Origin of the sequence: Flagellimonas sp. CMM7, assembly GCF_021390195.1 — a bacterium.
GTDB lineage: Bacteria > Bacteroidota > Bacteroidia > Flavobacteriales > Flavobacteriaceae > Flagellimonas.
Window position 1 is genome coordinate 3,435,429 of the sequence record NZ_CP090003.1, and the last position, 57,671, is coordinate 3,493,099.

Annotated in this window: 55 protein-coding genes (2 of these 55 cut by a window edge); 26 read left to right on the forward strand and 29 right to left on the reverse strand. The window is 36.4% G+C overall.

All coding sequences use genetic code 11. The annotated features are described in order from the left end of the window. Positions 1–375: the 3' portion of a thioredoxin-disulfide reductase gene (gene trxB, locus LV704_RS15415; RefSeq protein WP_163422866.1), read on the forward strand. Its footprint begins 594 nt before the window's first position; the window shows 375 of its 969 coding nt (coding positions 595–969); the start codon falls outside the window, past its left edge; the stop codon is at positions 373–375. Between the two features lie 77 nt (positions 376–452). Here the strand turns inward: trxB and LV704_RS15420 are convergent, their stop codons facing one another. Continuing rightward, on the reverse strand, positions 453–899 hold the full coding sequence (locus LV704_RS15420) for a hypothetical protein (protein WP_163422865.1): 447 nt from the start codon (positions 897–899) through the stop codon (positions 453–455). 388 nt (positions 900–1,287) lie between these two features. Here LV704_RS15420 and LV704_RS15425 point away from each other — a divergent pair, with 388 nt between their 5' ends. Then, positions 1,288–4,410, forward strand: a complete 3,123-nt coding sequence (locus tag LV704_RS15425) for a SusC/RagA family TonB-linked outer membrane protein (RefSeq protein ID WP_163422864.1) — start codon at positions 1,288–1,290, stop codon at positions 4,408–4,410. A gap of 10 nt (positions 4,411–4,420) precedes the next feature. Beyond that, positions 4,421–5,902: a SusD/RagB family nutrient-binding outer membrane lipoprotein gene (locus LV704_RS15430; RefSeq protein WP_163422863.1), complete on the forward strand. Its 1,482-nt coding sequence runs from the start codon at positions 4,421–4,423 to the stop codon at positions 5,900–5,902. Between the two features lie 19 nt (positions 5,903–5,921). On the opposite strand, the gene LV704_RS15435 is transcribed toward LV704_RS15430, so the two are convergent. From LV704_RS15435 to LV704_RS15465, 7 genes are all read right to left on the reverse strand, one after another. Further along, positions 5,922–6,968, reverse strand: coding sequence for an aminotransferase class I/II-fold pyridoxal phosphate-dependent enzyme (locus LV704_RS15435; protein WP_163422862.1), 1,047 nt, complete (start codon positions 6,966–6,968; stop codon positions 5,922–5,924). Continuing rightward, complete coding sequence (locus LV704_RS15440; RefSeq protein WP_163422861.1) at positions 6,968–7,978, reverse strand: dipeptide epimerase; 1,011 nt, start codon at positions 7,976–7,978, stop codon at positions 6,968–6,970. Before LV704_RS15440 ends, LV704_RS15435 begins: the two co-directional genes overlap by 1 nt. Before the next feature lie 134 nt (positions 7,979–8,112). Further along, positions 8,113–8,835, reverse strand: coding sequence for a head GIN domain-containing protein (locus LV704_RS15445; RefSeq protein WP_163422860.1), 723 nt, complete (start codon positions 8,833–8,835; stop codon positions 8,113–8,115). 112 nt (positions 8,836–8,947) lie between these two features. Next, positions 8,948–10,687 carry a PspC domain-containing protein gene (locus LV704_RS15450; RefSeq protein WP_163422859.1) on the reverse strand — a complete coding sequence of 580 codons (1,740 nt, stop codon included), beginning with the start codon at positions 10,685–10,687 and terminating at the stop codon, positions 8,948–8,950. A gap of 8 nt (positions 10,688–10,695) precedes the next feature. Continuing rightward, positions 10,696–11,025 carry a PadR family transcriptional regulator gene (locus LV704_RS15455; RefSeq protein WP_163422858.1) on the reverse strand — a complete coding sequence of 110 codons (330 nt, stop codon included), beginning with the start codon at positions 11,023–11,025 and terminating at the stop codon, positions 10,696–10,698. Between the two features lie 157 nt (positions 11,026–11,182). Next, complete coding sequence (locus LV704_RS15460) at positions 11,183–11,692, reverse strand: nuclear transport factor 2 family protein (RefSeq protein ID WP_163422857.1); 510 nt, start codon at positions 11,690–11,692, stop codon at positions 11,183–11,185. Continuing rightward, positions 11,692–12,174 (reverse strand): DUF4870 domain-containing protein, encoded by a 483-nt coding sequence (locus tag LV704_RS15465; RefSeq protein WP_163422856.1) that lies wholly within the window; start codon positions 12,172–12,174, stop codon positions 11,692–11,694. The genes LV704_RS15460 and LV704_RS15465 overlap by 1 nt, the downstream gene beginning before the upstream one ends. A gap of 170 nt (positions 12,175–12,344) precedes the next feature. On the opposite strand from LV704_RS15465, the gene LV704_RS15470 reads away from it, so the two are divergent. From LV704_RS15470 to LV704_RS15495, 6 genes are all read left to right on the forward strand, one after another. After that, on the forward strand, positions 12,345–12,800 hold the full coding sequence (locus tag LV704_RS15470) for a DUF4442 domain-containing protein (RefSeq protein WP_163422855.1): 456 nt from the start codon (positions 12,345–12,347) through the stop codon (positions 12,798–12,800). A 75-nt stretch (positions 12,801–12,875) separates the two neighbouring features. Then, positions 12,876–13,673, forward strand: a complete 798-nt coding sequence (locus LV704_RS15475; protein WP_163422854.1) for a TIGR00266 family protein — start codon at positions 12,876–12,878, stop codon at positions 13,671–13,673. Positions 13,674–13,881: 208 nt separating this feature from the next. Continuing rightward, positions 13,882–14,535: a DUF2461 domain-containing protein gene (locus tag LV704_RS15480; protein WP_163422853.1), complete on the forward strand. Its 654-nt coding sequence runs from the start codon at positions 13,882–13,884 to the stop codon at positions 14,533–14,535. Positions 14,536–14,543: 8 nt separating this feature from the next. Further along, the gene (locus LV704_RS15485) at positions 14,544–15,128 is read left to right on the forward strand and encodes an NUDIX domain-containing protein (RefSeq protein ID WP_163422852.1); all 585 of its coding nucleotides are present in this window, start codon (positions 14,544–14,546) and stop codon (positions 15,126–15,128) included. Between the two features lie 21 nt (positions 15,129–15,149). Continuing rightward, positions 15,150–15,665 (forward strand): peptide-methionine (S)-S-oxide reductase, encoded by a 516-nt coding sequence (locus LV704_RS15490; RefSeq protein ID WP_163422851.1) that lies wholly within the window; start codon positions 15,150–15,152, stop codon positions 15,663–15,665. Between the two features lie 481 nt (positions 15,666–16,146). Then, positions 16,147–16,380 carry a hypothetical protein gene (locus LV704_RS15495; protein WP_163422850.1) on the forward strand — a complete coding sequence of 78 codons (234 nt, stop codon included), beginning with the start codon at positions 16,147–16,149 and terminating at the stop codon, positions 16,378–16,380. 70 nt (positions 16,381–16,450) lie between these two features. Here the strand turns inward: LV704_RS15495 and LV704_RS15500 are convergent, their stop codons facing one another. Then, complete coding sequence (locus LV704_RS15500) at positions 16,451–17,737, reverse strand: D-alanyl-D-alanine carboxypeptidase (protein ID WP_163422849.1); 1,287 nt, start codon at positions 17,735–17,737, stop codon at positions 16,451–16,453. 120 nt (positions 17,738–17,857) lie between these two features. Between LV704_RS15500 and LV704_RS15505 the strand changes: the two genes are divergently transcribed. Then, on the forward strand, positions 17,858–18,055 hold the full coding sequence (locus tag LV704_RS15505) for a hypothetical protein (protein WP_163422848.1): 198 nt from the start codon (positions 17,858–17,860) through the stop codon (positions 18,053–18,055). 51 nt (positions 18,056–18,106) lie between these two features. On the opposite strand, the gene LV704_RS15510 is transcribed toward LV704_RS15505, so the two are convergent. Both LV704_RS15510 and LV704_RS15515 read right to left on the reverse strand, forming a co-directional pair. After that, positions 18,107–19,048, reverse strand: coding sequence for a LysR substrate-binding domain-containing protein (locus LV704_RS15510; protein WP_163422847.1), 942 nt, complete (start codon positions 19,046–19,048; stop codon positions 18,107–18,109). A 514-nt stretch (positions 19,049–19,562) separates the two neighbouring features. Beyond that, on the reverse strand, positions 19,563–19,982 hold the full coding sequence (locus LV704_RS15515; protein ID WP_163422846.1) for a DUF2141 domain-containing protein: 420 nt from the start codon (positions 19,980–19,982) through the stop codon (positions 19,563–19,565). 210 nt (positions 19,983–20,192) lie between these two features. Here LV704_RS15515 and LV704_RS15520 point away from each other — a divergent pair, with 210 nt between their 5' ends. Beyond that, complete coding sequence (locus LV704_RS15520) at positions 20,193–22,355, forward strand: TonB-dependent receptor (RefSeq protein ID WP_163422845.1); 2,163 nt, start codon at positions 20,193–20,195, stop codon at positions 22,353–22,355. A 13-nt stretch (positions 22,356–22,368) separates the two neighbouring features. On the opposite strand, the gene LV704_RS15525 is transcribed toward LV704_RS15520, so the two are convergent. Next, positions 22,369–22,791, reverse strand: a complete 423-nt coding sequence (locus LV704_RS15525) for a DoxX family protein (RefSeq protein WP_163422844.1) — start codon at positions 22,789–22,791, stop codon at positions 22,369–22,371. A gap of 196 nt (positions 22,792–22,987) precedes the next feature. After that, a complete protein-coding gene (locus LV704_RS15530; protein ID WP_163422843.1) occupies positions 22,988–24,853 on the reverse strand; it encodes an Ig-like domain-containing protein in 1,866 nt (621 codons plus the stop codon). 167 nt (positions 24,854–25,020) lie between these two features. Between LV704_RS15530 and LV704_RS15535 the strand changes: the two genes are divergently transcribed. Beyond that, on the forward strand, positions 25,021–26,109 hold the full coding sequence (locus LV704_RS15535; protein ID WP_163422842.1) for an adenylate/guanylate cyclase domain-containing protein: 1,089 nt from the start codon (positions 25,021–25,023) through the stop codon (positions 26,107–26,109). Here LV704_RS15535 and LV704_RS15540 read toward each other — a convergent pair. Continuing rightward, positions 26,106–26,582 carry a GNAT family N-acetyltransferase gene (locus LV704_RS15540; protein ID WP_163422841.1) on the reverse strand — a complete coding sequence of 159 codons (477 nt, stop codon included), beginning with the start codon at positions 26,580–26,582 and terminating at the stop codon, positions 26,106–26,108. The two genes, LV704_RS15535 and LV704_RS15540, sit on opposite strands and share 4 nt — an antisense overlap. A 311-nt stretch (positions 26,583–26,893) precedes the next feature. On the opposite strand from LV704_RS15540, the gene LV704_RS15545 reads away from it, so the two are divergent. Continuing rightward, a complete protein-coding gene (locus tag LV704_RS15545) occupies positions 26,894–28,672 on the forward strand; it encodes a type IX secretion system membrane protein PorP/SprF (protein WP_163422840.1) in 1,779 nt (592 codons plus the stop codon). A gap of 8 nt (positions 28,673–28,680) precedes the next feature. Here the strand turns inward: LV704_RS15545 and LV704_RS15550 are convergent, their stop codons facing one another. The 9 genes from LV704_RS15550 to LV704_RS15590 form a co-directional block, all read right to left on the reverse strand. Then, entirely contained in the window at positions 28,681–29,295 is a 615-nt protein-coding gene (locus tag LV704_RS15550) for an FMN-binding negative transcriptional regulator (protein WP_163422839.1), read from the reverse strand. Positions 29,296–29,406: 111 nt separating this feature from the next. Beyond that, on the reverse strand, positions 29,407–31,437 hold the full coding sequence (locus tag LV704_RS15555; RefSeq protein WP_233782065.1) for a S9 family peptidase: 2,031 nt from the start codon (positions 31,435–31,437) through the stop codon (positions 29,407–29,409). 120 nt (positions 31,438–31,557) lie between these two features. Then, the gene (locus LV704_RS15560) at positions 31,558–32,973 is read right to left on the reverse strand and encodes an MBOAT family protein (RefSeq protein WP_163422838.1); all 1,416 of its coding nucleotides are present in this window, start codon (positions 32,971–32,973) and stop codon (positions 31,558–31,560) included. Positions 32,974–32,975: 2 nt separating this feature from the next. After that, positions 32,976–34,016 (reverse strand): hypothetical protein, encoded by a 1,041-nt coding sequence (locus LV704_RS15565; RefSeq protein WP_163422837.1) that lies wholly within the window; start codon positions 34,014–34,016, stop codon positions 32,976–32,978. 12 nt (positions 34,017–34,028) lie between these two features. Beyond that, positions 34,029–35,045: an aminoacyltransferase gene (locus tag LV704_RS15570; protein ID WP_163422836.1), complete on the reverse strand. Its 1,017-nt coding sequence runs from the start codon at positions 35,043–35,045 to the stop codon at positions 34,029–34,031. A 90-nt stretch (positions 35,046–35,135) separates the two neighbouring features. Next, complete coding sequence (locus LV704_RS15575) at positions 35,136–35,639, reverse strand: nuclear transport factor 2 family protein (RefSeq protein ID WP_163422835.1); 504 nt, start codon at positions 35,637–35,639, stop codon at positions 35,136–35,138. Between the two features lie 318 nt (positions 35,640–35,957). Continuing rightward, the gene (locus tag LV704_RS15580) at positions 35,958–37,124 is read right to left on the reverse strand and encodes a serine hydrolase (RefSeq protein ID WP_163422834.1); all 1,167 of its coding nucleotides are present in this window, start codon (positions 37,122–37,124) and stop codon (positions 35,958–35,960) included. A 157-nt stretch (positions 37,125–37,281) separates the two neighbouring features. Further along, the gene (locus tag LV704_RS15585; RefSeq protein WP_163422833.1) at positions 37,282–38,127 is read right to left on the reverse strand and encodes a DUF4249 domain-containing protein; all 846 of its coding nucleotides are present in this window, start codon (positions 38,125–38,127) and stop codon (positions 37,282–37,284) included. Positions 38,128–38,131: 4 nt separating this feature from the next. Beyond that, on the reverse strand, positions 38,132–40,531 hold the full coding sequence (locus tag LV704_RS15590) for a TonB-dependent receptor (protein ID WP_163422832.1): 2,400 nt from the start codon (positions 40,529–40,531) through the stop codon (positions 38,132–38,134). Between the two features lie 277 nt (positions 40,532–40,808). Here LV704_RS15590 and LV704_RS15595 point away from each other — a divergent pair, with 277 nt between their 5' ends. The 8 genes from LV704_RS15595 (at position 40,809) to LV704_RS15630 (ending at position 46,231) form a co-directional block, all read left to right on the forward strand. After that, positions 40,809–41,918: a hypothetical protein gene (locus LV704_RS15595; RefSeq protein ID WP_163422831.1), complete on the forward strand. Its 1,110-nt coding sequence runs from the start codon at positions 40,809–40,811 to the stop codon at positions 41,916–41,918. A 171-nt stretch (positions 41,919–42,089) separates the two neighbouring features. After that, positions 42,090–42,713, forward strand: a complete 624-nt coding sequence (locus tag LV704_RS15600) for a hypothetical protein (protein ID WP_163422830.1) — start codon at positions 42,090–42,092, stop codon at positions 42,711–42,713. A 3-nt stretch (positions 42,714–42,716) separates the two neighbouring features. Next, positions 42,717–44,045 (forward strand): 2TM domain-containing protein, encoded by a 1,329-nt coding sequence (locus tag LV704_RS15605; RefSeq protein ID WP_163422829.1) that lies wholly within the window; start codon positions 42,717–42,719, stop codon positions 44,043–44,045. Between the two features lie 158 nt (positions 44,046–44,203). Beyond that, positions 44,204–44,482 carry a 2TM domain-containing protein gene (locus LV704_RS15610; protein ID WP_163422828.1) on the forward strand — a complete coding sequence of 93 codons (279 nt, stop codon included), beginning with the start codon at positions 44,204–44,206 and terminating at the stop codon, positions 44,480–44,482. Between the two features lie 42 nt (positions 44,483–44,524). Next, positions 44,525–44,827, forward strand: coding sequence for a 2TM domain-containing protein (locus tag LV704_RS15615; protein ID WP_163422827.1), 303 nt, complete (start codon positions 44,525–44,527; stop codon positions 44,825–44,827). Positions 44,828–44,829: 2 nt separating this feature from the next. Further along, positions 44,830–45,135 carry a 2TM domain-containing protein gene (locus LV704_RS15620; protein WP_163422826.1) on the forward strand — a complete coding sequence of 102 codons (306 nt, stop codon included), beginning with the start codon at positions 44,830–44,832 and terminating at the stop codon, positions 45,133–45,135. A 1-nt stretch (position 45,136) separates the two neighbouring features. Next, positions 45,137–45,457, forward strand: coding sequence for a 2TM domain-containing protein (locus LV704_RS15625; protein WP_163422825.1), 321 nt, complete (start codon positions 45,137–45,139; stop codon positions 45,455–45,457). An 18-nt stretch (positions 45,458–45,475) separates the two neighbouring features. After that, positions 45,476–46,231, forward strand: coding sequence for a LytTR family DNA-binding domain-containing protein (locus LV704_RS15630; RefSeq protein ID WP_163422824.1), 756 nt, complete (start codon positions 45,476–45,478; stop codon positions 46,229–46,231). A gap of 89 nt (positions 46,232–46,320) precedes the next feature. On the opposite strand, the gene LV704_RS15635 is transcribed toward LV704_RS15630, so the two are convergent. Beyond that, positions 46,321–47,511, reverse strand: coding sequence for an LETM1-related biofilm-associated protein (locus LV704_RS15635; RefSeq protein ID WP_163422823.1), 1,191 nt, complete (start codon positions 47,509–47,511; stop codon positions 46,321–46,323). Between the two features lie 169 nt (positions 47,512–47,680). Between LV704_RS15635 and LV704_RS15640 the strand changes: the two genes are divergently transcribed. The 4 genes from LV704_RS15640 (at position 47,681) to LV704_RS15655 (ending at position 52,756) form a co-directional block, all read left to right on the forward strand. Beyond that, positions 47,681–48,373: a DUF4331 family protein gene (locus tag LV704_RS15640; RefSeq protein WP_163422822.1), complete on the forward strand. Its 693-nt coding sequence runs from the start codon at positions 47,681–47,683 to the stop codon at positions 48,371–48,373. A gap of 23 nt (positions 48,374–48,396) precedes the next feature. Next, positions 48,397–49,143 (forward strand): hypothetical protein, encoded by a 747-nt coding sequence (locus tag LV704_RS15645; protein WP_163422821.1) that lies wholly within the window; start codon positions 48,397–48,399, stop codon positions 49,141–49,143. Positions 49,144–49,219: 76 nt separating this feature from the next. Continuing rightward, a complete protein-coding gene (locus LV704_RS15650; RefSeq protein WP_163422820.1) occupies positions 49,220–50,494 on the forward strand; it encodes a lipopolysaccharide assembly protein LapB in 1,275 nt (424 codons plus the stop codon). A 51-nt stretch (positions 50,495–50,545) separates the two neighbouring features. Beyond that, entirely contained in the window at positions 50,546–52,756 is a 2,211-nt protein-coding gene (locus tag LV704_RS15655; RefSeq protein ID WP_163422819.1) for a TonB-dependent receptor domain-containing protein, read from the forward strand. A 105-nt stretch (positions 52,757–52,861) separates the two neighbouring features. On the opposite strand, the gene LV704_RS15660 is transcribed toward LV704_RS15655, so the two are convergent. Next, on the reverse strand, positions 52,862–53,392 hold the full coding sequence (locus tag LV704_RS15660) for a mechanosensitive ion channel family protein (RefSeq protein ID WP_163422818.1): 531 nt from the start codon (positions 53,390–53,392) through the stop codon (positions 52,862–52,864). Between the two features lie 178 nt (positions 53,393–53,570). Here LV704_RS15660 and LV704_RS15665 point away from each other — a divergent pair, with 178 nt between their 5' ends. Further along, positions 53,571–54,221: an OmpW family protein gene (locus LV704_RS15665; RefSeq protein WP_163422817.1), complete on the forward strand. Its 651-nt coding sequence runs from the start codon at positions 53,571–53,573 to the stop codon at positions 54,219–54,221. Positions 54,222–54,290: 69 nt separating this feature from the next. Here the strand turns inward: LV704_RS15665 and LV704_RS15670 are convergent, their stop codons facing one another. The 4 genes from LV704_RS15670 to LV704_RS15685 all read right to left on the reverse strand — a co-directional run. Beyond that, complete coding sequence (locus LV704_RS15670) at positions 54,291–54,647, reverse strand: YciI family protein (RefSeq protein WP_163422816.1); 357 nt, start codon at positions 54,645–54,647, stop codon at positions 54,291–54,293. Positions 54,648–54,676: 29 nt separating this feature from the next. Continuing rightward, positions 54,677–55,951: an RNA polymerase sigma factor gene (locus LV704_RS15675; protein WP_163422815.1), complete on the reverse strand. Its 1,275-nt coding sequence runs from the start codon at positions 55,949–55,951 to the stop codon at positions 54,677–54,679. 38 nt (positions 55,952–55,989) lie between these two features. Then, the gene (locus tag LV704_RS15680; RefSeq protein ID WP_163422814.1) at positions 55,990–56,994 is read right to left on the reverse strand and encodes a bifunctional helix-turn-helix transcriptional regulator/GNAT family N-acetyltransferase; all 1,005 of its coding nucleotides are present in this window, start codon (positions 56,992–56,994) and stop codon (positions 55,990–55,992) included. An 87-nt stretch (positions 56,995–57,081) separates the two neighbouring features. Then, on the reverse strand, positions 57,082–57,671 hold the 3' portion of the coding sequence (locus LV704_RS15685; RefSeq protein ID WP_163422813.1) for an anti-sigma factor domain-containing protein. The gene runs 205 nt beyond the window's last position; only the last 590 of its 795 coding nucleotides appear in the window; its start codon lies beyond the right edge, outside the window; the stop codon is at positions 57,082–57,084.

The following is a 57,671-nucleotide window of genomic DNA, read 5'->3' on the forward strand; positions in this document are numbered from 1 at the left end:
TTGGAGAATATCGAAGTTCGATACAATACTGAGGTTGATGAAGTTCTTGGTGAGCAAGTGGTTGAAGGTCTTAGAATGGTGAATAATCAGACAGGAGAAAAAGAAGATATTGAGATTACGGGACTTTTTATTGCAATTGGTCACAAACCAAACACCGATATATTTAAAGGACAGTTAGATATGGATGAAACCGGGTACGTTATTACCGAGGGAAAATCCACTAGGACCAATAAGCCAGGCGTTTTTGCAAGTGGTGATGTTCAGGATAAAGAATACAGACAGGCCGTGACAGCTGCTGGCACAGGATGTATGGCAGCCTTGGATGCAGAACGTTATCTTGCCTCAATTGAGAGCAAAGAAGCAGTGGTTTCTTAGGATTACGATAGCATTTAAAAAAATAAAAAAAGGCACCTTAAATAGGCGCCTTTTTTATTAGGGTGCTAATTCAATAGTTAATCTATGCGTTTGTAATTTTCAGCTGAGGTTCTGTTACCCTCATCATCTAAAGTTATTTGGCTAAAAAAGTTATCTTTTAAATCAAGTTCAAAAGTGAAGTTCCTCATAGTATCTAAAGCTTTCATCATGGAATCATCGCCATATTCTATAACTTCAATTAGCGAGTTTTCTGTTATTTTATAGGAACCATAACCAAATCTCCCATTTGGATCATCTGGAACATATCTTGTCCACATAATTTTTCCTTTAGAATACATTTTCACCTGTCTATATCCATCAGATTTCTCAATGGTATCTGTGATGTCCTGCCCATCATAACTATAAAAACTTTGAAGTTCCCAAGCGCCTTCAATGGTATGCATTGTATTGGGTTTTGGAGACGTGAGTGTCGTTGCAGAAACAAATATTAACATTAGCAAAATCAATCCGAGTAATTTTTTCATATTCTTGATTTTTAGGGTTAAAAAAGGTCAACCCTTTAATTTACAAAGAATTATGTGTAAAATCACATTTGTTTATTAAAAAATACCACTTCTTATAAAATTAGCTTAGAACACCATTTGGGTAAAAAAGGTAAAAATATCATTTCAATTAACTGAATATGGAAACTGTATTATTTGCAATTTTTAAATGCAAAGATTGACTCAACCCGATACTACTTGCAATAGTTTGCCATTTTTAAGCATTATCAATCCTAATTCTTTAAAATTTATATTGAAAATTAATGAATTTCGAAAATTATTGCATGAAAATGCAACATTTTGAAATGATTTTGTTTGATTATTGATATTTTTTGCACACTTTTAGGCACTATTACTAAATAACTCACGTATGAAAAACACATTTTTCACATTTTTTACCCTATTCTTTGCAACACTTACGTACGGTCAAACAATTACCGGTAGCGTTGCAGATGAATTTGGAGAACCCTTACCGGGGGTATCCATTGTTGTTGTCTCATCCAATCAAGGGACAACTACTGATTTTGATGGAAATTTTGAAATTAATGCAGATCAAGGTGCTGTTTTACGCTTCACTTATCTCGGAATGAAATCGCAGGACATAACAGTGGGGACAGAAAGAGTTCTCAATATTGTTATGATCGAGGATTCTCAAGCCTTGGATGAAGTTGTTGTAACTGCATTTGGTGTAGAACAGAAACGAAAGTCACTCGGTTATGCTGTGACTCAGGTCAAGGCAGAAGATGTTAATCTTGTCGGTCAAGCAAATCCAATTGAAACTTTACAAGGTAGAGTGGCAGGTGTGCAAATCAATAGAACATCGGGAGCAGCTGGTGGAGGTGTAGATATTCTAATTCGTGGTGTTACCTCCGTTAATCCAAACAGAAATAACCAGCCGCTTATAATTGTTGACGGTATCGCATTGAACAATGATACGTTTGCAGGTGAAGTGAGGCCAAGTGCTGGTTCAAACTCTCCAGATAGTGCCGAACAGTTTGCCTTTTCAAATAGAGCTGGAGACATAAACCCAGAAGATATTGAAACGTTCAGTGTTTTAAAAGGAGCCGCAGCAACAGCCCTATATGGGATTAGAGCTTCTAATGGAGCTATTATAATTACAACCAAAAGAGGTAAGCAAGGAAAGGCAAAAATCAACTTCACAGCATCTACAACATTTAGAAATGTAGCAACTACCCCAGAATTACAAACAACCTTTAGAGAAGGTTTTAGAGGAGCTCCAAGATTGCTTTACGACCCAGATTCGGAAACAGGCTTCAACAGAGTGCAGAGTGGCACAGTATTCTGGTCATGGGGACCAAGGTATTCAGATGATTCTTTTACTCTGGAAGATGATACCGTAGTGGATTTATCTAATGATCGCTTTCATAGCCCTTACGACATATTTAGAACTGGGTTTAATTCTCAGGTGAACTTAAGTTTAAGTGGAGCTAATGAGAAATTAGATTATTTTTTCTCTTTGGGGAACAATAACGAGCAAGGTATATTACCAAATACTGATTTTGAAAAAACAACTTTTAGATTGAATACCGGTTATAAAGTGACCGATAGGTTTAAAATAAATACTTCTATCTCTTATACGAAATCAGGTGGAAGAAGGGCGAATGGCGGAGATAAATCCGTTATGAGTGCATTATCCTTTTTCTCTGGGACTTTTCCAATCAATGATTATGTAAACCCTGATGGCAGTGAGAGAGATTATTCCTTTGGGATAATTGATAACCCACGTTATCTAATGGAAACGAGTAGCTTAATTGATAATGTAAATCGTTGGGTAGGAAATACTACGTTGAACTGGAATCCGAAAGATTGGATTAATGTCACATATGCAGCGCAAATTGATAACTATTCAGATAAGAGAAATCGATTTGTTGGTGCGGATTTAGACGGTGGATCACAAGTGGGGGGATTCATTCTTAATCAAAATATAAACTTTACTGCTTTGGAATCCAACTTGTTAGTGGCTATGAATAAAGATTGGTCTGAAGATTTTACCACTGATCTGACCCTTGGACATCAAATTTCCGATACAAAGAGGGACTATGATGAGGCAAGGGGAGAAAGATTGAATGTGCCAGGAATAAATGAAATAGGAAATACTATCAATTTCTTTTTGGATAACGATCTTCAGCGAATTAGAAACGTTGGTGTTTTTGGAGAGTTAAAACTTGGGTATAAAGATAAATTGTTTTTGACGCTTACTGGTAGGAATGACTGGTTGTCCGTGTTTCCAAAAGAAAACAGATCTTTCTTTTATCCGTCTGTTAATTTGGCATACGATGTATCGAGTTTATTTGGTGAAAATGATATTTTCACTTTTGGTAAACTGAGAGCTTCATGGGCAGAGGTAGGAAAGGGGCCTAATTTCGGAGATGTTGGACAACTTTTTGTTGTTGATGGTGACTTTCCTTTTGGAGGTACAGGTGGATTTAGAAGAAGCATTGAATTTGGAGATTTAGAAATTATTCCGGAACGAAATCAATCTACTGAATTAGGTGCTGACTTTCGATTTATGAAAAATCGTATCCGATTGGATTACGCTTATTTTAATACACGTGTCAAAGATCAAATTTTTACGGTAGGAACGGCACAATCTTCTGGTCTCTCGGGAATTACTAGAAATGCAGGGGATTTTAAAATTTTTGGACATGAGTTCCTTTTAAGTGCTGATATTATTCAGAAAGAAGATTTTAAGTGGGAGCTTATATTGAACTGGTCAACAAGTGAAGGAAAAGTTCTCGAAATTCCTGATGATATAGAATCTATAGTTTTTGCCGATTCAGGATTTGCGGGAGTTACTTCAGAAATTCGGGAAGGAGATGAGATGGGGTCCCTCTATGGATGGAAATGGCGTTATGAAAATGGAGAACGATATATTGATGAAGAAGGAAAACCTGAAATTGATTTTGAAGAACGCCAAAAAGTAGGGAATGCTTTTCCAGATTTCATTTCATCTCTGGGCAGTAATTTTAAATGGAAGGGTTTGGGCTTCAATTTTCTAATTGAGTATAAAAAAGGAGGTGATTTGTATGATTCAGGTAGAAGAAATGGTATTAGAAACGGTATTTTAGGAATTACCGAGTTTAGAGATGAAACTACAGTACTCTCAGGTGTAATGGATGATGGTAATGGCGGTTTTGTTCCAAATACTACAGAAGCACTTATTGATCAAGACTACTACAGAAGTTCTACCGACTTTAATAGAGCATCAGAGATTTTGGTACAGGATGCATCTTGGGTTAAACTGAGAAACATTGGCTTTAGTTACGATTTGAAAGGGAAACTGTTAAGTAGTTTAAACCTTTCTCGTGCAAGTCTATCTGTAAGTGCAAATAATATACTGATATGGACTCCATATGAAGGCTATGACCCAGAAGGAAATCAATTTAGTGCGGGAAGCAACGTATATGGTTTTGCGGGATTAAGTGTTCCCATAGCGGAAAGTTATTCGTTTGGTATTAATGTAGGATTTTAAAATTATTATTATGAGAAAGCAATTTTTAAATAGCACTATCAAAATCTTTACCATACTATTGTTTATAGGATGTAGTGATGAATATTTTGACATAAATACACCTTCAAACACAGCTATAGTAGATCAATTACGAATGCAAGATTTAATAGGCCCCGTCATTCTGAGCACTGTGCAAGGACAACGTTCGGCAGAACTCGCTTTTGGGAATTATGTGCAAAATTTTGTAATCAATGGTGGCGGTGCGGCCGGTCAAACAACGGCAAGCGCTCTTTGGGAAGAGGTATATCTGTACGTTCTCCCTAATTTAAAGGTTATAAAGGATAAAGCAACCGAGAACAATGCACCACACATAAGTGCAATTGCCGACATTTTAACGGCCATTAATATTGGTATTGCTACGGACACTTGGGATAATATTCCTTTTAGTGAAGCCAGTGAAGCACCTGAAAATACGTTTCCTGTATTTGATACTCAAGAATCAATATACAATCAATTATTCTCCATTCTGGATAATGCTATTGCAGCTCTTGAAGGCCCGGATAATTCTAACATTACCCTTGGGGAATCAGATATAGTTTATGGTGGCGATATTGAGAAATGGCTGCGTACAGCTTATACTGTTAAGGCTAGATATCAACTTCATTTGGTGAACAAAGGCGTTGTTTCTGCCAATGATGTTTTGGTTACAATTGAAAATGGATATGGTTCTGCAGAGGATGATTTTTTGGTATTTTTCGATGAAAGAAATATTAACCCATGGTATTCTGAAGAAATTTTAGCTAGAGCAACGGGCAATTTTAGCAATGATATTGCAAGTCAATTGGTCAGTTCAATGAATGGGGATTATTTTCCTTTTGAAAGCGGGATAGTTACTATTGACCCAAGGCTACCTTTGTTTGCTCAAAATGATGGTGCGGAAGAATACAAAGGTTATGTAAGTGGTAGCGAAGGTTTGGCTCCAGATGGAACGGATGCCAATACCAGCTTCAGAACCGATGGGTACTATACGAGCATTGATTCTCCTTTGTTACTCATTAGTTATGCCGAGGCAAAATTTATTGAAGCCGAAGCTGCATTTATTGCCAATGGAGGAACAACTACTAGCACCGGATCCAGCGCAGCAGCATACTCCGCTTATCTAGAGGGAATTCAGGCGAGTATGGACATGTATGAAGTTGACGGAGCGGATTATTTAGGGGATACAGCTATAGCCGTTGGTGAAGATGAATTAATGCTAAATCATATAATGAAGGAAAAATACATACATAACTTTTTGAACCCAGAAACCTTTGTGGATTTTAGAAGATATGATTTTTCCGATGATGTTTTTGTGGGACTTCAAATACGCCAGGAAGAAGCAAGTAATGACAGTGACTTTTTTGGTCAATGGTTTAGAAGGGCTGAATATCCAGCTACCGAGTTAAATAGGAATGAAGAAAATGTTTTGGCTAATCAAGAAACTCCTGTTACTCCAGTATGGTGGGATAGATAGAAAAATATAGTAGTTAGTTTTAGGAGAGGGTATTCAAGTACTGAGTTAGGTATTGAATATCCTCTTTTTTATGGGATGCACTTAAAACAATCCTGCTCATTAAGCTTGATGCAGTGTTTGGATACTTGAAATTAGTAATAATGATCTTATTTTTTTCAAGATAATCAACCAAGGGTTCATTGGAAAAACTAAATGCTGGATGCCCTATTATATAGTCAAACTTTTCAATGGATTGTAGGTTATGAATAAACAATTTAATATTGTCATTTAAAATCAACCTTTTTTGTTCATAGATTTCTTCACTGTCCATAAGAGTTGCCAGACCAGCTGGCGCAGCGGGACTTGCACCTCCAAAAAATGCAGTTTCTTTTAGTGCTGCTATTCTTTGTTGAGACCCAAAAACAACACCCGCCTGTATCCCAAATCCTTTTCCCAAAGAACCACAAACAATCAATTCCTTTGGGTGTAGGTTTTTTAATTTAGTATAGGCTCCATTACCTTGCTCACCAACAATGCCTATACCATGGGAATCGTCGGCTACCAGAATAATTTCATGCAAGGGAAGGGATTGTAGTTCTTCAAATTCTGGATAATTCTTTCCAGAGAAATCAACAGTATCCAATAATACCACAGGAACCTTATTTTCATCTGATGCCAACTGTTTTCTCAAATCAAAATTTAGTTCAGAAAATGTATCATATGATTTTGCTTCTGCATGATAAAGTGCCGAATGAGTATTTGGGGCATAGAAAATCTGGTAATCTACGGAATTTAAGGACTTGGCAATAAATTGACCGGCCAAATAACCGGAAGAGAGGGTGATACTGGCTTCACTACCTACGATATTGGCTAGATATTTTTCAGTTTCTTCAAAGATGTTCAGTTGAATGTTTGATTTTCGTGAAGCACCGTAGTTGGTTCCGTATTTTCTTAGGTTTTTTATAAATATGTTTTGAAACTCATTATCCAATTGAAGGCCCAAATAACCAGTACCTCCAAAATAGAGGTATTCCTTGCCATCTTTACGGATGGTTCGTCCAGGAAAAGAATCTATGAAAATTGCCATTAGTTGAGCGTTACTCCGCTACCCGCTATAGATGGGAATAAAACTTCGCCATTACTTTTAATGATTACACCATCTGCGATATCTTCTTTAAGTAGCATGGCGCCGTCCATATCGACATAGTCCAATTGCGGTAATAATTGGGCAATTGCTGAAATGCCGACGGTAGATTCGGTCATACAACCCACCATAATCTTTAATCCCATTTCTTTTCCTTTTTTAATCATACGCAGAGCGGGAGTAAGGCCTCCACACTTTGTCAATTTTATATTGATACCGTTAAAATGCAAGCCGCATTTTTCAACATCAGCTTCAACAATGCAACTTTCATCAGCAATTACTGGTAAGACACTATAGTGCATTACTTGTTCCATGCCACTCCAGTCATTTGCTTTTAGGGGTTGTTCTAAAAACTCTACTCCTAAATCTTTTAGCAAGGGTGCATTATGGATTGCTTCCTCAGCGGTCCACGCACAATTTGCATCAATTCTAAATATGGCATCAGAGTGTTTTCGTAATTCCCTTACAATAGCTACATCATCATTTGTACCTAATTTTATCTTATAGATGGGCCATGGGGTTTCTTTCATTTTAGAAACCATTTTTTCAATGGAAGCAATACCTATGGTATAATTGGTTTTTGGATAGATTGAAGTATCCGTACCCCAAATTGTATAAAGAGGTTTACCTTGTAATTTTCCATAAAGATCATGTGCAGCTAGATCTAAAGCGCAAATGGCAAAATTGGTCAATTCTTTTTCTACTAAAAACTGGTGAAATGCCTCCGGAGAATCAAAATCAAAGACTTCGATTTCATTTTGTATCGCTGAAATTTCAGCTATCATACTTTCAACGGTAATTTTGTAATATGGGTTGGAAGTGGCCTCACCATAACCTGTTTTTCCATTGAGGGAAAGTCCAACAATCAAAGAGTCTTGAAAATCATGGGATTCCCTAGAAATACTAAAGGTATGCTTTAGTGGAAGTATATATTTTTTTAAGCTGATTTGCATTGAAAATAGGTTTATACTAAGATAAATAAACCCCCTGTACTATAAAACAAAAACCCTGATTCTTATGCAGAAATCAGGGCTTATTTTTTTAACTTTTTTGGAATGTGTAATGTAAAGCTTTTTATTAATTGGTTTTAGTATTTATGAACGCTACCGGAAACAGATTTTTTCTTTTGTACACTGGCATTTCCGGTATAGGAAATATCAGCTCCACTGCTTGCGTCCGCAATTAACGATTCAGATACATTCACAGAAATGTCCGACCCACTGCTGGCATCCGCATTACAGGTTTTTGTGGCGAGCTCCCGCGCTCTAATATCCGCTCCACTACTGGCATCGGCAAACAAAATATCGGTCCTGCCGGCAATTTTAATATCTGCACCGCTACTGGCATCTGCAGAAACTTCTGATGCAACCAATTCTACATGAAGATCCGACCCACTGCTGGCGTCCAATTCTATCTTTTCGGCTTCAATTACGTTTTGAACGATTAGGTCTGCTCCACTAGAGCTTTTTAAAGCGGTAATATCTGGAAGGGATACGTAGACTTTTTTAGTGGCTCTTCCAATGTTCTCAATGGCATGGATTCTAAGTTTTCCATCTTTGATGTCCGTTCCAATTAAATCAATAATGTTTTCATCTGCTTCAACAGATATTTTAAAATCTTGATCTTGGGTTACAAATACATCTAAACCTTCTGAAGCTGATACCACGGTAAAGTCTTCAGTAACTTTTCTACTCTCTTCTACTACCTCTCCGTTTCCTCTTTTTCCATCCCCAAAACTAAGGTCAAAGTTGCAGGATGAGGCAAATATTGCCATTAAAAATGCGATTGCGATTCTAGCTAGTGTTGTCATGATTGTTGTTTTAATGATTGATATAAATTATTGTCGTTTTATTAATGATCAAATCTCGTGTTTACTGTGGTAATTATGTAGTAAAGAATTCCCAACCGTTGAAAACTATTACTCAATTGTCGTTTTTCTCTCCTGCTTTTATTTCAATACCATTTTCATCAATTTTCATTTTAAAAGCATCATCCCGGTCTTTAATATTGATATCTATGCCATTTTCATCTATGATTATTTTTCCTTCGTCATCATCTTCGCTCTCATCAATATCTAATTCTTCTGGGCAGTTTTGGCATTCAAGCTCTCCATTTTCTCCCATTACCCAGATGTATCCCACAATTCCGCTTCTGTAATAATCTTGGTCGTTTTTTACGCCACGGCCAATATATCCTCTTGCAGATTCTGCAAATTGTAAAGCCTTTCCTGTGGGAACATATATGGTTGTTGTCACCTCTTGGTTTCTAGCCTTGTTAGAAGTAGCTGTGGTCAAAAATTCATCCAATATGATTTCATTTTCAAACAACTCATATTCATAATTGATTTGCTTGGCCCTTTCTCTGGCAGCAAGAGTTGTATTTCCATGAGAATCTTTCCTAACGTTGATTTTTATAGATGAATCATCAGACTTTCTTATTTTAATATTGACGTCATCAGAAACTAAGATTCTATTATCATTTTCATCATAGGTAAAGGTCATACGTCCAAAATGGACATCTTCCATACCATAACCCAGTTCAGAGTCCTTAATTTTTATGACCAAGGTATCTGAGGGATTTTCCATTAAGACCTGATCCTTTATATTGACACTGCCCACATTGGCAAATTCTGCTGCTTGGCGAACCCCCAATGCAAACAATGTGCCTATAGAGATTAACCAAAGCCCTAAAAGGGAAAACTTGGCTATGTTTCCTATGGATTTTAAGTTGTTTACCAGAATCTTCAATCCTAAGTAAAGCAGGAAGAAGAAAGGAATGCCAACAGCAAAAAACAATAGTATGGATACGACCCAAACAGGTGCGCCCGTTGTGTTCACAATCTCATAAAAATCTACACCGGGAAGATGTATTGCATCAAAAATACCCAAGGTAAATGCACCAACAAATAACCCTATTAATGTTGATGCACCTATGATGATCAGTAGGATACCTATGAATTTTCCAAATATTTTAAATAGGAACATGATGATATCTCCTATAGTGTCAAAAAAGGTCTTGGAGCTACTTTTGACCTTGTTGCCTACTTTATCATAGTCAACGTTTTTAACTTTATCCGCAACATCATCAAACCCCTCTTTAACTTTGCGTTCTATATTGCTGATGTTGATGGGCTCCCCCGTCATGTCCAATTTCTGAGAGGTTGTAGCCGCTTCTGGGACCAAAATCCATAATAGGATGTATGCTATAAGCCCAAAACCTGTGAATACTGCCAATAGGATAAAAATAATCCGTATCCAAAGGGCATCAAACCCTAAATAATATTCCAAACCGGAACAAACACCACCAATATATTTTTGGTCCATGTCCCTGTACAGTTTTTTGGTCTTACGTGTGGCCTGCGTTTGGGTTTTTCGAGGCTCGTCCTCAAAAATATCCTCGTCAACCATATAATCTTCTGGTTGCCCCATAATGTTGATAACCGCGTCTACTTCTTTTTGGGTAATGACCTGTCTGTCATTTTCCATTTTTTCCAAAAAGAGTTCAGCTACCCTTGCTTCAATATCCGCAATGATTTCATCACTTCCTGCTGTACCTGAAAACGATCTTTTAATGGATTCTAGGTATCGCCTAAGCCTATTATACGCCTCATCATCTATGTGAAAGAGTGTATTTGCTAGATTTATATTTACTGTTTTGTTCATTTTGATTCTTATTTTGTGGTGGTTACTAGGTTAACTGCATTTCTTAGTTCATCCCAGGTACCGTTTAGTTCTTTTAGAAACAATTGTCCCGTTTCGGTAAGTGCGTAATATTTTCGAGGTGGTCCAGAAGTGGATTCTTCCCAACGGTAGTTGAGCAACCCAGCATTTTTTAGCCTCGTTAACAGAGGGTAAATAGTACCTTCCACCACAAGCATCTTAGCGTCTTTTAAGGCCCCTAGAATTTCAGATGCATATTTGTCCTTATCCCGTAAGATAGAAAGAATGCAATACTCCAGAACCCCTTTGCGCATTTGTGCTTTTGTGTTTTCTATATTCATAATGTCATGGTTCTTATAAATTAACTGTTCGTTTTTTGTTCCCGTCCGTTCCCTCTTTGATGAGAAGAGGGGGCGGGAACGTTTTTTGATTGATGATCGATTGATTGATGGTTTTTCGTTTTTTGATTGATAAATAAACTCCTTTTTTCGATTTGTTTTATTGTTGTAATTGATGGTCGTAACTCAATTCTCTTTTAATTTTCCACTGTCCATCTTCTAAAATCCATACATGTATAAATTTAGCGACATCCCCTTTTTGGTATTGCTTCTGTTCATTTAAAAACTCAAATGAATGAACCCCATGTTGAACAGCACCGTACAGTTCTCCCTGCTTATATAAGGGATAAACTTGCAAACTACCGGGAACTAAGATTCTTTTTGCACGTTGGGGTTCGTTCCTATCAATTTTTGCACAATTTTCTCTGTTGGGTGCCAAAAAATTATTTCTTCCAACGGTAACCCCTCCTTTATCATGGTAAAACTCAAAATCCTCTGTAAACAGCGATTCCATGGTCTCCACATCACATTGATTAAAGGCTGCATCAAACAATGTACTGTCCTTTTCTTTTAAAGTCATGTATAACTCAGAGTTTTCAGCCATTTGAGCGCTCATTATAAAAGTCATGCCCATGAATAGCGTTACAGTTATTTTTTTTGACAAGTTCATTATTTGATGAATTTTATGGTAAATGGATATTTAAAAGTCTCTCCTTCATTGGTTCTAATAGTAGCCAAAATGGTATAAACTATATTAATAACCATTAATGCTACTTGTATTACTCCCGTGATGCCAGCCGGCCAAAAAAACCGTCCAAACCTAAAATCATCACTACTAATGTGAATGTCTAGATTGTTAAGGTCACTTAAGCGATGCATTCCAAAAAAGCTCCCATCAAATAAATCTGGTAAAAAACCAATAAAGAATGGAATGCTGATTAAACCTGCTACTACTGAATACAATAACATGCTTATTTGAAAATTGAGCGCTTGCTTACCATTGTAATCTACAAACTCGTGTTCCTTTTTGTTGGCCGTCCATAAAATCAATGGTAAAATAAAATTACCAAAGGGGATAAAGTACTTTGAAAAGGTCGAAGCATGTATAATTGCTGACAAATTTCGTTCGTGCTTGGTTAATGATTCAGTCATGATTTTTTGATTGATGTTTATAAACGATTTTAGTTTACCTACTAGCTTACCATGCAAATATATGTCTAAAAGATGGTACTATGCAAAACAAAGTACTATAAATTAACATATATTTAACAAATTGATGTAATGACTATTTTCCTTATTTTTAGCGGACCTAAACATATATTATGGCTTCTAGCGCTAGTAAATTCAATACATTCACATTTTTTAAACTTCCTTCTGCATGGTGGTGCGGGGTACGGGTAAAGTATATTGATGATAAAAAGGCAGTTACATCGGTAACCCACCGATGGATAAATCAAAACCCTTTTAAAAGTATGTTTTGGGCCGTTCAAGGAATGGCAGCGGAGCTGAGTACAGGTGCTATGGTCATCAACCAAATAAAGGAGAGTGGAAAGAAAATATCTATGTTGGTTTTAAACAATAATGCCAATTTCTCCAAAAAGGCTATCGGTAAAATCACCTTTACTTGTGAAGATGGACATTTAATCGAAGATGCCATCAAAAAAACAATTGAAACAGGAGAAGGACAGACCATTTGGATGAAATCCGTTGGGGTCAACACAGATGGAGTAGTGGTCTCTACTTTTAATTTTGAGTGGACTATTAAGCTTAAGAAATAAAGTGATTCTGTTTTTTTGTAACAAAACAAGTATTCCACCAACAGATAAGTAAAACACTTAAAAACAAATCAAAAAATGAACGCACACGAAATAGATTATGAAATTTATGGGGAAGAAATGCAATATGTGGAAATTGAACTGGATCCACAAGAAGCAGTAGTTGCCGAAGCAGGGAGCTTTATGATGATGGACACCGATATAAAAATGGATACTATTTTTGGGGATGGCTCTGGCCAGGATTCTGGAGTATTGGGTAAATTGTTCTCTGCAGGAAAACGATTATTGACAGGAGAAAGTCTTTTTATGACCGCTTTTTTAAATATTGGTCATGGTAAAAAGAAGGCAAGCTTCGCTTCACCATATCCAGGAAAAATATTGCCTATTGACCTTTCAGAAAAGGGAGGGAAATTCATCTGCCAAAAAGATGCCTTTCTCTGTGCTGCTAAAGGCGTTTCAGTAGGGATTGAATTCTCCAAACGTTTAGGCCGTGGACTTTTTGGTGGAGAAGGTTTTATTATGCAAAAGCTGGAAGGTGATGGAATGGCCTTTGTACATGCTGGTGGTACTATGGCAAAAAAAGAACTGGCAGCAGGTGAAGTATTAAAGGTAGATACGGGTTGTATTGTTGGTTTCTCACATACCGTAGATTATGATATTGAATTTGTTGGTGGCATAAAAAATACCGTTTTTGGTGGCGAAGGTTTGTTCTTTGCCACACTTAAGGGCCCTGGAACCGTTTATGTGCAATCATTACCGTTTAGCCGACTGGCCGGTAGGGTATTGGCTTCTATTCCAAGAGGTGGAAAGGACAAAGGAGAAGGGAGTATTCTTGGCGGGCTTGGAGATATTGTAATGGGCGATAATAGATTTTAATAATCAGTAGTCAGTAGTCAGTAGTCAGTAGTCAGTAGTCAGTAGTCAGTAGTCAGTGGTCAGATTTATGTTTCTTAAAAAAAGATTCATACTTTTTGTAATTATTCAATAAGAGCATACCTTTCTGAACTCTGAACTCTGAACTCTGAACTCTGAACTCTGAACTCTGAACTCTGAACTCTGAACTCTGAACTCTGAACTTCTTTCAATGGATTTCCAAGACCTATTTAATTTTCTTACCGAATTACAACAAAACAATACCAAAGAATGGATGGATGCCAACCGGAAGTGGTACAAATCTCTTCGTGGGGATTTTGTGCTGTGGTTGGACAGTCTGGATATGACCATGGCAGAGTTGCATGATGACTATTATCCCACCCCAGGAAAAAAGGGAATTAATCGCATCAACAATAACCTCATGTTCCATCCACATAAACCTATTTATAAGGACCATTTTGGAGCAGGTTTGGATAAAGCCCCAAACTCAGCAGACTTTTATATTGAGGTAGGGGTAAAGCAATGTTTGTTGGCAGGAGGATTCTGGCGTCCAGAACCCAAAACCTTGCGAAGTATTCGTGAGGGAATAGACTACAATGGCGAAGAATTACAGCAAATTATAGCGAAACCTTCTTTTAAAGAGTTATTCGGTGGGCTCTACGAAGATGAAAAACTGACCAATGCCCCCAAAGGGTTCGCCAATGACCATCCACATATTAAATTGTTAAGAAACAAAACTTTCGCAGTGGAACACCAAATGGATATGGGCGAGGTTTTAAAGGATAATTTTGAAGAAAAAATTAAAGTAGTTTATTTGGAGATGCTTCCTTTCCGACGATATTTGAATAACGCAACAACCGTTTAATCCAGATTATGAAATACGGAAAGGTCAAGAACATTAAGAAGGAGTTACTATCAGATAATTGGTATTCATTAAATAAGGTCACTTTTGAGTACCAACGAGAAGATGGTGCATGGGAAACCCAAGTACGTGAAGCTTATGATCGCGGAAATGGAGCAGTGATTCTTCTATATAATAAAGAAAAAGGGACTGTGATTTTAACCAGACAGTTTAGAATGCCTACCTATTTAAACGGCAATGAAGATGGAATGATGGTTGAAGCCTGTGCAGGAATTTTAGAAAAAGGGAATGCAGAGCAAACCATTATCATGGAAGTGGAAGAAGAAACCGGTTATAAAATCACTGAAGTTGAAAAAGTATTTGAATCATACATGTCACCAGGTTCTGTTACTGAAGTGTTATATTTTTTTATTGGACAATATAAGGAAAACATGAAGGTGAGTGATGGTGGCGGGGCCGAGGATGAGACCGAAAACATTGAAGTGTTAGAAATGACTTTTCAAAAAGCACTGCAAATGATGTCCAGCGGAGAGATTAAAGATGCAAAGACCATTATGTTGCTTCAATATGCACAGATAAACAGGTTATTTGATTGAGTTTTTAACGACCAAAGGTGTATGGAAATCAAAAAAGTTGCCTTAGGTGGAGGTTGCCATTGGTGTACCGAAGCTGTTTTTTTATCCCTACGCGGAGTCATCAAAGTGGAACAAGGGTTTGTTTCTCAAAAAGGAGAGCAAAGTTCTTTTTCCGAAGCAATCATTGTACGTTATGACCCAGTTGCAATTTCAATGAAGGATTTAATTGAAGTTCACCTACATACCCATCAAAGCACTTCTGAGCATTCATTTAGACACAAGTACCGTTCAGCTGTCTATGTTTTTTCCAAAAACGACTTTAATGAGTCCAATCAAATTTTGAAAGCGTTACAGATTGACTTCAAAAAGAAACTGATTACCAGAACCTATTATTTTGAAGCATTTAAACCTTCAGACGAGCAGTTCCACAATTACTACTATTCAAATCCTGAAAAGCCGTTTTGCAAATCATATATTGACCCTAAATTAAAGGTACTCATGAACCGATACTCCAGGTTTATGAAAACAGCTACTGATACAGATATTCTTTTAGGGTAATTGATTATCCAATGATGTATATAAGCTTCAGGTACTCCGTTTATTCGTTAAGAACATGCTAAATGATATCATATTTTTATAACAGAAGTATCAAGATAAAAATATATTTTTTATAATCATTTGATTGTCAATAATTTATACTGATTTATTTTCTTTTATGGATTTACCTGCACAAATGACAAGTTGTAAGTAAGAAAGTTTACCCTCGTACTTAACACCAGTTAAAAGCAACAAATAGTTTTGCTTTTAAGATTAAAGAAAGTTTGCCCAAAACTTTTCAAAATGAATAAAAAGGATGCAAGGTGTTTGATTGGTGTTTATCTCAAAACAATATTGGAGTAAACCCATAAACCAAAACAATGCTGCCACAGTGCAAACGATTTGACCCTTTAAAAATTTAAAAATGAAAACTTCTAAACTTCCTTTATTTATGATTTTGGCTTCCTGTAGCTCCGATGATTTTGTTGGTAGCTAAGATGATGTGGACCCTGGCGATGATCAGGGAAGTTCCAATACTTTTGTTGGTGCGGGGTATGCGATGACAAATGGAGTGGTTGATATGTGGATTACAGATGACGGTGCATGCCTATATCAGTTGTTTAGTTTGGATGGAACTATTGGAATTTATCGTGTAAATGGTCAAAGCCTGGAGTTTGTTGAAGAAGAATCTGGAAACCTTCCGGATACCAATACTCAGGGAATAGTTGCTATTTAATAATTCTGTTTTTAAGTTGTTTTGTTTGATAGAATCGGGAGAAGCTGTCTTCTCTCGGTTCTTTTTACATTTAATTCTTTTCCCTAAGTTGATTGAGAATAGCTTCAATCTCAATGCGTATTTGAGAAGTGGGAATTGTAAAATGATTGTTCATGAAACTGAAAATCAAAATTTTGCCAGATTTTGTTTTTAGATAACCGCTTAAATTATAATTGTTGCCCAAAGAACCAGATTTGGCAAAAATGTAAGGTTCAACATCAGGGTTCTTCCATGTTGCGGTTGTCCCGGAAGAATCCCACATAGGGAAAATTTGAAACAGACGTTCTTCAGGAATCTCAGCATATATTTTTTGAAGTATTTGCACCATTGATCTTGGAGTGAACAAATTATACCTGGAGAGTCCAGAACCATCAACCCACCTTGGTTTGTGTTCCAAATTCATAAATTCGTTTTCAAGCATATGTGATATACTGGTTTGCGTGCTCAAGGTGTCGGATAGAGTTGAGGAACCAACCATCAATAACTGCTCTGCCAGAAAATTATCGCTTTCATAAAGCATTTGCTTATAAACAGAATCTGTAGCTATGCCGTACAGCACTTCTTTTTCTATTAAGGGGAAACTATCAACAAGTGTTACATTTTTTTCCAAAGCTTCCTCCAATAGCTTTTTTGTGAGTGAATTACTGGTTATAAAAGGAACTTGCAAGGTATCCTGTTCGTTTGGTTTTATATAGAATTGATTTGCAAACTCCTCCCTTTGTTTGGACTCCTCGATAACAGAAACCTTGTCCAACAAAAAATGAGGAGATACTTCTAGCGCATTATTGTTTGAAATAGTAACAACATTCCCATAAAGGGGTAGTGTGCTTTTTTGAGGTGAGAAATAGGTGTCGTAATCTTCCCATGCCCATCCGGGGCCAAACCTATTTTCTTCAGAATTTTTTAGATACAAAGCGAGATGGTCATACTTTTTAAACAAGGCAATTGCCGTAGTATCATTGAAATAGGGGTGAAGCCATGTGGGGTCTCCAGTACCTTCTGCATAAAGGGTGTCATTTTTGATTCCATATTTTAAAGTGGGAAGATTTTTTGGCAGCAGCCTTAGTCCAGTATATAAGGTGACTATTTTTACATTGCTCGCTGGTGTGAAGTACTTGCCGCCATTGGAATTGTGAATTGTCTCAGCTGTCTTGGAATCAACTACAACTAACCCATGAAAAGAATTTTTTAAGCCTCCGTTATTTAGCCTGGAATCAAATTTGGATAGACGAGACGAAGCACATCCAAAAAGCAAGAAAAACCCTATAAACACTACGACGGAAAAATATTTAATACGCTGATTATATGGATTGTACATATTTACTGTTTGTCGAATTTAACACGAAATTATTTAATTTTTAACTGCAATTTTACGCATTTGTGCGTGACTTTTCTTAATTTAGATGACAACCTTTTAATCCAATATAATCAAATTTCTATGCCCAGAGCAATGTTAGATTACACCAAAACTATTTTACAAAAAGTTAGTTTTGATGCTAAACTATTCGCAAAAGAATTACAGAAAGCTGTTTCGAGGTTATTACCAAGTGAAATTGAAGAACTCAAAATCTGGTTAGAGTATTTTATTTTAGATAAGCCAGAATTACATCCCACATTAATTTTAATAAAAGAATAAAAATAGGAGCCGCTTTAAGCGGCTCTTTTCATTTTAACTTACCACTGGGTTTTAATTTTTCCCTAGCGGACTAATTATTTTTACATCTTGGAAGGCTATCGCACCTCTTACAATACCGGAGATCACTTCTTTTAATGCCTCTGTAATTTGAATTTTAAGTTCGCTCTTATGGTAAATTAAACTTATTTCGCGAGCTGGAGAAGGGTTTTTAAAAGGTTTTAAGAACTGTGTTTTCTTTTGTTCTAAATCTAAGGTGTTTAGATAGGGTAGTAACGTCATTCCCATACCCTCATCTGCTAAACTAACTAAGGTTTCAAAACTGCCACTTTCAATTTTAAATTGCTCATCATACAGGTTCTTTGGAGATTTACACAGGTTTATTACACCATCTCTAAAACAATGCCCGTCTTGAAGCAAAAGAATATCACTTACATCCAAATCCTCGGTAGTCAATTGCTCACGTGAAGACAAACGATGGTTCTTGGGCACATAACCTACAAATGGTTCATAATAAAGAGGACGTTCTTTAATAAATTCAATTTCCAAAGGGGTAGCTGCAATTGCGGCATCCAGATGTCCATCCAAAATGTTTCGTATTAAAGCGTCTGTTGGTTGTTCTTTGATAATGAGATTGACCTTAGGATACTTTTTTATAAAAGTGTTCAAAAACATTGGGAGTAAGGTAGGCATGACCGTAGGTATAATACCTATAGTATAATCTCCACCAATAAACCCCTTGTCCTGGTCAACTATGTCTTTGATTCGCTCTGCTTCCGCTACAATGTTTTTAGCTTGAGCTACTATCTTTTTCCCTACTTCGGTAATGGAAATGGGCTTCTTGCTTCTGTCAAATATCAGAATATCAAGCTCATCTTCAAGTTTTTGCACTTGCATACTTAATGTGGGCTGGGTAACAAAGCTCTTTTCTGCGGCAAGAGTAAAATTTTTGTATTCAGCAACAGCCAAAACATACTGCAATTGGGTAATGGTCATCAATCGAATTTTAGAATATAAAAATATAAAAACCATAGATAAAACCTATCGATTTTTGGTTTTATATCTATTTCTTTGATTTTTCATCAAACCAAAAGAGAACCCTTTTGCCTGTCCAATACGTCATATTGATAATTGGCAAGAGGCGCTCCCCAAGAAATATTCTTGTTTTTGCTTATGGTGTAAAAACTATCTATATGTTTTTTAGCCAAATAAGCATTATTCCTATTGTTAAGGTATCCCCACGAAATGTCTTTAAGGATTTTTATACATGTTGAATCAGATGCCGCACTTTGGTATTTGGTTTGTAAACTATCAACGAGGTTTGTCTGCCCCCTTTAGTGTAATAACCATGAGGCACATAAGGATAGTGATGAAGTTGAATTGTTTTATAATATTGGTTTAAAATGGTTGGTAAACAAGTAACTAAATGTAACGTTTAATGTGGATAGCACAAAATGAAAAAGGCCTGCCAACGGCAAGCCTTTTATTTGATTGATGAATTATTGTGTTTTTAGAATCTTATTTCAAATTCTAAATCTTCTCCCTTGGTTTCAAATTTTGCCGCAGAAAAGTTTGGTGGTCCATAAGACATATCATTGCCGGACATACCATAACTTTCTTTAGGCATTCCATTTTCCTCAAAATCCATTCTGCTATTCTCATTGACATCATGAAGTGCCATAATAGCATAAGTACCTTGGGGTACGTTTTCAAAAGTGAGGGATACTGCTCCGTTTTCAATAGTGCTTTCCAAATTCTGTATACCTGGCCCTTTCATAAAAGTATCTGCAGTATGCAGGCTGACCATTACTTTACCTTCATTGCTGGTAATATTGTTAATGGCAACTTTAATATTGACATCGGTTGTTTCTTGTGCATTGCTTAAAAAGCTTACAAGTAGAAAAGTTAGAGTTAGTGTTACAGTTTTCATATTAATTGTTTTTGATGTTATTGATGACCCAAATTTCCTTGAAAGCTGTTTGTCATAAAATTTCAATCTACCGAAATGTTGTTTTTTAAGACTGAATTGTAATTCAAAAACGACTTCTCAATTCATCTTTAAAATTCCACAGTTGAGTATTGTGGATTGGTTTGGAAAAATTCAGCGTGACATTTTTGTGGCATCAAATAACGAACAGTCATGAAAAACCAACTTCTTTTATTTATCACTTTATTTAATTTCACCATTTTATTTTCGCAAACAACAATTTCAGGAATTGTAACTGATGCTAAAGAAAATCCTATAGCAGGAGCCAACGTGTATTTAGAAGGGACTTATGATGGAGCCTCTACTGATGAAAGTGGCAAGTTCAATTTTGAAACTACCGAAACAGGAACCCAAACCCTTGTTGTTTCAATGTTATCCTATGATTCACATTATGAGATAGGTGACATCACCTATTTTAAAGATATTAAAATCAGTCTGTTGGAATCTATAAATGCTTTAACGGGAGTTACCTTGACAGCCGGAACTTTTGAGGCTGGCGATAACTCTAAGGTCTCGGTATTAAAACCCCTTGATATTGTTACCACAGCTGGCGCAGTGGGAGATTTTGTAGCGGCATTGCAAACTTTGCCAGGGACCACATCTGTTAATGAAGATGGAAGACTTTTTGTCCGTGGTGGAGAGGCAGGGGAGACCCAAGTATTTATAGATGGTCTTCGGGTTTTTCAACCGTTTAATGCAACTGCAAACAATATTCCCACCAGAGGGCGGTTTTCTCCGTTCCTTTTTAAGGGAATTACATTTAGCACCGGAGGATATTCGGCAGAATACGGACAAGCATTGTCCAGTGTATTGTTATTGAACACCACGGACGTTCCTGTTCAAGAAAAAACTGATATTTCCATTATGTCCGTTGGCGGTGGACTAGGACACACCAAAATATGGGGAGACCAGTCTTTAAGTATAAACACCTCATATATAAACCTTGCACCTTATGAAGCACTTATACCTTCTAACCAAGGAGTAAGATGGAACAGTCCTTACGAATCTTTGGCAGGAGAAGCTGTGTTTAGAAGTAAGGGTGATAAAAGTATGTTCAAAATGTATACTGGTTTCAATTATGCCAATCTGGACATAGAACAAGAGGATATCAATTTTGAAGATTTTATTCAATTCAAATTAAAGAACAACAACCTATACTTTAATTCATCATATAAGTACTTTTTTGAAAATGATTGGAGCTTGACTTCAGGAGCTGCTGTTTCTTGGGATACCAATGCTATTGGTTTACAAGAAGATAACATTGATACTAAAGAAACAGCTTCACATATAAAGGTTAAAGCCAAAAAAATATTTAGCAGTAGATTCAATCTAAATTTTGGTTCAGAGTTTTTTATTACAAATTATGATGAGACGTTTAACACTCCTGATGGCTTTGTTTTTGAAAGTAATTATGAAGATAAGCTATGGGCAGGGTTTGCAGAAACGGATATCTTTTTGAGCAACCAGTTTGCTATGAAATTGGGAATGAGGGGAGAATATAGTTCATTGCTTGAAGATTTTACCATTTCACCTAGGGTTTCCTTGGCGTACAAACCGGGTGATAAAGGTCAATTTTCATTGGCATACGGAGACTTCTATCAAAACCCTTTGACAGAGGTGGTCAAATTTGGGCAAGCTGTGGATTCTGAAAAAACATCGCACTATATATTAAATTATCAATATGTAGGGGATGGTAAAACGTTTAGGGCAGAAACCTATTATAAGGATTATGATAATTTGATAAAGTACGATACGGAATTACCACAGTTCGATTCCACTTTTGAGAATTCAGGTAGTGGATATGCAGCTGGGTTGGATATATTCTGGAGAGATAACAAAAGCATTAAATCCTTAGACTACTGGGTTTCCTATTCCTACTTGAATACTGAGAGGGATTATAGAAATTTTGAAGAAAGGGCCACTCCTAATTTTGCGCCAAAGCATAATTTATCTATTGTTACCAAATATTGGGTAGAAAAATTAAGGTCTCAAGTAGGACTTTCATATTCCTATGGTTCGGGAAGACCATATGATAATCCAAATACACCAGAGTTTTTAGCGGAAAAGACCAAGGCCTTCAATAATGTAAGCTTTAATTGGGCCTATTTAATTGACCAACAAAAAATCTTATATTTTTCGGTGAACAATGTTTTAGGATTCAATAACATCAACAATTATCAATACGCGAACACTCCAAATATGGATGGTGTTTTTGATAGACAAACGATTAGACCAGCAGCGGACAGCTTCTTCTTCGTAGGTTTCTTTTGGACCATAAGTAACGACGGTAAAAGCAATCAGTTGGACAACCTTTAGTCCAAAGCTAAATTTACTTTTGCATTTTTAGATAATAATCAGCAGAGTGTTTTCCGGATCCATAGACCAAGAAAAAAATACACACTAACAAAGCAATTATGGCCAAAATTAAATTTGAAGTGTTCATTTCTCCTAGGAAGTTGGTTAGAACAGCACCAAATAGAATAGGTAGCTGAGCAAACACTGCCCATCTGGTCAATAACCCAATAACAATTAGAAACCCTCCTACAAAATGGGCAGGTGCTATGTAATGAAGAAGAATCATGCCCCCTGGCATTTCTTGGAACGGTCTTACAATTTCTGCCATTTGCTCATGGCTGGTCATAAACTCCACACCTTTTAAAAAAAGAAAAACTCCAAGGGCTACACGTATTAAATCCAGCGGATAATAGGTATGGGAGTTTGCCCATTTGTTTAAATTCTTTACTGTTCCCATGACTAAAAAATTTACAAAGTGAATTTTATAATATACTCATTTTTAATGAGATATGAAAGTTATATCTGTATAAAACTCAATTCTAAAATGCAGGATTTTTGCAAATACTACTTAAACTTATGACAAAGTTAAATTAGCAATCCAGCATTAAAACCAGTATTAAAGATGAATAATAACTCAAACCATCATCACTGGATTAAAGCCTTTCGAAAAATGGAAACTCATGGATGGGGAGGAGATTGGGCCCAACATTGGAATAGAATATTCTTTCTCTTTTTGGAGACACTATGTAAAAAGGTATAGAAGGCACAAAAATCTTAGATATGTATTCCTCATAATTATTCATATTTTCATAATTCTCCGCAAGCCCTTGGACTGTTTCTAAACTACCATTCTCAAAAACATCGGTTACTTTGGAAGGAAATATTCCTTCAGGCAGTTTTGGAACTGCAATGTCAGTTGCCTGTCCATCAAAAATAAACTCCATATTGATGTGAGCATCATTAAAATTGCTTAAACGAACCCTACCGACTTCGTAATTTGGAATTCCGTTGAAGGAGATACCGTTATTCTGAAATTGGTAGGAAATGGTCTGTCCAGGAACAGTAACTGATTTAGGAGGAGCGCCTGCTCCATCAATTCCATAGTTGCTCACCTTCAAAGAGAATATAGTATGGTCAAAAATATTGGCATAGGAGTAATCGTTATTGTTAACACTGTTTAAAGATGAATTCCAGTAGAGCATGTGTCCACTCATTGTATTAAAATGGTTCTCACTTTCAAACCCATAAATACTTAAGAAAGGGCTTTGTGATGTGCCATTTACGGTCAAAAAATCATGGATCACATCTGAAGAATTAAAATCCTCGGCACTTAAGGAAGTCTTAGTGCTTAAATCTTCAATAAATGCCCATTGGTAGCTTCTACCCAAATCTCTGTTATAATACATTATAAAAACCTTGTCGAAACCAAGCTCACTAATGGTGAAATTGGTTGAGTAATGTCCGGAGAAGCTATCGTTGTAATAAATCATGGAACTCCAAGGAGTTGTTGCCCTTATGTAAAAACCATCTTCATAATCGGGTAATGTTAAATCTACAAAGCTTGCTGATGTTGGTGATGACCTTGGAGAGAAACTAATTTCATCACCAACAATCATTTTTGATAGATTTCCATAAACATAAAAATTAAATATTTGACTATCGAAATCATCAACAAAAGAGAGGATATATTCTGTGTCATTAGTCATTTCGGTGCTGGTGCAAAGTGTAAGTGTTTCTGCCTTACCAGAGCTATGGGTAGCATAGTCTATATTGTTACCGTCCGCATCTGATAAAATAGCATGTAATTTCTCGGTTCCTGTTCGTATAAAGCCGCCAGGGATATTTAAATCCAACACCTTTCTAGCGATTAAGATATTGAGAGAATCTGCAGTGGTATTTCCCAAATCATCCTCCATGACAAATTTTAAAACATTGCTGCCAAGGGCATAGTTTTCTGTATTTAGATTGAACGAATGTGAGGAAGTATTTTCAAAGGTAGCCACTGGTTCGTTATCAAGAAAAACCTCCACTTTTGACACACTAGAAAATTCATCTGTGATGTCAGGGACAATTAGTTGTGTTCCGCAAATTTTTTGATTCTCCTGGATGCCCTCCAAAGATAGAGTAGGACCAGAATTGTCAACTTTAACATTGAGAACCCTTGTGCCAATAACTTTATTTTGAAATAGCACCTCAATTTTTAATTGATGGTTTCCTTCAAGATATGCTTTGGGATCAATAGAAAATTGGTAAGGAGGTGAGGAAAAGGTATTAATTAGGTCTTCATCCAAGTAGACATTTAGCAGATTAATTGTGTTATCGTCAGGAAGATTAACTGTAATGTTTGAGCCTGATAAAACCGCGTTTTCAAGAATACTGATTTGAATATCACTTGAATTTAGATTAGGTTCATTATTATCGGTTTCACTTTCTTCAGAACCACAAGAAACCACTAGTAAAACTAGAACAGCACAAATGAAAGGAGTAAGAGGAGATTTCGATTTGGAAAAACTAAACATGGATTATTATTTGGTTGAGATTTCGAAATAACAAAAATAGTTTCTTGTAGGATAAAAGAAACGATAAAAAGGAAAATTATACTTTTAAAAGTACAGGAAGTATTATATCTCTTCTTGTCAAAAGTTAAACCTCGTTTTGACACTACTTTGAGTATATTTAATACAATATGATACATCCCAGATATATAAGATATAGTAAACAAGCATTGCTCTTTGCAGTTATTTGGCTATTGTTTGGTTTTATATACAGTATGATAGAGCAAGGAATCTTGGGTGATTTGGATTACTACCCGTCAACGAAGAACCGATACGACTTTGAAAGTTCTCTTATATATTCTTGTTTTGGAAGTTTTCTTATTGGGTTCATCCACGGTTGGATAGAAGTATCTTGGCTGAACAAAAAATTTGGTAAAAACCCATTCTGGATCAAAATAGTACTGAAAACGTTGTTTTACTTGCTCTTCATCATTTTGTTTCTTAGCGTATTGTCCTTGGCAGTAAATTCCAATCGCTTTGATGCCTCTTTGTTCAGTCCGGAAGTAATACAAAGTCTCTGGTTCTTTATTGGTAATTTCTCTTTTTGGAGTGTGGTAGTTTTTATTGGATTTGGCTTAACGGTTGCAATGCTATTTGCCGAACTAGCTTCGTACTTGGGGGACAACATTTTCTTAAACTTCTTATTTGGAAAATACCACACACCCAGGAAAGAAATGAGGATGTTCATGTTTTTGGATATGAAATCTTCCACTACCATCGCAGAAAAAATTGGCCATGCCAAGTATTTTGAGTTATTGAAGGATTGTTATGCAGATATGTCCAATGCCATACTGGAAACTTCAGGGGAGATCTATCAATATGTGGGGGATGAAATTGTGGTTTCGTGGCCTGAAAAAACAGGGCTCTACAAAAATAATTGTATTGAATGCTTTTCTCTTATTGCAAAGACTTTTGAAAAAAGAAAAAACCATTACACCCAAAAATATGGAGATGTACCTCTCTTTAGAGCGGGGTTTCATATGGGACTTGTGACTACCGGGGAAATAGGAGTCGTAAAAAAGGAAATCATCTATACAGGAGATATTTTGAATACCACAGCGAGAATACAGGGAGAATGCAACACTTACAAAACAATGGTTTTAATTTCTGAACAGTTGGTAAATAAATTGGATTGCAACAAGTCTTTCTGGTTTAAGAAAGTTGCCAAACTGCAATTGCGAGGAAAAAAGGAGTTAATTCAGTTATATACTTTAAACTAGGCCAATAGATCTAATTCCATTTGAATATCACTACGTTCATAAGGAGAAGTGGCTCCAACTATTTCAGTAAATCCCAATTTACGGTACAGGCCTATAGCAGGCTTTAATACTCTATTGCTTTCCAAAAATATTTTTTTTGCTCCTAAGGATTTTGCTTTTTCAATGATATGGTTACCCAACAGTTTTCCTATGCCTTTGCCTTGAGTCTTAGGAGATACTCCCATTTTTGCCAATTCATAATCAAACCCCTTATGTGTAGTTTTTATTAAAGCACATACTCCCACAGGTTCTTCGTTAAGCAAGGCAACAGCTATATAACCTCCCTTGTCCAAAATGTATTCCTTGGGATGGTTGAGCGAAATGCGGTCCATTTCCTCCATCTTGAAATACTTGGTTATCCATTCCTCATTAAGTGTTTTAAATGCACTACGATAAGCTTCTGAAAAGGGAACTATTTTAGTTAATTCACTCATAATGTGTTACAAAAACAATGATTTTAGAGAACAAAAATAAGAGGAAATCCAGGAAAATCTGTAGGAAGGTAAATTTATCCTGACCGGTTTTTTAATATTAAATAGCCAATTTTTTTTGATTAGTAACGTTTATTAACTGGTAAACTCTGTTTTTTAACGATAAAATTGGTTTTTTACCGATGAAATATGTAATATTACTTTAAAGTTAATAGTAAAACTCTTACAAGCATCCCAAATCTTGCTAATGAGACTAGACAAAAAATACATACCTGGTTCCCTCAGGTTATTTAACCTACAAACACCATTTAGCTATGGACGTAAAACTACCCCTATTTTACAAACGCATTACTTTGTTCCGTTTTGAACGGATTTTTTACTTGATAATACCATGTTTGTTTTTCGGTGAGGTAAATGCTCAGGAGAACAATCCGTATGTCAGTTATGATGTGCCATTCCAGAATTTATTAAAATTCAACCGGTTTTTGATTAATCCTACCTTTTCTGCAGTAAGGGAGGATAAGTCTTATGTAAACCTTTTTCATAGAAGTCAAGGTTCAGACTTTAACGATAACAACCAAAATTATTTTTTGAGCTATAGCGGCAAGATTAATGATCGTGTTGGTATGGGAGTAAGTCTCTACAATCAGCAAGAGGGTGTTATTTCTAATCTAGGTGTTATGGCCAATTATTCCCATGGCATTCAATTAGGTCAAAAGAGTAACCTTAGTTTTGGAGTTAACATACCCTATTATGTGAGCAGTTTTGATCCAGATAGAGCTGTTGCCTTAGATGATGATCCCTTGTTGAACGATGCTACCCAAAATTCAATTATATCATTCCAACCAGGGCTTAATCTTTCTTTTGGAAAATTTGATTTTGGAGTATTTGCGCAAAACTTAGTGGATTACAACATTAAATCTGGAAAATCTTTGACTGAATTTAATGAGAAGACCTTTTCAGGACATATTCAATTTGCACACGAGTTTAAAAACGGTGCTGGGATTTTTGAGGATGGAAGATTACTACCTCTTGCAAGAGCTCGTTTTGAAGGTAGTGAAGATCCAATTTTTGGTGGAGGTCTTATATTGGATCTACCCAAATTGGGCTGGATTCAAGGTGGTTATGATCAGTTCTATGGTGCTTCCGCGGGAACAGGTTTTAATTTAAACAGAAGACTTTCATTTGGTTACAATTTTGAAAAAAATGTAAATAATAACATTATAGATTTAGGCGTAACACATGAAATATCCATAGCGTTCTCTTTTGTTCCATCGCTGACCAGAAATACATTGGCTTCCAATGAGGAGGGATCCACACAAAAACCTATAGAAGGAACTTTTGTTTCTGATATCAAGGAAAGTAAAAAATCAAAAAAGAGCAAGTTGAATGCTGAAACCACCCTACGTCCAACCAATAAAGAAGATTTGGCTTTTTGGGAAGAACAGGTTAAAACCTTAAAGGCGCAACAAGATGATAATTATGCTGTCATCAGCGAATTGCTTTTTAAAATGGATTCCTTGGAACAGCATAGACAACGTGATCTGGAGAAGCGTTTTGAAATGGTGATGCGCATGGTAGAGCGCAAAACGGATAACAAGTTACCGGATATTGAGGTTAAGGCGCAAAAACTGTTTTTAGCAAAAAATAATGATTTAGATTCAATTGCCAAATCTTTTGAAACAACCAGTTTGGCTGAAAATTCAAACACCAAAAAAATACAACAGAAGACAGAGAAGAAGAAAGAGAATGGAGCTTTTACGGGAGGAGCTTTTAAACCAATTGAAAAGTTCATCAATTTGGATGGAGTAGGCAAAGGACATTACATTGTGGCCAACGTTTTTAAAAATGAACGTTACCTGAAAAGCTTTATGGAAAAACTTAAAGCCAAAGGCTTGAATGTAAAATCATTCAAAAACCCAGATAACAACCTCAATTATGTGTATCTGGCTAAATATCAGGAGAATGAGGATGCTTATGCTGCTTACCGTTCACAAATGAAAGGTAAGTATACCGATGAAATTTGGATTATGCATGTGGATAACCCACGTTATTCCAACTGGGCAGATACCAAGTTTCAAGATAATGAGTAGTTAAATTCTTAGTTTTTACCGGAATTCTTCATCTTTTGGGCGATGGCTTGGCTAGCTGGGTCCTGCCGCTCTGAAAGTTCCGAAGTGATTTTAGGGTGATCTTCAACCCGTGTTTGAGAAAGTTTATATGCGGCTTGAATGTCATTGATCTCAATCTGAAAACCTATTATTCCTTTAACCTGTCTTAGTGTTTTGGGAGACATATCATGAAGAGAAATAGGGTTTTTCGAGCCCTTTTCATATTTATCTACCAGTTTGTGAAGAGATATCATGGTCTCTTCTTCATTAAGAATTTTCAATTTGCCATACACATGCACGGCTATATAATTCCAGGTAGGCACTTCTTCTTCTTTATACCAAGAAGAGGATACATAAGCATGAGGGCCGTTAAAAATACATAGGACTTCCGCACTAGTATCAAAAGCTTTTCCTTGAGGGTTAGCCTTTGCAATATGCCCTACCAGAATATCTTTTCCATTGTTGCCTTTGTCTAGTTCTAAAGGAATATGGGAGGCCCAAGGTTTCCCATCAACTTGGTTTATTAAAATACCAAAGCTGTTATGAACCAAAAAATCTTTGATTTCCGCTAAGTTTTCGTTTTTATAATAATGGGGAATGTACATTTTGGGAATTTAGTTTTAGAAAACATTTTGTTCTTCGTGCATTGGAATGAAGTTATACAACAAGACTCAAAAAAAAGTGACTTTGGATTTGTTTGGAAACTGTTTATTTAGTTATTCAGGTTTTTTATATTTTTCAAACCAAGCCAAAATACCAGCAATCTTTGCAATAAGATTGCTTGGTTTATTTGCAATACCGTGAGAAGCGCCAGGGATACGAACCATTGCAGTTTCCACACCTTCAAGTTTTAAGGCCGTATAAAATTGTTCTGACTCGGCAATTGGAGTTCTATAATCTTCTTCTCCAGTAAGCAACATGGTCGGCGTTGTTACATTGGCCACATAGGATAAGGGAGAACGTCTAAAATAGTTCTCCGGATCTTCCCAAGGCTTTTTGCCAAACCAATACTTAGAGAAAAAGGCAGCACCATCTGCATAAAGAACAAAGCTTGTCCAGTTAATTACTGGTTTAGCCACTACAGCTGCTTTAAATCGGTCTGTTTTACCAACAATCCATGCTGTTAACACGCCACCGCCGCTACCACCGGTAACAAAAAGATTTTTATCATCTATTGAGCCTTTTTTAATTACTGCATCTACACCGGACATTAAATCTTCATAGTCGTGGTTAGGATAATCATGATGAATCAAGTTGCCAAATTCCTCCCCATAGCTTGTACTCCCTCGTGGATTACAGTATAGCACTACATAACCTGCCGCTGCATAGGCTTGGATTTCCGCGGAGTACACAGAACCATAACTGGCAAAAGGGCCTCCATGAATCTCTAGAATAAAGGGATATTTTTTAGACGGGTCAAAATTTGGTGGTGTTACGACCCAACCTTGAATTTTTCTTTGATCATAAGATGACTCCCACCAGATTTCTTCTACATCCCCTAGATTTTTAAATGAGAACAAATCATCATTGACAAAAGTTACTCTTTTAGAACTCTTTTTGTCGTAGACCCCTAAATCAGCAGGATGTTGGGTGTTGCCTAAGGTATAAGCCAATTTATCTGAATTGGAAACAGTATATGTGGCTGCGTTATATGGTCTACCTAGGGATAATCCTCCCAAACCTTCAACTTTGGTAGTAATAGAACCAGAAAGAGTCATATGACCAATTTTGGTATCCCCTTTATCATCATATTGAAAATACAGCCCTTTTCCGTCTTTTGCCCATTGAATGTTGCCAATGTTTCTATCAAAACCATTGGATACTTGCTTGGAATTACCTCCAGAAACATCCATAACATAAAGTTTATTTAGTTGATATCCTTGCAATTTGTCATCAAGTCCTGTATAGGCAATTTTAGTTCCATCTGGAGATAGTGTAGGTGATTGGTCCGGGCCATATCTATCGGTAAGCGCTGTAACCTTGTTGTTTGCCAAATTCAACTCATATATTTCACTATTGTTCGGTTCAAAGGCTTCATCAGGATTAAAATTAGCCGAAAAATATAGTTTGCTTCCATCTTTTGACCAAATTGGTTTGCCGTGGTCATAGGCTGTATTTGTCAATTGTTTTGGTGTACCTCCAGTTATTGGTAGTGTAAAGAGCTGCATGTTTCCTCCTTTAATATAGCCTTGACCATCTCCACGGTAATTTAGTTTGTTAATATAAGTTGGAGGTTTGTTCCACTTAGCACCTTCAGGTTTTGCCGGCATTTTTATTATAGACTCTTCTTTTTTGGGCACAAACATATTGAAGGCTACGTACCTGTCATCATGGGACCATGAAATCTGTCCTGGAGCTTTTGGGGTATTGGTCAATGGAGCAGTCTCCTTGGTATCCATCCACATAAGATATAGTTTCATTTTACTATCCTCACCATTGGACATAAAAACTATTTTTTTTCCGTCATGAGACCACCTGGGGGAGAAATCATTTTGGTTTCCCGTGGTCAAAGGGCGATTGTTGGAACCATCAAAATTGACCATCCAAAGATTGGAAAGATTCCTATCAGTCATGACATCTTTAAAGTTTCGGACATAGATAATTTTGTTTCCATCCGGAGAGATTTGCGGGTCAGAAACATATTCCATGTTAAAAATGTCGATAAGTTCAAGATTGGATTTGGTTTGACCAAACGCAATTTGTCCTAGAAACAAGAGGACTATAATACCTTTTAAAGTTGTTTTCAAAGTGATTGATTTAAGAAATTTTAAGAGCAGTTAAGATACATATTAAATCAATGATGGAATTCTTTGCGAACTACTTTTTTAGGCTTCACTTAAAACCCAATTATTGAAGTTTGTTCGTTGCTAGAACTGAAAATAAATGAATTGTTCTCCACTGCCTTGCGCAATACAGATTAGGAAAAACATTGCTGCCCAACACACTCCCAACAGCCAAGGTGGTGTTTTTTGGGCTACCTCTTTCATGTTGGTATTTCGCATTAACCAGTGACATATGAATAGTACCATTGCTATAGTGAATACTTTTAAAATATCAAAGGTCCCCAATATCTTGACTCCTTCATCATTCATAAAAAGCATAGAGGTAATCATATTTTTAGCCGTTAAAAATTCCCTCGCTCTAAAAAACACCCAGGTAAAATTGACCAAGGTATAGGTCAATAAGGCGAATAGGATTCCACTCCAAGCATTTATTTTAATGATAAATACCTTTTTAAGAAGTCGTTCCATAATGAGATAGGTGCCATGCAGCGCTCCCCAAATTACAAAGGTCCATGCAGCTCCATGCCAAAGCCCTCCCAACAACATTGTCAACATTAGCGCAACGTACATTCTTGTTAAGCCAAAGCGGTTACCGCCGAGAGGAATATAGAGATAATCACGCAACCAAGAGGAGAGCGAAATATGCCAACGTTTCCATAGGTCTCTAAACCCGACAGAAGCATAGGGGTACATAAAATTATCTGGAAGAATGATGCCGAGCATTAGAGCAATACCAATAGCACAAGTGGAATAGCCAGCAAAATCAAAGAAAATTTGCCCAGAAAAGGCAAGGGTTCCAGTCCAAGCATCCCAGAAGTTTAGAATTTGTTTTGAACCAAAAACGGTATCCGATGTGCTGGATAATAAGGTGTCTGCCAAAACCACTTTTTGAAATAAACCGATAGTGAGCAGAAATAGCCCCCAAATAAACTGCTTGGCCGTTGCCTTTTTGGCTTCATAAAACTGACTGATTAAATCTTTTGCCCTAACAATTGGTCCGGCCACCAGTTGCGGAAAGAAAGTTACATACAATGCAAAGTCCAAAAATGTCTTGGCGGGTTCTATCCTACGTTTGTATATGTCTATGGTGTAAGACATGGTTTGAAAAGTATAAAATGAAATCCCCATGGGTAGGATAATATCCATAGGTTGGGCTTTAAAATCCCAGCCAATAGTATTTGAAAGAATGACAAAGTTCTCTAACAGGAAATCACCGTATTTAAAAAATGCTAAAAATCCTAAATTGACCACCATACTCAATAACAACCACAGTTTTCTAATATTTGGCCGTTCTTCTTTGGCCAATTTATTTCCAGCTGTCCAGTCAACCATGGTTGAAATCCACAAGAGCAAAATCAAAGGTGGATTCCATAAACCATAAAAGATGTAGCTCGCCAACAAAAGCATTAATTTCTTTTGGGTCCAGTTTAATAAGGGAACATAATATAAAGCCAGTACTATGGTCAAAAAGACGACAAATCCTAGTGAGTTAAATAACATGTTTAATTGGTTTTTTGTAAATGGTTATCTTTTAATAGTTTGTTTACTAGGTCTTTAGAATATGTTTTTGCATCTTCAGCATTCATATGTGACCAATCTGGCAAGGTGTATTTGGACATAAAATCGTAATCTTCAAAATGATAAGCTGGGCAATCCATTTGTTCTACAAATTTGTCCCATACCATAGTTTTGGGCAGTATTCTTTTTGTGTGCTTGTTCCAGTTATCTTCAGCCTTATGTCTAACAAGGATTATTTTACCTCCTCTTGACTTGAATTTTTTTGCTGCTACCTCATATTTTTTAAGAATTGGAGGGATCACGTCTTTAATAATCTCATAATCTGGAATATGGGGTAAGAAGGAATTCCAAGCATTTTGTACTTTTTTGGCAAACTCAGGATTGCTGACCATTGAAGAGAACATAATTAAATTTCTATCTTCATCATTGTACCCAAAATTCAGGAATTTAGGAGCAGGTGGAACCCTTTCACCTATCGATATGGTATTCACCAGCGCTTTTAAATCCAGATCATTATAGAACTTCAACTCTGATGATGTCAACATCACCAGATGACGCTCTAAAGGTTTTGAAACCCAAAAGCCCAATTTTTGGGCATAGGTTTGATCATAATAGTGATCAATCCACATTTTGGCTTCTAAATTTCTTTGCTCCACTCCAGGTGAGAAACACAAAAGAGGGGTAATCCCTAGAATAAGAGTTCCGTTGAAATCGGTATTTTCAACAATATCTTCAAAAAAGACCAGTGGAGGTTTACCATTTGTGGAGAGATTTATTGGTTTAATGCCTTGGGTTTCTTCCCAGACATGGGTGTTAAAATCAAATCCTGTTCTGGAAGAACCGATTATAACAATATCTTTCTCAGTAGCAGATTCTACTTTTGCCCTATGTTCTGCCCATAAATATCTGTCGTCTTCCAAGTTTGCCCTGTAATAATCTGGTTTGGAACGCCAATACATTTCCCACGCAACTAGCCCCATCAAACCAAGTAAAACTGCTACCAAAAATGATTGCTTTAGATTCATGTTTGTCATTTTTTATTTAAATATACTGTCAGATTTCATGACTTTTATGAGCTCTAAGGTAAAATAATCGGCATCTTTTGCGGATAGATGAGACCATTCGGGTAGGTGAAATCCTTGAAATTGAGGGTAGTCTTCAAAGTGATAGGCTTTAGCATTTGCTTTTTCAACCAATTCGTCCCAAAATTCGTTTCTTGGTGTAATCTTATTTTCAAAGTCCCTTAGGTAGCCAATTGATGGACAGCGCAACAGGATTACACTACCGCCTTTTTCTTTAAATTTTTTTAAATCTTCAAGAAAAAAAGTAATAGTTGATTCTTTATCTGGAGGTGGTCCTTCACCCGACATAAAAAACTGCCACACTTTTCTTACGGTATTTGCAAAAGCTGTGTCAGTTTCCATGCGTTTTTTCATCCTTACATTTCTATCAAGGCGTATATTTTCAAAAGAGTGAAATGGAGGCATTGGATCAAAAACTCGGTTGCCAATATTCACCTTGCCCAACAGTTCTTTTAGATTGATGCCATCAGCGCCTTCAACTTCACTTATAAAGGCTAGAGAACTTTGAAGAGGAATTGATAGTTTGTGATTTATACGTTGCGCATAGGTCCTGTTATGAAAGTAATCTACCCTAGCTTGGGGCCAAGCCCAAGGTGGGGCCTCAGGGTAAGTGGTTGAAAAAAACAATCCGGGAGTTACGCCTAATACAATTGTACCATTGAAAGGAGAGGTGTTAACAATATCATGGAAAAACGGCAAAGGAGAACAGCCTCCGGATGATAATTGTATCGGCTTTTTTCCAACCATTTTTTTCCATACATCCAATTGGATATCAAAGTGCACCCTAGAAGAGCCGATAAGAACAACATCTTCTTTGGACAGATTGTCAACTTTAGAGCGTTCTTGTGCCCAAAGGGCATCATTATCATCAATGGACTCAGAGAATCCTTGTGACCGCCAATACAATTCCCATACAGATATGCTGATTACTGTAAGAATTATGGCAATGACCAGTGATTTTTTTAAATGCATTGTATAGAATATGGAGATAAGGTCAAGATGATTAATCTCAACCTTATAAAGTATTGATTTTTGAGAAATATTAAGCTTTGGGTTTGTTTTTCATTCTTCCTGAGTCAATTTAAAACCTTGTGACTCCATTATGTTTAGCATATCATAATAATAGAATATCCTAGTTATTTTTCCATTCACTACCTGACTCGCAGTATGATAAGGAACAGGGATTTCAATACTACTCTCTTTATTGGTGATTGTATTTAAGCCCCATGCCAGCACCCATTCTCCTTCATTCCAATTGTTTGTCACCTTAACAGGTAAATAAAGGTCTCGACTTATAGAGTGTTTATAGTTGGAAATACTCTCTGTATAATAGTCGCCATGTTGCTTAAGGTTAAGCGAATCCTGCCCGCCACCTAAACCATATATCATGACATTTTCTGCCAATTTTGAGTTCATCGCATTTACATCGGCATTTTGCAATGCCTTTACATAATCTTGAATTAATGCTGTGGCACTATCGCCATTTTCAAATTCAATTGTTACTTGACTCTCTTGTGCTGAAACCAATAGTGGAATCATAAATAATGCTAGAAATACTTTTTTCATAATGTTTGAGATTTATTGGTAGATATTAAGTTGAATGAGCTATTCGTAATGAGCACTGTATAACTTGCCTAATTTCAAACATCATGAGTCAATCTGCACAAATGCAAGTAAGGGTCTACTTAAAAGGGGAACAAGCTGAGAAGTGAGTGGGGGAGGTAAATAGTGAATATCTCAGTTTTCTAATATAGTAAAAAACTGGTAATGAAATGGTTAAACGCAGGGTTAAATGGAATATGTTAATAAAAACACACCATGTTCAGTTTGTTTTTCTTTCGAGTGCAAACGTATTTTATTTCTTGATGGTACTCTAAGTCATTTTTATTGTTGAACTATTGCGGGGTATATAAAATCTACTAGCAGTGCTTCTGAATCCTTTTTTAATGTCCAATTATTGTAGTTGCCAGCGGTAATTACAATCATCAAATCATTTTTTTCGTCTATGTATATTCGTTGGCCGCCATTGCCTACAGCAGCTGGAATTAAATGATTTTGACTTTCATGGATAGTACTGCCCTTAAATATCCAAAATTGATACCCATACCCTACATTGTTGTTTCGCCCAAACCAAATATGTGGCTGTTTAGATTTCTGCACCCAATCTTTGGATAACATCTGTTTTCCATTCCATTGACCTCCGTTGGCATAGAGCATTCCAAATTTCATTAAATCTCTTGAGGTCAGTCTAAGGCCAGATGCCGCTGCGGGTAGATTAATACTTGGAAAATTGGTCCACTCAGAGTTTTTAATGTCCAATGCAGAAAACAAATGTTTTTTTGCAAATTCATGAACGTTCAATCCACTTGTCCTTTCAATTATGGAAGCTAGTAGCTGTGTAGTACCTCCATTGTATTCCCATACTTCCCCAGGAACATTTATTATTGGTCTACTAAGTACAAATTCTATGGGATCATCGCTAGAAGTCATAAGAATTTCACTGTTGGTTGGATCAGTATAGGGTACATTTTCGTTCCACTCCATTCCAGTAGTCATGGTCAGCAAGGTTTCAATAGTAATTTGAGAACGTAAACCTGTATCATATTGCTTAAATTCTGGATAAAAGTCAAAAACACTTTGTGTTAAGCTGTCTATTTTTCCTTGTTTTAAAGCGATACCAATACAAGCTGCAACTATACTTTTTGAAATGCTTCTTACATCGTGAAGACTATCTTTGTGATGATCTATTACCCCTAGGTCATCTCCCCATAGTTCATCTTTGCCCTTAAAGTAGTTTTCGTAAACCAGCTTCTTATTTTTGAGGATTAGAACACTATGGATGTTAGGATAAACCCCCGTTTTAATGGAATCTTCCATTTTTTTAATAAAGAGGGAATCAATATTGTTCTCGTAAAAACTACCTATGGGAAACTCAGTTTTAACCTCTGGGGGAGCTTGAGCTACTTTTGTTTTTTTGTTATCAATACATCCTGTAAAGAATATGATTGCTGACAATTGTAGCATGCAGAATGCGGTTTTGGTTAGTTGCATTTGGGTAGTATTTTGTTTATAAACTATCCAAAAGACAATCGGTGATAGTAAATGTTACAGTTAATACTGGTTTTTTAAAAGCCAACGAACATTGCAGGCACAAAAAAAATCCCAAAGCCTAAAAAAGACTTTGGGACCAACCAACCTAAAACAAAAACTACTCAAACGTATAACTGCTTTTAACGGTTTCTGTAACCCTAAAATAGCCATATGGAACATTATCGGGATTATCCTCATTTATACAATTTCCAACCAAAGCCACAGGTGTTGGGCTAAATGGATCTCCAGCTCCTTCAAACTGTTCTATTAAAAGTTGTAGATAGTTGTAATAATCTTCTGAAGCGCTTAAAAAGACAATATCAACAATATCTCCTGGTTTAAATTCTACAATGTTATCTTCTTCATTTTCTATCTTTTCGTAATAAAAATCAGCCTCGTTCCCATTAATGAACTCATCTTTTATGTAAAAAAGCTCAGGTAATAAATCCACACGACCTTGAAAACGCAAAAAATAATAGTTTTCTTCGTCTTCCGGATCTACGAACGAAACGTTTACTTCAAGAACTTCATCGTCTTCACCTTGGTCTTTGGATTGTGTAATGGATGAAATATCAGTAACCGGAAGTAAAGTTTCGGTAGCGGTATATCTTTCGTTCTCATATATAACTTCCAGGGAGTAGGTATTGCCAATAACAGGAATGAACGAAGATGTAGTATATCTACCATTATTCTGATCCTCAAAAACAAATTCTGTGTTATCATTGGTGTTTGTTACCCTCACTGTTGCTCCAGTAACTCCATTGTTTTGTTGATTTTCAAAAAATGGGGTAGAAGTACTGAGTAAGATAGTCTGCTCGTTACCTGTTGTCCCTTTTTCCCAATCGAGAGATGCTTCAATGGTGAGTCTTATAGGGCCTTCTGGAACATCAACATCAACAACATCTGTACATGATGCGCTTATCACTACTAGAAAAATGAATAGGATTTTATGATATAGTTTCATCGTTTTAAAATTTAAAATTATAAGTTACTGAAGGAACAATTCCAAAAATGGCAGTACGCGTGGCCTCATTGGCCCCTGTTTCAAAGTTTTGGCCAAATGAGATTGAGGCAGCATTCTTTCTATTCAAAACATTATAGATTCCAAATACCCATTCGCCTTTCCACTTTTTGTCTGGTCTTCTATTGGGTTTGTAAGTTGCGGAAACATCTAAACGATAATAAGCAGGAAGTCTATCAGCATTACGTTCAGAATAACTAGCAATGGATATGCCTTCATACTGATATTGTCCGTTAGGGTAGGTCACAGGTCTACCAGTTTGGAAAATGGCATTTGTTCCAAAACTCCATTTATCATTTAATTGATATGCTCCAGTTACGGAGATATCATGAGTTCTGTCAAAAGGAGTGTTGTACCAATCTCCATTATTGATTCCTGGCCCTCCAGCATTTCCTCCAAATGTTCTTTGTTCAGATTTAGAAAGCGTATAAGAAATCCAACCGGTAAAAGGGCCTTCATTTTTACGTAGTAATATTTCTAGACCGTATGCTCTGGACTCACCATTTAAGATTTCAGTTTCAATGGTATTGTTTCCAATTAAATCTGAACCATCTATATAATCAATACGATTGTCTACAGTTTTATAGTATACTTCTGTTTCTAAGGAATACATTTTATCCTTAAAGTTTCTAAAGTAGCCAAGCGCATATTGGTCGGACAGCTGAGGTTTTATGTATTTTCCACTGGGTGTCCAAACATCGAGCGGAGTAACAGAAGATGTATTTGACAAAAGATGAATGTATTGTGCAGCTCTTGAGTATCCTAATTTAACGGAGGAATAATCATTGAGTTGATACGCCAAAGCCAATCTTGGTTCAAAATTGCTAAATTTTTTGATGCTCTCACTTTTCTTGAAAGTAGTCTCGCCAATAGGATCTGTTCTCTGGTAAAACTGTAAGGTATTGTTATAAACCAGAGGTTGGTCATTGGCATATTCAGATAAGGGCTGACCTCCCATTCTGTTAAAATGACTGAACCTAATTCCGTATTGAGCCGTAAGCCTATCTGTAAGTTTATGTTCTGCATTAATGTATGCAGCACTTTCAAGTGCTCTTTTTTTGTCTAACTGTAGTTCATTAATGGCAGAATCTGGCCCAGTGGGTTTTATTTGCCCAGGATCAAACTCATACTTTATAGTACTGATTCCAAAATCCAATTTAAAGGCATCACTGAAATAATATTTTAAATCGTATTTGGCATTGTAGTTCTTGATGGATGAAATCCAATCAAAATCAAAGTCATCAATTCCCAATTCATAATCATACTTACTATAAATTAAAGAGAGGTTGGAAAATAATCTATCATTGAAAATATGATTCCACCTTAAGTTACCCGAAGCATTTCCATAACTGCTGCTAAAAGACCCATCAAAGTCAAAAACATCACGCCCAAAATATCCGGAAAGATATAACTTATTGTTTTTGTTAAGGCTGTAGTTGGTTTTAAGGTTAAGGTCGTAAAAACTAACACTGTTTTTTTCACCTGCCAGTTTTAAAAGCAAATGTGCGTAAGACCCTCTGCCTGCAACTAAGAATGAACCTTTGTTATTGAACATTGGGCCTTCAGCAGCCAGCCTGCTGGATATTACACCAACACCACCGGTTAATGCAAAGTTTTTACTGTTACCGTCTTTTTGCCTCACGTCCAATACAGACGAAACACGACCTCCAAACTTAGCTGGGATGCCTCCTTTGTAGAGTTTTAGGTCCTTTACCGCATCCGCATTAAAAACAGAAAAGAAACCCAGCATGTGTGATGTGTTGTATATAATGGCTTCATCGAGTAAAACAAGGTTTTGATCTACGGCACCACCTCGCACATGAAAGCCACTTGATCCTTCACCATTGTTGGTGACCCCGGGTAATATTTGCAGGGACTTTATAACATCTACCTCTCCCAAAACAACGGGCATCTGCTTAACCGTTTTTATGTTCAATTTAGAAACGCTCATTTCGGGCTTTCTTAAAATTGCACGTTCCGGTTCTTCTGCTGTAACTTCTACTTCATCAAGTTGTGTTGAAGATTCCTGTACTTCAATATCAATTTTTTGATTTTTGTCCAAAACAACTTCCATTGTTATTTCCTGGTATCCCATATGCGAAAAGACCAAAGTATAAGAACCCTTTGGGGCACTTATGGAGTAAAACCCATATTCATTGGTTATGGCACCAATGGTAGTTCCCTTAAGGAATATGGAGGTTCCAAAAAGGGTTTCCCCGTTCATTTTGTCCGTTACGTTTCCGCTAATGGTAAAATTACTTTGTGCATGACTCAAGGTAGAGCCCAATAAAAGACACAAACCGATCAATAACCGGATTGGCCTGTACCTTTGCTTTTTTTTCTTCATTTGTTTTTGTTTTTTGATTTATGAATTAGCATCAAATCATTCTATGACTTGTTCCATCTAATGACATTTCAAAAAAGAAAGGGTTGCATCTACGTGAAAAGAAAAATTTGGGAGTTGCTTTTGATACTAAATTCTTGTTGCAAATATTGCAGGCTAAATAGCATTGGTATTGGAGATTAGGCGTTCATATGAGCTGAAATGTCGTTTAGCTAAGAATGGAATGCTAGCTAAAAAAGATTAACTAAATTCAAATCCAATAACACAAAAAATGATCAGAATGAATAAATTTCTAATACTAATAGCGGTCATTTTCTCTTTGACAGCATGCAACCAAAAAAATAAAATTCCTGTATATGCATGGATAGGAGGTCCGGGTGATGCTACAGATGAACAATTAGCATCTCAATTTTCCGATCTTAAAGAAAAGGGAGTGGATGGATTAATGTATAACGGTGGCCATGACCCAGAAACCTATAAAAGGGTCGGGAAATTGGTAAAAGCATCCGGGATGGAGTTTCATACTTGGATTCCAACAATGGTGCAAGGTAAAACCCCCAAGATAAAGGAAGAATGGTATGCGGTTAACGGCCTTGGAGAATCTGCATTGGAAAAACCGGCCTATGTTCCCCACTATACATTTCTTTGCCCAAGTAAAGAAGGAGTTTATGATTTTTTATCCAACCTATATGGAAGTATTGCTGAGTTAGAAGAGGTAGACGGTATACACTTGGATTATATCCGTTTTCCAGATGTTATACTAGCTCGTGGTCTATGGGATAAGTATGGACTGGTTATGGATAAAGAACACCCCCAATTTGATTATTGCTATTGTGATGAATGTACTTCAGATTTTAAAGCAAAATCGGGAATTGATATTAAAGAAGTAGAAGATCCATCCCAAGTTGAGGAATGGAAACAGTTTAGATATGATCTAATTACTACAATGGTAAATCGTTTATCTGATGTGACACATTCCAAGAATAAAAAAATAAATGCAGCTGTTTTTCCGGGTCCTACCATTTCAAAAAAATTGGTAAGACAAGATTGGGGCAAATGGAATCTGGATGCGGTGTACCCAATGAATTACAATGATTTTTACCTTGAAGGGCCAGAATGGGTAGGTGAAATGACAAAGGAAGAAGTTGCCGCCGCAAAAAATGGAGTACCAGTGTACAGTGGATTGTTTATTTGCCCAAACCCTGAAAAGAAAGGAATTGAAAAAGATCCAGAAAACCATGGTCTCTTACCAGAGGAAATAGGAGATGCCATTAGAGCATCAATGGAGAATGGCGCCGAGGGAATATGCCTCTTTACTCCAGATAGAATGACAGAGGCCCATTGGAAGGAATTTGAAAAAGCCATTTATAAAGATTACAGTATTCAGTAATATTGTTTAGTAGCGCAGTGCAAGCCCGGCAACCGATTTAAGGTTGCTGGGTTTTTTGTTCATAGTACAAAACAATCCATCCCCAAAAAACTACAGTTCGGTAATTCTTTCTGTTTAAACGTTATTGCAAAGTGCAATATTGCTAAAACAATAATCAAAAAACGAACAGTTATGCAAACATTGGCAAAAATTTTAGTCTTATTATTTATTGGTGTTATCAGTGCACAGGATCAATATTCCAAAGGGATGGAAAAAGCTTTTGGACTTTGGGAAGATCAGAAGCCAATGGAGGCCTCCAATCTTTTTGAGCGTATTGCAATGGCAGAACAGGACAATTGGTTACCTCATTATTATGTGGCACAGATAAATACGATTAATTCCTTTGGGGAAAAGGATTTCGAAAAACTATCAAAACAACTGGAAAAGGCCAAGGAATTTTTAGATTTGGCCAAGGCGATATCACCAGAAAATCCAGAGTTGTTGGTACAGGAAGCTATGATAAATACCGCTTGGATTGCATATGATGGTGCAACTTACGGAATGACCTTGTCCGGCAAAAATGTACAGCTTTACCAACAGGCCTTTGCAATTGCCCCAGAAAACCCACGTGTAGTATTTTCCAAGGCAGAATGGGATATGGGAAGTGCAAGATATTTTGGGCAAGACACCGCGCCTTACTGTAAAGATGTAGAAAGGGCTTTGGAACTTTTTGCTACCTTTAAGTCCGAAACACCATTTTATCCAGGATGGGGAAAAGAAAGGGCTGAACAAGTGTTGGAGCAATGTAAATCATAGAATATGAATAGCTTTTTGAAAGTTTTAAAGCTTTCTTTAATAATTACCATTTTTGTTGCCATTCTTAGCATTTTTATCTTTGGGAATGATGATTTTTCTTTAGAGAATATCAAACAACAAATAGTAATAAGCTTTATTTTCTCATTTGGTTTAACAGCAGTAAATTCTTATTTCCACGATTTTTTAAATATTCGTTATAAATGGGAAGATAAACCTAAGAAACGTTTATGGATAGGCGCCTTAGGGTCTCTTGTCCTTACACTGGTCGTTTATGGCTTTTTGCGTTTTTTGATTTATTTCTATTTCACAGGATATTCTATTTTAGAATTTATAGAAAATGAGAAAGAAGAGCTCGACTCGTACCTCGCGGCTTTAGTAATAACGTTGATTGCTTCCTTGTTTACCCATGCTTTTTATTTTTACCGTGCATTACAAAAGAAAGAGGTCAAAAAACAAAAAATCATTGCGGGTACGGCCTCAGCTCGTTTTGATGCACTTAAGAATCAATTGGACCCACACTTTCTCTTTAATAGTTTGAATGTGTTGACCAGTCTAATTGAAGAAGATCCACACCAAGCTCAAAAATTTACAACTTCATTATCCAAGGTCTATCGATATGTATTGGAACAGAAAAACAAAGATTTGGTTACTGTTGATGAGGAACTCAATTTTGCCAGAACCTATGTGAGGTTGCTTAAAATGCGTTTTGAGGACAGCATCGTTTTTGACATCCCCGACAAATCAAGTATGCCAGAAGCTAGGATAGTACCTTTATCCTTGCAGTTATTGCTTGAAAACGCTGTTAAGCATAATGTGGTCACTGCCTCTAGACCTCTTCATATTACAGTAAGTGAAGAAGGCGGAATGCTTGTGGTCAGTAATAATCTTCAGGAAAAGCAAGTAGTAAAGAAAAGCAGTGGTGTAGGGCTTCAGAATATAAAACAACGCTATGAGATTTTGACTGATAGGCAGGTGAACATTGCCAAAAATACCTCAAGTTTTAGTGTAGCCATACCTATGCTAACCACGCAACTATCTGTAATGCAAACGCAAGAAACACATATTGCTGAGAAACGCTATTTAAAAGCGAAGGAGCGTATGAAGGCGATAAAAGATTTCTACACCAACCTAATTACGTATTGTATCGTAATTCCTTTTCTGTGGTGGTTAAACTTAAGGACTACGGACTTTCTATGGGCTTTGTTCCCAACCATTGGTTGGGGGTTTGGAGTGATAGCGCACGGTATGGAAGCACACGGTTACAACCCGCTTTGGGGCAAACGTTGGGAAGAACGAAAAATCCAGGAATTAATGGACAAAGATGATTTTTAATTCTCTCTGTAAAGCCCAATTTTCATTCATTTTTATTCCAACTCCACAACTCATCCATCAAAAATAACAGTTCACGAATCTACTTTTCTAAGATTCTTCCAATATCACGAAGTTTGATGTGTAATCAAAAAATGAGTAATCAATCAAAAACATACATTATGAAAGATTTAAACGAAGACAAGTATACAAGAGCCAAGAGGATAATTAAGAAAAGGAAATCTTTTTATTCTCATTTATTGAGTTACTGTATTGTAATATCAATTTTAGCGTACCTCAATTATAGTACAACAAGTTTTCCATGGGTTATCTTTCCGGCTCTAGGTTGGGGAATAGGGCTAATTAGCCATTGGATGTGTACTTACAATTACAATCCAATATTAGGCAAAAACTGGGAAGAACGTAAAATAAGAGAATTTATGAACCGCGAAGAATTCTAGTGAATCAGTATATTTAAATGTAGATTTAGTAAAACAACCAACATGGAAGACTTAAATAAAAAAAATAGATATATAAAGGCAAAAGAGCGGGTAGACGTACTTAAAAAGTTCTATGCCAATCTTTGGACGTACATTATGGTGATTTCGGCCTTGGCCCTAATCAACTACTTAACCAATGGATTTAGATACATGTGGTTCTTATGGGCTGCTTTTGGATGGGGAATAGGAGTTGTTTTCCATGCTATAAGCACCTTTAATTTGAACCCATTCTTTGGTAAGGGATGGGAAGAAAAGAAGATTAAACAGTTTATGGAGGACGAAGAGAGTGTGAAAAAATGGAAATAGTTATGGAAAATTTTGAAAAGGACAAGCTAAAAAGGGCAAAGAAACAAGTTGAGGAGTTAAAAGGGTTCTATATTCACTTAGCTGTTTACGTTGCGGTAAATACGTTTATTCTCATAAATATTTATTTACGTTCGGATAATTTTTGGGAATGGGGTCATTTTGTAACAGTGTTTGCATGGGGGATAGGACTGGCGTTCCATGCTTCCAAAGTTTTTGACTTCAACCCTATTTTTGGTAAAAAATGGGAAGAGAGACAAATCCAAAAATATATAGAGGAAGATAAAAAAGAAATGGACAAATATAAATAAGATGGAAAAAATGGAGACAAGTATGGAGAGTGCCAAAAAACGAGTGGCCAAGCTGAAAAAGTTTTATTCTCATTTATCTATTTACATAATTATTAACCTTATTCTTTTAGGCATTAAAGCCTATTTTCTAGGTTACTTTGCGCAAAACACGGATTTAAGCAATTGGATAAGTTGGAACATGATATCCACACCTATAATCTGGGGGATATTCTTGGTCATACACGCTACAAAAGTGTTCAGCCACCCTATGGTTAGGAAATGGGAAGAAAGACAGATTCAAAAATATATAGAAAGGGAAAAGAACGATATCCCTAAATTCTAAACTCTTTAAACTTTAGAAATGAACGTAATCATTATTGAAGATGAAAAACCAGCAGCAAGAAGATTAAATCGCCTGCTTGCAGAATTGAATGTAGAAGTTTCCAAGATGCTTCATTCCGTTGAAGAATCAATCGAATGGTTTCAAAACAACCCGCATCCAGATTTAATCTTTTTGGACATTCAATTATCCGATGGTCTTTCATTTGAAATATTTGATATTATTGAAGTGAAAAGTGCAATCATTTTTACCACAGCTTTTGATGAATATGCACTTCAAGCATTCAAGTTAAATAGCATCGATTATTTGCTAAAACCTATCGATGATGAAGACCTTGAAAGTGCAGTGAAAAAGTACCGGGATTTTAAGCCGGAAAGCCAAAAAATTTCTGTTGATTTTAACGACATAAAAAAGTTGTTGGTCAACCCTCTGGAGCGCGAATACAAAAAACGATTTACGGTTAAGGTAGGACAACATCTAAAGATTATAAATGCCGATGAGGTGGAATGCTTTTACAGTGAGAACAAAGGTACGTATGCAGCAACATCTGATGGCAGGAATTATTTGCTGGATACTACACTAGAGCAGTTGGAAGGGGAGGTATCGCCAAAGAATTTCTTTAGGGTAAGCAGAAAATTTTATGTAAGCATAAATCATATAAAAGACATCATTTCTTACACGAATTCGAGGCTTCAAGTCAAGTTGAACCACTTTAATGAGCAAGAAATCATTGTGAGTAGAGAGCGAGTAAGAGACTTTAAGTTGTGGTTGGAATAGTTATATTTAAAAAATTGATTTTCAAATATTTAAATCAATTTAAAAACAAGTATAAATTTTTCTTATAGTAGCTTTTTGACCAAAAAATACTAGTTTTCTTTAATCCGATTATCATCAAAAGCGGATGGTAACAATTTAGGAATTAATTTAATAAAAATAGGCAATAAAACAGCCCCACCTGGTAACATAAAAATGGCCAGCGAAGGAATGGTTTTAAAGATATCCAATAACTGATTTTGAACTTTTTTCTTTTCTTCTTTGTTTAATTCTTTTACTGCAGATTTGGATAAAAGTGAAACTAATTCTTTACTTTCAGTAAGTTCTTTTTTTAATCTTTTGCTGTTTCTTAAGATTAATTTACTCACGTTTTTGGACATGCCATCGTAAAATTGAAGAGCCAAATTCTTGTCATTTAAGTAGGCAACTTTGGCGCTGTTTTTTTCAAAGAATTCTTTCACAAAATTTAATGCCGATTTTACCTCTTTTTCTGACTTTTCCAAGTCAATTCCAAGACCCAAAATATAATCAGATTCTGTATAGTCCAAAGACTTATCTTCCCATATGGTCAAGCATGCCATATCCATAAAATAATCCTTTTCACAAGATGTGAAATTTTGCTTCAATAAATCTCTGTAAGTACCATCAATTTTTGCTTCATCCAAGTTCACATATGTTAAGGAGGAGGCTAAAAGCTGAATGAGTTTATCATCGGCCTTATTTGTTTCTTTTGAGTTTAACGCATGGTAAGCAATGTTAATAGTTACATATTCCAATAACTGCGCATGTTCTATTATTGAACTATAGCCTTTAAGATGAATCCTAAAAATCAATATATCCACATATAGCAATGAGTTGGTAAGACTATTGCCAAAAGCTCTGTTAAATGCATTCCCTTCTAAATAGATTCTAGTATCTATGAGTTTTTCTAATTGGGATTCCGTTTGTTTTCCGGTCAATATCTTGTTCAGAAAAGATATTTTACTCACCTCTAAAGATTGATAATACTCAAAAACAGTGTTTACAAAAAGCTCAAAGTCAGTTTTCCCTTTTTCAAACCGGAAGGTAAAGTAGAGAGCAGTGAGTAGATTGATTTTGGCAATTTCATCTTCGGTCAATGTATGTTCTACATCAATAAATGAAGGGATGTCTAAATGAATACCGTAGACAAACCCATTCCTTTTTAATTCTTGGTACAAACTTTCAAAGTCAGGAAAGCTTGCTTGTTCTTTTTGGACAAGATGCCCAAACTTATTAATCCAACCAGAAGATGAGGGGTTCATTTGGTTATTGTTTGAGTTTCAAAATAACACAAATTAAAAGACTTAACACTAAGAACCATTAACCTTTTCCACTAAAAAGCATTAAGATTTTTTTAACACATAAAAACCAAACCCCCCTCTCAAAGGTTCCGTAGGTAGGAACGTAATAAACATAAAAAGTAAATTTAAAATGAGAAAAACAACTAAGTATTTAACAGGCATTGGGGCATTGGTCCTTACAACAATAGCGCTGGTGGCCGCGGATCATATAGATGCGCCTTCCTCTAGAGGAACCACCGCCGATATTGCTGATTTTTTTGCGTTTGAGCCAAGCGAAGGTTCGGATAGCACCGTTTTTATTGTTGATCTTCAATCTGATGTTTTGCCAGATCTCGCTTATGGCAGTTTTGATGAGGACGTACTTACAGAAATCAACATTGATTTGGATGGAGATTTGGTAGAAGACCAAGTTATTCAAACCATTGCAAGAGATGGTAAAATGTATTTCTTTGGCCCTGTTGCGCCATCTGCAACTGGATTAAGTAGTCAAGTTTTAACAGATGCCGCTCTCGGAAATGTAGAAATATCTGGATCTACACCTATCGTAGAAACTACGTCAGACGGTGTTTCTCTATTTGCGGGGCCTAGACAAGACCCTTTTTTCTTTGACTTCTTCCAGTTCAATGCGGTTATCTCTCCGGAAGTGGATTCCGCTCTAGGCGGATTTTTTGCCCCAGAAGAAGCATCAGATGCATTTGATGGAGCCAATACGCTTTCCATTGCCATTGAAATCCCTAATAGCATGCTGGGAACCCCAACTGCAACAAATGCGCTGGGCCTTAATGTATACAAGACTTGGGTAACAACGAACAAAAAACAGTAATCAAAAATCTTAAATAAAAGAACATGAAACTAAAACAGATTAAAAATATAGCAGCATCACTATTTGTATTGGGTTTGGTGGTGGCCTGTAACAATGATGATGACGTAATGGCGCCAGATGATATGGCAATGGACGATGACATGATGATGGATGATGATATGATGGGAGGCGATGATATGATGGGTGTGGACTTTTCTGGAACCTTTAATCAAGTGGATTTTATGGGTAGACCTGGAATCAATACTACTTTGAGCTTTGATCTGGATGGTCAACCAAGTGTAAAGGATGCGCATAACGTATCTATTCCTTCTGAGATGGTAAGGACCTTTCAAGAAGGTTTTGAAAACAGATTGGAACAGTATCATGATGTATATGCCAATAAATTGGGCTTGGATCCAGCTGTGGTAAACTATGAAAACAATATTCTTGGGTTGGATATCACCACACTTACTACAGTTTTAGCTGCAGATGTATTGGAGGTGGCTCCAGACTTACCAACCACGTACTTTAATCCAGGTACTGATTTTGACAATGACGGACGCATTTTGGTTCCAGATGGTGACGAGGTCGCTTTAACAGGAAGAACTCCTTATGACGATATTATTGACGTGTCTTTGATATTATTCTTTGGAGGAGCAGAAGGAGACCGTTTTAGTGGACAGGACTTGGATGATGACGGTATGTCTGACCTACCAAGATTAACTTCAGATGGAGTAGGCTTAACAGCTGATATTTCTACAACTTTCCCTTATTTGGGAAATCCCGAGTAATTGCTATGAAAGGGAAGGGGAGAGGACTTTGTCCTCTCCCTTAATTAAAACAACAACTACAACAACACATACAAAAATGAAATACATACTATTATTTTTTGCAGCCATTCTTGTCGTTTCTTGTCAACAAGAATCAAGCTTTAAAACGAACAAAAAAGATTACAATCATTACTTGGCAGTTGAACCGGTAAAAACGACTTCAAAATATTTTGAACTATGGAACTCTAAAATAAAGCAGGACAGTCTACAATTATTGAGTTTCGGTAATGTTGCAAGCGAGTACAATCGCTTTTTTCAAAACACAGGAGATATACAATATTTAAAAAAAGCAGAACAAGCACTTTCAAGAGCTGTGGACATAGCGGCAATTGGCAAAGCAGGATACAGAAGGGCGCTCGCACGCAACTATATTTCCCAGCACAGGTTTAAAGAAGCTTTGGAATTGGCCAAATCTGCGCTTGATTTGGGAAGTGGACTTAAAGAATCCCAAAGTTTATTGTTTGATATTCACTTGGAATTGGGCAATTATAATGAAGCAGAAAAATACCTGGACAGTATTCAAAACATGTCAGACTTCGGGTACTTAATTAGATTGGCAAAATGGAACGATCATAAAGGTGATCTGGATACTACAATCCGTTTAATGGAAAAAGCTGCTAACAAAGCAGAATCCTCAAAAAACAGAGGATTGTTAATATGGTCATATACCAATTTGGCAGATTATTATGGGCATGCTGGACGTATTGATGATTCATATAAAAACTATTTAAAAGCTTTGGGACTGGATAATCAAAATGCATATGCAAAAAAAGGAATTGCTTGGATAGTGTTCTCCCATGAAAGAAATGGAAAAGAAGCCCTTCGCATTCTGGATGCGGTTTTAGAAATCCATAAATCACCTGATTACTATTTGTTGAAAGCGGAAATTGCTGAATTCATAGGTGATGAATTACTTAAAACAAAAGCTTATGATAACTACTACACCATGGTGCAGAATAAGGCATATGGCGATATGTACAATAGTTACAACATAGATTTTTATTTGAATGAGTTACAGGCCAATGATAAAGCATTGGAATTAGCCAAAATAGAAGTAGAGAATAGGCCAACACCAGAGTCATACGATTTATTGGCCTATAGTTTTTTCAAAAAAGGAGAGAAAGAAAAAGCTTTGGAATTGGTTGAAAATCATATTGTTGGTAAAACATTTGAGCCAGCGATTTTGCAACATGCAGCTGAAATTTACAAGGCAAATGGAAACAAAACAAGAGTTGTAGAATTAAAGCAAGTGCTGCTAGGCGCTATCTATGAACTAGGACCAACCAAAGAAAACCAAATCCTCAACCTATAGATTGTTTGATTGATGAAAGGCATGAGAATATTAATAAAACAAACACTTCTGATGCAGATTTTTCTGCTATGCACGTTGCCCGTGTTTTGCCAGACCACTTTTTCTGGAAAGATTGTTGATGATTTGGGCAAACCAATTTCAGAAGCGTATATCATGAACAAAACTGAAAAAACATTTTGCTATTCCAATGAAAATGGAAAGTTTAAATTGGAAGACACCAAAATTGGTGATTTAGTTGAAGTTGGGGCCTTAGGATTTAAAAAAGAACTGATTCCGGTTACCAAAGAAGTTTCAAATGATGATCTCATCATTGTTATGAGTGAAGATGCATATCAACTTAAAGAAGTTATCGTGCGTCCTACTCTCAGCATACTAAACGAGGTAGTAGATGTAGATTTGGCAATAACTCCAGTTAAATCATCTCAAGAAATACTAAGAAAAGTACCAGGCTTATTTATTGGTCAACATGCAGGCGGAGGAAAAGCAGAACAGATGTTCCTCAGGGGTTTTGATTTAGATCACGGCACAGATATTAGTATAAATGTGGATGGAATGCCGGTAAACATGGTTTCCCATGCCCATGGTCAAGGTTATGCGGATTTACATTTTCTAATACCTGAAAGTATTAAAAGTGTAGATTTTGGAAAAGGACCGTATTATGCTGAAAAGGGAAATTTTAATACTGCTGGTTATGTGGATTTTGAAACCAAAACCATTTTGAATAAGAATGTGGCAGAGATACAACTTGGTAGTTTTGGATTAAAAAGAGGTTTAGGGATGATTAACGTTCTGAATACGAATAAGGACAAAGCATATCTTGCTTCTGAAATTATTACTTCTGAAGGGTATTTTGAATCGCCACAAGATTTTGAAAGAATTAATCTCTTTGGAAAATACAATCATTTATTTTCAACCGGTAGCAGATTGACAGTAGCTGCAAACCATTTTCAAAGTACTTGGAATGCTTCTGGACAAATTCCTGAAAGAGCTATTATTAGTGGATTGATAGGTAGATTTGGCAGTATAGATGATACCGAGGGCGGTACAACTTCGCGTACATCTATCAACCTTGGTTTTAGTAAGGCTTTTGAAAATGATATTGCTCTAAAAATGGCAGCATTTACCAGTAATTATCAATTTCAGTTATTTTCCAATTTCACATTTTTCCTAAATGATCCAGATAATGGGGATCAAATAAAACAAAAGGAAAATCGTTTTGTCTCAGGTCTAAATCTAAACCTTAGTAAGACTTTTGATTTGGAAAACAAACTACTGACCATTACAACTGGAACTGGTCTTAGGAATGACCGTATCAAGGATAACGAACTTTCCCGCACTCTCAACAGAAATACAACCGTTCAAAACGTTCAATTGGGCAATGTTACCGAAAGAAACACTTATGCGTTTTTGTCTGGAAAGCTTAAATGGAATCGTTGGTTGTTTGATCTAGGGCTTAGATTGGATGCATTTACATTTGAATATTCAGATTTTCTTCAAAATTCATTTACCAGAGAAAAGACAGGGGATATGCTTTTTACTCCCAAAATAAATATGGCTTATACACCGAATAATAAAGTTCAATTTTACTTGAAATCTGGCGTGGGATTCCATAGTAATGATACGAGGGTGATTTTACAAAACACTGAACAAAAGCTTCCAAAATCTTATGGAGCGGATATTGGAACTATATGGAAACCAACAGAAGAAGTATTGTTTAATGTGGCATTATGGACATTGCATTCAGACCAAGAGTTTGTTTATGTAGGTGATGAAGGGATAGTGGAACCAAATGGAAAATCTGTTCGTTATGGAGTTGATTTGGGAATACGTTCCCAGATAAACGAACATGTTTTTTTATTTGCTGATGCCACCTACAGCCATGCGCGAAGCTTGGAAGCCAAAGATGGTATGGACCATATTCCTTTGGCACCTGGTTTTACCTTATCAGGTGGTTTACAATTGTCAAAAATGAAGAATTTTTCGGGAGGATTGACCTATAGATATCTTGGAAATCGCCCCGCCAATGAAGATTTCTCAATTACAGCAGATGGTTATTTTGTAACCGATATGAGCTTAAATTATGCAGTTAACAATAATATCTCGTTAACCTTCGGTATAGAAAATATGTTCAATACAAAATGGAAAGAAGCACAATTTGTAACAAACTCAAGATTGGCTGGAGAAGAAATCGCTGTAGAGGAAATTCATTTTACCCCTGGAACACCATTCTCGGTTAGGACAGGGCTTAGATATGTTTTTTAGGGGTAGGATAAATTGGGTTTTATAGTTCCACAACAAATTGTAAAGATTGTTGTTTGGTTGTATGTTGTTTTCAGATATGCCATGGTTTTGCCATGGCGTATTTATTCAATTTTGAGTTGTATCCACCACTTCATCAGGCTGAAGAATTTCAATACCCTTTTGGATTACTAAATTGGTTGGAATTGAAATTTTTCTTCCATCATCCGTTCGCATAAAAAGGTAAAAGCCGCTGATATCCTCTACTTTTCCTGTCCAATCAAAATCTTTGTCCATTACACGAACCCTATCTCCCAATCGTAAGGGGTGACTAAAAAACAAAATAACACTTGCGGTCAAATTTGAAAGTATGGACCATTGGGCAACAAAACCAATGCCCACTACGGCAAGAGTAGAGGAAATAAAAACCGAGAACTCTTGCAAGTTCACTCCCCAAATTAAAGTAATGACCACAATGGCCAACCCATAGAAAAACAAATTGCTCAAATAGAAAATTATCTTTCTATTGTTCATGTTTATGGCGCTGGTTTTACCAAATCTCCGTATTGCCCTTTTGCTCAAAGAATTCAATACTAAAACGATAATCAATAGGATAACGGTAATCAGTATTTGAGTCTTGTAAGATGTTAAATCCTGCATGGTCATTTCATAATTATGGATATTGCAAATTACCCATTTATATTTTCTTCTCTAAAAGTTTTCAAAATTACGACCGTCCCAAAAAAAACCTGGAATACAATTTTTTGAACAATGATAAAGATCATGTTCTCTGAAGGTTTGGTGGACTAGTTTTGACCAAATTTAAAAACACAGAACAATGAAAAAAATAGGAATTTCTTTAATGGTAGTACTATTAAGTTCTATGAACTTTGCAATAGCACAGGACCAAGCAACAAATGACAACGGTAGTAAATGGCAATTTAGGTTACGGGGAATTGTTGTAACACCTGATGAAAGTGCAGATATTGCAGGTATAGGTGGTGATGCATCCATATCTACTGCTTTTGTGCCAGAGCTTGATATTTCTTATTTCTTTAATGAAAATTGGTCAGTGGAATTGATTTTAGCCACAACTAAACATGATGTTGAAGCTGTTGGAACTGCGGCGGGTGATATAGATTTAGGTCATGTATGGTTGCTTCCCCCAACTTTAACAGGGCAATACCATTTTACAGGTGGGGATTTTGTACCCTATTTAGGTGCGGGATTAAACCTAACCTTGTTTTATGGGGTTGATGAAGGTCCAGTAGCAGATGATGTAGATTATGACACTTCTATTGGTTACGCGTTACAGGGTGGTTTTGATTATATGCTCAATGATAAATGGTTTTTGAATGTTGATGTTAAAAAACTCTTTTTAAGCACAGACGCAACTATAAATGCAACTACCGCGCTTGGTGCAACAGTAGATGCTGACGTTGACATCAACCCATGGATTATTGGATTTGGAGTAGGAGTGAAATTATAGATTTAGATTTTCGGTTTAGTAATTAAAAAACGGCTTGGGTTAACCAAGCCGTTTGCATTTTGCTCACTTTTAGTTAATGCCTTCTACGCGTTTTATCGGTCTTACCTCCATACGCCAAATACCTTCTTCAAACCTAGGGTCTTGTTTGGCAATTGCTATTGCTTCATCTAAGTCTTTCGCCAATAAGTGGTAATATCCAGAAATTATCTCTTTGGTTTCATTGTATGGCCCATCAACAATTTGACCATTTTTGTAAGACAACATGGTCCCTTCCATTTCCAAAGGCTGCGCAGATTTCATTCTGCCTTCTTCTGTAAGTCTTTTCAGATACCCTCCAATTTTCTCAATGTGCTGTTGCATTTGTTCTGGCGATAAACTCGCTTTTGGCTCTTCCTCACTTCTGATAAGTAATAGAAATTCTCTCATAATACGTTGTTTTAAATTAAGATTTGTCCCTAAGACAATTGAGATGGAGGAATAAGGACAAGGGTATTGATTTTTTTTTGTAAAAGTTCCTTGTCCCTTTCATTACTTGCCAAGTGCAAAGCTTGCTTATAGCACGTTTGCGCTTTTTTAAGCTGAGAACTTTTTTTATACAATTCTGCCATTGTGAAATGATAGAGATAATAATTGGCAATGTCTGACCTAGCTTCCAGTTGAAACAACTCATCAATTGCTTTTTCATCTCCTTCAACTTCTGAAAAAGCAACAATTCTGTTTAGGTGTACAATGGGAGAATCTTCCAGTAGTAATAATTGATCATAGAGAGACAGTATTTGGGGCCAGTTAGTTTTTTCATAGGAAGATGAAATACAATGATTTGCAGAGATTGTTGCCAAAATACTGTACTTGTTTATTGTATCCCCTTGGATAATTCTATCCAAATATTGAGTACCTGTCTGGATTAGTTGAGCATCCCACTTTGAACGGTCTTGTTCTTTTAAATCAATGATTTCACCATCTTCAGAAATGCGGGAATTAAACCTAGATATGTTGAAGTACATTAATGCTAAAAGAGCATAACATTCTGTTTTGTTTGTAATGTTGGTGCTTTCCGTTAATAATTTTACTAGACGGATAGCTTCTAAACAGAGGTCAAAACGGATAACGTTGTTTTTATGGGAGGGAAAGTAACCTTCGGTAAAAATTAGATAGATAGTCTTAAGTACCGAATCCAAGCGTTCTTCAACAACATTTTTTGAATTAAGATCAATGGAAATAGTACGCATTTGTTTTCTTCCGCGCACTAATCGTTTACTTATGGTCTGTTCATTGGAAAAGAATGCAGTTGCTATTTCAGCAATACTAAATCCTGATAAAATCTTTAAAATGAGTGCAATTTGGGAGTTTTCCGAAATTGAAGGATGACAGCAAGAAAACATCATTTTTAACTGACTGTCTTCTATAATCTCCTCAGAAAAAGAAAATGTTTCGTCCAGTCCTGATCTTTGAATAGTATTGGCGTACTCACGTTGGTACTTTTTACGTTTAAGAATGTTTAAAGTAATGTTCTTTGCGGTGGTGTATAGCCAAGCTTTAGGGTTTTCAGGAATACCACGCATTTCCCAATGTTCTGTTGCCTTCAACAAAGCTTCTTGTACAATGTCTTCAGCTGTTTCAACATTCTCTGATCCTAGATAACCCGTTATGACAGCAACAAGTTTACCATACTCATTCCTAAAAAAATGTGTGGTTAACTCATGGCTCTGGGTTAAACTGGAATTGCTCATTTTCAAATTAGCATTAAAGGCATGTTTATCCTGCTAATTTACTTTAGTTTTAGTCTAAACCCATAAACTTGAAGATTTCCTTGTTTAAAATCCAACTTTTCTGATTTCTTAAACCCAAGTTTTTCATACATACCCCAAGCAATTTTCATAAACTCGGTAGTATGAATGATAACCTGTTTATGCCCTTTCTTTTTGGCATTTTCAATACAAGTTTTGCTTAACGCTTTTCCCACTCCCAATCCCCGTGCGGAATTGCTGACTGCAAGCAGCCTAAAACCAGATGCATTTTTTTCTAAAGGGGCACTACCTCCAGAACCATAATATTGCATGTCACTGAAGTAAAGAACACCACCCAAGATTTCTCCAATTGGCGATGTTGCAATCAAAAGCTCCGAAGCGGGTTTTCTTGTGAAGTCTCCTATGTTGGCTAAAGTATTGTAATACTGTGGTTGCTCATTTGCTTTGGGAAATCCCTCTAATTCAGAGTAGACCTTAACCATTAATTTTCCTATTTCTTTAAATTCTGATGGCTTTGCATTCCTAATTGTAAATGCTTTATGTGATTTTTTGGGAGCAAACCGTCTGTTGTAACGTTCTTTAAAACTCTGCTTTTGTAATTCTTGCTCTAATTGGGTCAGTTTTTCCAGAAAATCATCGTTTACCACCTCTTTCAACACTTCTTGAATCCTATGCCATTCCAATTCAAAAATAGGCAGTGATTCTTGCCCTTTTATGGAAAGCTGAATAAGGGTTTTTCTACCATCCTGTTCATCCTTAAAAGTGTCCAAGTAACCTTGGTTTTTCATTTTACGGGTCACTTTTATCATTGCAGGGTGTGAAAACCCCAAAGCATTGGCTATTTCTGTTACGGTAAGTCTTCCCTTTTGTTTTAAAAGCAAAAAGATAACATGCCAATTAGGTTCAATTTTTAAATTTAAAGTAGAGTAGTGGTCTATGGTACTGGAGACTATCTTTTCATTCAATCGTTTTATGCGAGCGGTAAAACCTAAATGTTGCAACTCTGGCAGAAAATCTTGATTCATCGTAATTTACGTAACTAGTTACGTAAATATAGTTGAAAATCTACAATCTGTTTTTATATTTTATCAATTTGTTAAGAAAGAAAGGTGTTAGGGGCCAACGGCTCCCAGTGTATACAATTGCTTTAGGTTAGGTGTATCACTGCCTCCTTCTGGTTCTAATGTAATGCCAAAAGCTTCAGTGTTGTTGGGATTGGAAAGTGTAAACAACTTGTTGTTATCTGCTACAAAATCTTCCAGAAGACCAATACTGGTAGGAGTCAATGGATCTAATTTTAAAGACCAGACTTGATATGCATAACCATCTGGAGGCTCGGGTAGACCTTGAGCATCGATAATGACATTTTCTTCTGCTTTGTTCCAATAGGCCTTGGCGTAAGACCTTGGTGACACTGTCTGCCCCCCTAAATCTATTACAGTAACATTTTTATCACGTAATGCTTGAAGTAATGTTTCTTGATTGGTTACTTCATTACGGACTCCTGAAAGGATTTCTTCTAAACTTTGCTTTTCTTGATTGGTTACCTCTATTTCCGATTTCAGATTGTTGTTTTCCAGGTACATCCATAACAGTCCTACTGCCAATAACAGGGAAGCGGCCCATCCTAGATAACTGCTCCATGGAGTTTTCTTTTCTGAAGCAGTTGGTAAAAATGGAATTACATCATCTAATTCGGATT

What these genes read in the sequence shown, in the direction of transcription:
- LV704_RS15420 (WP_163422865.1), bottom strand. Translation starts at nt 899, where the DNA reads ATGAAAAAATTACTCGGATTGATTTTGCTAATGTTAATATTTGTTTCT.
- LV704_RS15425 (WP_163422864.1), top strand. Translation starts at nt 1,288, where the DNA reads ATGAAAAACACATTTTTCACATTTTTTACCCTATTCTTTGCAACACTT.
- LV704_RS15430 (WP_163422863.1), top strand. Translation starts at nt 4,421, where the DNA reads ATGAGAAAGCAATTTTTAAATAGCACTATCAAAATCTTTACCATACTA.
- LV704_RS15435 (WP_163422862.1), bottom strand. Translation starts at nt 6,968, where the DNA reads ATGGCAATTTTCATAGATTCTTTTCCTGGACGAACCATCCGTAAAGAT.
- LV704_RS15440 (WP_163422861.1), bottom strand. Translation starts at nt 7,978, where the DNA reads ATGCAAATCAGCTTAAAAAAATATATACTTCCACTAAAGCATACCTTT.
- LV704_RS15445 (WP_163422860.1), bottom strand. Translation starts at nt 8,835, where the DNA reads ATGACAACACTAGCTAGAATCGCAATCGCATTTTTAATGGCAATATTT.
- LV704_RS15450 (WP_163422859.1), bottom strand. Translation starts at nt 10,687, where the DNA reads ATGAACAAAACAGTAAATATAAATCTAGCAAATACACTCTTTCACATA.
- LV704_RS15455 (WP_163422858.1), bottom strand. Translation starts at nt 11,025, where the DNA reads ATGAATATAGAAAACACAAAAGCACAAATGCGCAAAGGGGTTCTGGAG.
- LV704_RS15460 (WP_163422857.1), bottom strand. Translation starts at nt 11,692, where the DNA reads ATGAACTTGTCAAAAAAAATAACTGTAACGCTATTCATGGGCATGACT.
- LV704_RS15465 (WP_163422856.1), bottom strand. Translation starts at nt 12,174, where the DNA reads ATGACTGAATCATTAACCAAGCACGAACGAAATTTGTCAGCAATTATA.
- LV704_RS15470 (WP_163422855.1), top strand. Translation starts at nt 12,345, where the DNA reads ATGGCTTCTAGCGCTAGTAAATTCAATACATTCACATTTTTTAAACTT.
- LV704_RS15475 (WP_163422854.1), top strand. Translation starts at nt 12,876, where the DNA reads ATGAACGCACACGAAATAGATTATGAAATTTATGGGGAAGAAATGCAA.
- LV704_RS15480 (WP_163422853.1), top strand. Translation starts at nt 13,882, where the DNA reads ATGGATTTCCAAGACCTATTTAATTTTCTTACCGAATTACAACAAAAC.
- LV704_RS15485 (WP_163422852.1), top strand. Translation starts at nt 14,544, where the DNA reads ATGAAATACGGAAAGGTCAAGAACATTAAGAAGGAGTTACTATCAGAT.
- LV704_RS15490 (WP_163422851.1), top strand. Translation starts at nt 15,150, where the DNA reads ATGGAAATCAAAAAAGTTGCCTTAGGTGGAGGTTGCCATTGGTGTACC.
- LV704_RS15500 (WP_163422849.1), bottom strand. Translation starts at nt 17,737, where the DNA reads ATGTACAATCCATATAATCAGCGTATTAAATATTTTTCCGTCGTAGTG.
- LV704_RS15505 (WP_163422848.1), top strand. Translation starts at nt 17,858, where the DNA reads ATGCCCAGAGCAATGTTAGATTACACCAAAACTATTTTACAAAAAGTT.
- LV704_RS15510 (WP_163422847.1), bottom strand. Translation starts at nt 19,048, where the DNA reads ATGACCATTACCCAATTGCAGTATGTTTTGGCTGTTGCTGAATACAAA.
- LV704_RS15515 (WP_163422846.1), bottom strand. Translation starts at nt 19,982, where the DNA reads ATGAAAACTGTAACACTAACTCTAACTTTTCTACTTGTAAGCTTTTTA.
- LV704_RS15520 (WP_163422845.1), top strand. Translation starts at nt 20,193, where the DNA reads ATGAAAAACCAACTTCTTTTATTTATCACTTTATTTAATTTCACCATT.
- LV704_RS15525 (WP_163422844.1), bottom strand. Translation starts at nt 22,791, where the DNA reads ATGGGAACAGTAAAGAATTTAAACAAATGGGCAAACTCCCATACCTAT.
- LV704_RS15530 (WP_163422843.1), bottom strand. Translation starts at nt 24,853, where the DNA reads ATGTTTAGTTTTTCCAAATCGAAATCTCCTCTTACTCCTTTCATTTGT.
- LV704_RS15535 (WP_163422842.1), top strand. Translation starts at nt 25,021, where the DNA reads ATGATACATCCCAGATATATAAGATATAGTAAACAAGCATTGCTCTTT.
- LV704_RS15540 (WP_163422841.1), bottom strand. Translation starts at nt 26,582, where the DNA reads ATGAGTGAATTAACTAAAATAGTTCCCTTTTCAGAAGCTTATCGTAGT.
- LV704_RS15545 (WP_163422840.1), top strand. Translation starts at nt 26,894, where the DNA reads ATGGACGTAAAACTACCCCTATTTTACAAACGCATTACTTTGTTCCGT.
- LV704_RS15550 (WP_163422839.1), bottom strand. Translation starts at nt 29,295, where the DNA reads ATGTACATTCCCCATTATTATAAAAACGAAAACTTAGCGGAAATCAAA.
- LV704_RS15560 (WP_163422838.1), bottom strand. Translation starts at nt 32,973, where the DNA reads ATGTTATTTAACTCACTAGGATTTGTCGTCTTTTTGACCATAGTACTG.
- LV704_RS15565 (WP_163422837.1), bottom strand. Translation starts at nt 34,016, where the DNA reads ATGAATCTAAAGCAATCATTTTTGGTAGCAGTTTTACTTGGTTTGATG.
- LV704_RS15570 (WP_163422836.1), bottom strand. Translation starts at nt 35,045, where the DNA reads ATGCATTTAAAAAAATCACTGGTCATTGCCATAATTCTTACAGTAATC.
- LV704_RS15575 (WP_163422835.1), bottom strand. Translation starts at nt 35,639, where the DNA reads ATGAAAAAAGTATTTCTAGCATTATTTATGATTCCACTATTGGTTTCA.
- LV704_RS15580 (WP_163422834.1), bottom strand. Translation starts at nt 37,124, where the DNA reads ATGCAACTAACCAAAACCGCATTCTGCATGCTACAATTGTCAGCAATC.
- LV704_RS15585 (WP_163422833.1), bottom strand. Translation starts at nt 38,127, where the DNA reads ATGAAACTATATCATAAAATCCTATTCATTTTTCTAGTAGTGATAAGC.
- LV704_RS15590 (WP_163422832.1), bottom strand. Translation starts at nt 40,531, where the DNA reads ATGAAGAAAAAAAAGCAAAGGTACAGGCCAATCCGGTTATTGATCGGT.
- LV704_RS15595 (WP_163422831.1), top strand. Translation starts at nt 40,809, where the DNA reads ATGAATAAATTTCTAATACTAATAGCGGTCATTTTCTCTTTGACAGCA.
- LV704_RS15600 (WP_163422830.1), top strand. Translation starts at nt 42,090, where the DNA reads ATGCAAACATTGGCAAAAATTTTAGTCTTATTATTTATTGGTGTTATC.
- LV704_RS15605 (WP_163422829.1), top strand. Translation starts at nt 42,717, where the DNA reads ATGAATAGCTTTTTGAAAGTTTTAAAGCTTTCTTTAATAATTACCATT.
- LV704_RS15610 (WP_163422828.1), top strand. Translation starts at nt 44,204, where the DNA reads ATGAAAGATTTAAACGAAGACAAGTATACAAGAGCCAAGAGGATAATT.
- LV704_RS15615 (WP_163422827.1), top strand. Translation starts at nt 44,525, where the DNA reads ATGGAAGACTTAAATAAAAAAAATAGATATATAAAGGCAAAAGAGCGG.
- LV704_RS15620 (WP_163422826.1), top strand. Translation starts at nt 44,830, where the DNA reads ATGGAAAATTTTGAAAAGGACAAGCTAAAAAGGGCAAAGAAACAAGTT.
- LV704_RS15625 (WP_163422825.1), top strand. Translation starts at nt 45,137, where the DNA reads ATGGAAAAAATGGAGACAAGTATGGAGAGTGCCAAAAAACGAGTGGCC.
- LV704_RS15630 (WP_163422824.1), top strand. Translation starts at nt 45,476, where the DNA reads ATGAACGTAATCATTATTGAAGATGAAAAACCAGCAGCAAGAAGATTA.
- LV704_RS15635 (WP_163422823.1), bottom strand. Translation starts at nt 47,511, where the DNA reads ATGAACCCCTCATCTTCTGGTTGGATTAATAAGTTTGGGCATCTTGTC.
- LV704_RS15640 (WP_163422822.1), top strand. Translation starts at nt 47,681, where the DNA reads ATGAGAAAAACAACTAAGTATTTAACAGGCATTGGGGCATTGGTCCTT.
- LV704_RS15645 (WP_163422821.1), top strand. Translation starts at nt 48,397, where the DNA reads ATGAAACTAAAACAGATTAAAAATATAGCAGCATCACTATTTGTATTG.
- LV704_RS15650 (WP_163422820.1), top strand. Translation starts at nt 49,220, where the DNA reads ATGAAATACATACTATTATTTTTTGCAGCCATTCTTGTCGTTTCTTGT.
- LV704_RS15655 (WP_163422819.1), top strand. Translation starts at nt 50,546, where the DNA reads ATGCAGATTTTTCTGCTATGCACGTTGCCCGTGTTTTGCCAGACCACT.
- LV704_RS15660 (WP_163422818.1), bottom strand. Translation starts at nt 53,392, where the DNA reads ATGCAGGATTTAACATCTTACAAGACTCAAATACTGATTACCGTTATC.
- LV704_RS15665 (WP_163422817.1), top strand. Translation starts at nt 53,571, where the DNA reads ATGAAAAAAATAGGAATTTCTTTAATGGTAGTACTATTAAGTTCTATG.
- LV704_RS15670 (WP_163422816.1), bottom strand. Translation starts at nt 54,647, where the DNA reads ATGAGAGAATTTCTATTACTTATCAGAAGTGAGGAAGAGCCAAAAGCG.
- LV704_RS15675 (WP_163422815.1), bottom strand. Translation starts at nt 55,951, where the DNA reads ATGAGCAATTCCAGTTTAACCCAGAGCCATGAGTTAACCACACATTTT.
- LV704_RS15680 (WP_163422814.1), bottom strand. Translation starts at nt 56,994, where the DNA reads ATGAATCAAGATTTTCTGCCAGAGTTGCAACATTTAGGTTTTACCGCT.